Consider the following 55,515-nt stretch of genomic DNA (forward strand, 5'->3'; position numbering starts at 1 on the left):
TGGTGGCGGCCAAGCACCAATCGGCCCTGGAGACCCTGGCCCTCGTCACGCGCTTCCCGGACTTTGCCTACATCCTGAAGCGCGAACTGCTCTGGATCCCGCTGATCGGCTGGTACCTCTCACGCTCCGGCATGGTCGCCATCGATCGCAGCAAGGGCACGCGGGCGATGAGCGCCATGAACGAGGCCGCGGCCGATGCGATCCGGGACGGCCGCCAACTGATCATCTTCCCCGAAGGCACCCGCCGTGCGCCCGGCGCGGCCCCCGCCTACAAGCTCGGCATCACCCACCTCTATGCCGCGCTCGGCGTCCCCTGCCTGCCTGTCGCCCTCAACACCGGCCTGCATTGGCCGCGCCGCAGCCTGCTACGGCGGCCGGGAACCTCCGTGATCGAGTTCCTGGCCCCGATCCTGCCGGGCCTCGACCGCACCCATTTCCTCGATGTCGTGCAGGACCGGATCGAGACCGCCTCGAACGCGCTTCTGGCTGCCGGCCGGACTGAGCTCGCGGCCCACGGGCACGCGCCGTCAGAGCCAACTTCGAAGGCGGAACGGGACGCTTCGCGCGTCGTCTGAGGACGTCTGCGACGCAGGCGCGAGGCCGCGTTTCGGCTTGTGGATAACTCGTGTCATCCCTATCTAAATGGAGGCGGGGCGTCGTCCTTGACGCCAACGAAACGTTAAGATTAATGTGGAACAAATGGCGAACAAGAGAGCCCTGTCCTGGTCGGCCGCACTCCGCGACTTGAAGGACGATCGAGCCCGGAGACGTGACGTGCGCGAGGAACGCCTGAGGACGACGGCCGGCTTGCGCGGCACCCCAGCCCTGGTGCTGAGCGCGTGGCGCGGACGTTCCGGCCGCCGCTACGTGGTCGGCATCCACGAACTGGCCGAGCCGGAGCTGGACGACATGGGCGAGGCGGTGGTCCTGGCCGTACGCCGCGACGCCACCGGAATCGGCGAACTGGTCTCCGTCGCCTCCGCGGGCCAAAGCCCGCGCGAGCGCCTGCACAGCAACTGGATCGCCCGCGCCCGGCACAAGGGTGCCACGGAGATGCACGTCCATCGGCTCGCCGAAGACGAGGCCGAGCGCGAGGCGATCGTGGCCGACCTCGGCGCCGATCAGAAAGCCGACGCCGCGCACTGATCGCGGCGTCGCCACCCCCTGATATCGTGAGCGCATGTTCGGGGCCTCGCAGCAGGCCCGCCATGCTTTCGCCGTCGAGACCCTGCCAAGCCTTGTCCCCGGGACGCTCATAATGAGGGCGCGGTCCCCGATGCGAGCGCAGGACACGAAAACCCGATGGCGCAGAGTCCGACCCCGGCCCGTCCCCCTTCGCGCAAGGGACTGTTTCTTCCCTACATCCTGCTCGCCGCCCTGGTGATCGCCTGGTCGATCGGCTGGTTCACCATCCGCCACCGGGCCGCTGCCGAGATGGATGCCTGGCTCGTCCGCGAAGAGGCCGCCGGCCGAAGCTGGACCTGCGCGGAACGCTCCATCACCGGCTATCCGTTCCGGATCGAACTGCGCTGCGCCTCCCTCGCCTTTGCCCGCTCCGACAGCCGCTTCACCCTCGGGCCGGTGACGGCGGTGGTGCAGGTCTACCAGCCGCGCCAGGGCATTCTCGAAGTCGCGGGGCCCTTCCACGTGGAGCAGGGCGACCTCACCGCTGACGCGACCTGGACCTCACTGGAGGGCAGCTTCCACGGCGCCTCCGACGGCTTCGTGCGCGCTTCCCTGGTGGCGGACGGCGCCAAGGGCAGCGTGCGGGATGCCGGCGCGGACCCGATCGATTTCGACACCAAGCACCTCGAGTTCCACGCCCGTCCGACACCGGGTCGCTTTGCGTCCGACGGCGCCGTCGACACCAGCCTGCGCCTGACCCAGATCCGCCTGCCGCTGGCCGACGCGGCCCTGGGCAATGCCGATCCGGCGGATCTCGCCCTGGACGCCACGATCAACCGGGCCACCACCCTGAGTACCGGCACGATCGCGCGCGAGCTCGACGCCTGGCGTCAGGCCGGCGGCAGCCTCGACCTGACCCTCCTGTCCCTCGTCAAGGGCGAGCGCCGGCTCCAGGCCAAGGGCACCCTCGACCTCGACGCGGCACACCGGCCGCAGGGCCAGCTCGACCTGCGCGCGGCGGGCGTGGAGGCCCTGATCGGTCAGGTCATGGGCCAGCGCTTCGGCGCGGAGAAGGGCGCGCTCATCGGCAATCTGGTGGGCCAGCTCCTCGGCGCCCGGCGGAACCAGGCCAGCGCCGAGGCCGGCGTACCCGCTCAGGGCGATGCGTCCCTGAAGGCGCTGCCGCCTCTCCGCCTCGCGGATGGCCGGGTGACGCTCGGACCGTTCCCGATCCCGAGCGTGAAGCTCCCGCCGCTCTACTAAGCGATGTCGGGCTTCGGCTCGCTTGGGCGGGCGCGCCCGAAATCGGCCTCCGCCGTCTCCTGGCCCATGGCCACGATGCCCCGGCGGATGGCGCGGGTGCGGGTGAAGAGTTCGTGCAGCGCGTCGCCGTCACCCCAGCGGATGGCGCGGGCGAGGGCGGCGAGATCCTCGTTGAAGCGCCCGAGCATCTCCAGCACCGCCTCCCTGTTGGTCAGGAACACGTCCCGCCACATGGTCGGGTCAGAGGCCGCGATGCGGGTGAAATCGCGAAATCCGCCGGCGGAGAACTTGATCACCTCCGATTGCGTCACCGCTTCGAGATCGGCGGCGGTGCCGACGATGTTGTAGGCGATGAGGTGCGGCACGTGGCTGGTGATCGCCAGGACGAGGTCGTGATGCTCCGGCGTCATCGTCTCGACGATGGCGCGCAGGCCTTCCCAGAAGCGCTGGACCCGGGCGGTCGCCTCCGCGTCCGTGCCCTCGGTGGGCGTCAGGATGCACCAGCGCCCGGAGAACAGGGTCGAGAACCCGGCATCCGGCCCGGAATACTCGGTGCCGGCCACGGGGTGGGCGGGCACGAAATGCACGCCCTCCCGCAGGTGCGGCGCCACCGCCGCCACCACCGAGGCCTTCACGGAGCCGACATCCGAGACGATGGCGCCCGCCTTCAGGTGCGGTCCCATGATCTCGGCGACCGAGCCGACAGCACCCACCGGCACGCACAGGATGACGAGGTCGGCCTCGGCCACGCCCGCTGCCAGGTCGTCGGTGGTCTCATCCGCGAGGTCGAGCGCGCGCACGCGCTCCAGCACCGTGGCGTCCCGGTCGATGGCGACGATGCGCCGGGCGAGGCCGAATTGCCGGGCGCCGCGCGCGATCGAGGAGCCGATCAGCCCGAGGCCGACGATGGCGAGGGTGTCGAACTCAGGCACCCCGCTCGTCCTGCACGAAGGCGGTCAGCGCGGCGAGGAAGGCGCCGTTGGCCTCCGCACTTCCGATGGTGACGCGAAGCGCATCGGGCAGTCCGTAGGACGAGACCCGGCGGGTGATGACACCGTGTGCCGAGAGGAACGCGTCCGCGTCCGCCGCCGAGCGGCCCGGCGTGTCGGGGAAGTGGACGAGGATGAAGTTGGCGACGCTCGGGGTCACGGTGAGGCCGAGGTCCCGCACCGCTTCGCTCATGCGGCCGAGCCAGGTGTCGTTGTGCGCCATGGCCGCGGCCACGTGTGCATCGTCCGCGATGGCGGCTGCGCCCGCCGCGATGCCGGCGCCCGACAGGTTGAACGGCCCCCGGATGCGGTTGAGCGCATCGACCACCTCGGCCGGGCCGACCATCCAGCCGATGCGGAGCGCGGCGAGACCGTGGATCTTCGAGAAGGTCCGGGTCATCACGACGTTGTTGGCCTCGAGCACCAAGTCGAGGCCGGAGGCATAGTCGTTCGCCCGCACGTACTCGGCATAAGCCCCGTCGAGGACGAGGAGGACGTGGGGCGGCAGGCCCGCATGCAGGCGCCGCACCTCGTCGAAGGGCAGGTAGGTGCCGGTCGGGTTGTTGGGGTTGGCGAGGTACAGGATCTTGGTGCGCGGCGTGACGGCGGCGAGCAGCGCGTCGACGTCGGCGCGCAGGTCGCGCTCCTCGACCACCACGGGCGTGCCCCCGGCGGCCAGGATCGCGATCCGGTAGACCAGGAAGCCGTGTTCGGTGAAGATGCCCTCGTCCCCGGCGCCGAGATACGCGTAGGCGAGGAAGGACAGCAGCTCGTCCGAGCCGGCGCCGCAGACGATGCGCGCCGGATCGAGGCCGTAGCGCGCCGCGATCGCCTCGCGGAGCTGACGGGAGGTGCCGTCCGGATAGAGCTCGAGCTTGGCCGCCTCGGCCCTCATCGCCGCCACCGCCTTCGGGCTGGGCCCCAGCGGCGTCTCGTTGGAGGAGAGCTTGTGCACCTTCGCATGGCCCGGCGCGCCGCTCTTGCCGGGCACGTAGGCCTCGATGGCGAGGACGCCGGGGCGGGGCACCGGGCGTGAAGGGGCGAGGGGGGCAGAGGACATGAGGGCGGCCACTTGATGTGCGAACCGCCCGTCTAACAAAGCTTGCCCGGCTTTGCGAGCATCGCGGGGCCGGGCCGGCGATGCGCGCCTCAGGCCGCCGCGATCTCGGCCAGGAGCGCGTCGGAGATCGTCAGCCCCTCCATGCGCGCCCGCGCCCTCAGGGCGAGGCGCCGGCTGCCCGGCAGGCGGGCGCCCTCCTGTTCTTCGATGGATCCGGCCAGCACGCCGAACCGCTCCACCGCATCGCCCGCGAAGGCGTTCGCGTCGAGGGCGAGGATGAGCTGGCCGGTGCCGGGCGGGTCGCCGGCCGCGTCGAGGAACGAGGCCGCCTCGCCGGCAAAGTGCGCGCCCACCAGCCCCGCGGCCAGGATCTCGACCATGAGCGCGAGGGCGATGCCCTTGGCGTCGCCGAGGGGCAGCATCGTGCCGGCCAGGGCCCGGTCGGGATCGGTGGTGGGCCGGCCCTCGGCATCGAGCGCCCAGTCCTCGGGGATCGCCTCGCCGCGTTGGCGGGCGCCCACGATGGCGCCGCGCGCCACCTTCGAGAGCGAGAGATCGACGACGATGGGCGGCCGGCCGGCCAAGGGGGCGGCGAAGGCGATGGGGTTCGTGCCCAGGACGGCACGCGCGCCGCCCCAGGGCGCCATGGCGGCGGGGGTGTTGGCGAACAGGATGGCCACGAGGCCCTGCTCGGCCAGGGCTTCCACGGGGCGCCCGGCGCCGCCGCAATGGTGCGAGCGGCGGATGCCGGCCGCCGCGATCCCTTGCGCGCGCGCGATCCCGGGGAGATGCGCCACGGCCGCGTCGAGGGCCGGATAGGCGAAGCCGTGCGCGGCATCCACGGCGAGTAGCCCCGGCCGCGGGCGCGTCATCGCGACGAGCGCTTCGCCCACGACCTTGCCCGTCCGGACCTGGGCGGCATAGGCCGGCACCCGCGACAGGCCGTGCCCCTTCAGGCCGTCGGCCTCGGCGCCCACGAGCGCACGGGCGGTGCTGTCGGCCGCCACCGGCGCGGTCCCGCAACGGACCAGCGCCGCCGCCACGAGGTCGTGGGCCTGCTCCAGGGTCAGGGTCGGCATGGCCGCGCCTCCGTCACGTCGGTCCGATCCGAATCCCGGTCGCCCTAGACCCGGAAGCGGGCGGCGTGGCTGCCGATTTCGTCGAGGGCTTCGGGGGCGGCGCCGGCGCGGGTCAGGGCCTCGTGCAATTGCCGGGTGCCGACGCCGCCGGGCACGGCGAGGAGCAGGCAGTGGCCTTTGCCTTGGCCCTCCCCTTGGCCCTCCCCTTCGCCTGGGCCTCGCGGGGCGCGGGCCACGACCTCGCCGTAGAGGTCCTGCAGGGCGCGGGCCGCCTCCGGCGCCCAGGCGCCGACGCGGGTGGCGTGCAGGACCCAGTCGCGCTGGGCGGCGGCCGGATCGTCGAGGGGGTTGGAGACCACGAAGACGGGCGTGCCGGCCGGATGGGTGGGCCGCTCGATGAAGGGCAGGCGCGCGATGACCTTGGGGCGGCCCTCCCCGACGAGGCCCTCCCACCATGGCGCCGCGTCGGAGGAGGCGCCCGAGCCGTCGGGATCGAGGCGGAAGATGCCGAGATCCCCGCGCGAAGCGGCCACCGCCTCGATCACCGCGAGGCAGGTCGGATGGGCTCGGTAGGGCACCGTGAAGCCGAAATGGAAGCGGGCGGAATCGCGCATCGGCGCGTCGCCGCCCGAGATGTCGGCATGCACCGAGAACGGCGCCTGCACGTAGGTGAAGGTGGCGATGATGACCCGCCAGATGCCCTCCACGGTGTCCAGCGGCAGGAGCCCGCGATGGCGCTCGGCGACACGGCGCATCATCGAGGCCTCGCGCCCGGGCCGGAAGGCCGAGCCGGTGGCCGAGGTGCGCTTGACCGCGATCAGCTGGTCGATGATCGAGCCGCGCTGGATCAGCAGGGCATGCATCTCGGCATCGATCCGGTCGATCTCGGCGCGCAGGTCGCCGAGGTTGTCGAGGGGCGGCGCGGGTCTCGTGGTGAAGCGCATGCGGGGCTCGCGAGGGTCCGGGGAACGAGGTCGGTCGATCGCGACGGGGTCTCGCCTCCCCGTCATCGCCGCCCGGTCTACGATCGCACGCGGCCAAGGGCCAGAGCCGTTTCCGTTTGGATGAAAACGGTTCTCCTGTGCCGGGCGGATGCGGTCTCCTCGGATGAGCCGGATCGACGTCGCGCAAAGGCGCGTCCGAGCAGCGCGTGACACCGCTCCCCTTTCGTTGACGCGTGAGGGTCCGCACACTACCTCAACGGCTGATGTCGCACGGCCCTCTCGCGCATGGCATACCAAGCCATCCGCCTGTTACCCTTGGGGGCCAATGCGTTGCCTCCTCCAACCCGCCCCATGACCATGTCGCTGGATACCGCCATCAAGCCCGGCACACCCGAGGACGACGCGGCCCGCGCCGACGCGCCGGGCCTGGAGGTGTCGCAAGCCCGCGAGCCGAAGGGGCTCGTGGCGCAGTTCGGCCTCGACGAACCCCTGGCGATGGATGCGGGCGTGCAACTGGCGCCGTTCCAGATCGCCTACCAGACGGCGGGCACCCTCAACGCGGCACGCTCCAATGCCGTCCTGATCTGCCACGCGCTCACCGGCGATCAGCACTTCGCCCATACCCACCCGGTGACGGGCAAGCGTGGCTGGTGGGAGACCCTGGTGGGGCCGGGCAAGCCCGTCGACACCGACCGCTACTTCGTAATCTGCTCGAACGTCGTCGGCTCCTGCATGGGCTCCACCGGCCCCGCCTCGATCGATCCGGCGACGAACCGCGCTTACGGCCTCGACTTCCCGCTGGTGACCATTCGTGACATGGTCCGCGCCCAGGCGATGCTGCTGGATCGGCTCGGCATCCGGGACCTGTTCCTGTGCATCGGCGGCTCCATGGGCGGCATGCAGGTGCTGCAATGGGCGGCGAGCTACCCCGAGCGGGTCTTCGCCGCCATGCCGATCGCCACGGGCCCGCGCCACTCGGCCCAGAACATCGCCTTCCACGAGGTCGGCCGGCAGGCGATCATGGCCGACCCGGCCTGGGCGGAGGGGCGCTACCTCGAAGCGGGCACCCGGCCGGCCAAGGGCCTCGGCGTCGCCCGCATGGGCGCGCACATCACCTACCTGTCGGAGCCGGCCCTGCACCGCAAGTTCGGCCGCCGCTTCCAGGGTGGCTCGGCCCCGACCTTCTCGTTCAACGCCGACTTCCAGATCGAGAGCTACCTGCGCCACCAGGGCCTCAGCTTCGTCGAGCGCTTCGACGCCAACGCCTACCTCTACCTCACCCGCGCGATGGATTACTTCGATCTGGCCGCCGACAAGGGCGGCGTGCTGGCCAATGCCTTCAAGGGCACGAAGACCCGCTTCTGCGTGATGTCCTTCACCTCCGACTGGCTGTTCCCGACCTCGGAATCCCGCGCCATCGTCCACGCCCTGAACGCGGCCTCCGCCCCCGTCGCCTTCGTCGAGGTGGAGAGCGACAAGGGGCACGACGCGTTCCTGCTCGACGAGCCGGTGATGTTCGCCGCCGCGCGGGGCTTCATCGACGCGGCCGCCCGGGCGCGCGGCCTGTGACGGACCCGCAGGCCAGCTTGGCCCGGCCCTGGGAAGCGGCCGAGACCCTGCCGCGCGGGGAGGCCGGCAGCACCCGCGTCGACCACCTCGTGGTGCTCGACCTCGTGCTGCCGAACGCCCGCGTCCTCGACATCGGCTGCGGCGACGGGGGCTTGCTGGCGCTGCTGCGCGACCGGCGGGGCGTCGACGGGCGCGGCATCGAACTCTCGCGCGAGGGCGTGAACGCCTGCCTCGCCCGGGGCCTGCCGGTGATCCAGGGCGACGCCGACACCGATCTGGCGAATTACCCCGACGACGCCTTCGACGTGGTGGTTTTGTCCCAGACCATCCAGGCCACCCGCAACCCGCGCATCGTGCTCGAACACCTCCTGCGCATCGGACGCCAAGTCATCATCTCGTTCCCAAATTTCGGGCATTGGCGCGTGCGCTCGGAGCTCGCCCTGCGGGGGCGCATGCCGGTCACCGCCCTGATGCCGGAGGAATGGTACGAGACGCAGAACATCCATCACTGCACCATCCGCGACTTCGTCGGCCTGTGCCGGACGGTGAATGCCGAAATCGAGAAGGCGACGGCCCTCGACGCGCGGGGCCGCCCGATGCGGTTCTCGATGCCCTGGTGGGTCTGGAACCTGATGGGCGCGCAGGGCGTGTTCCTGCTGCGGCGCGGTGGGACGGGCGACCCGAGCCCTTGAGCCGGGCTCCTGTTGCACGTGAAAACTCTTAACCCTGCCCGGTGCGCCGCATGAGCAGGGTCGCGACCTCGTAGGTCACTTCCGACCCATCGCCCTCGAATTGCCGCAGGACGCGACGCAGGGCGCCCGGTGACAGGGGTTGCCCGCCGCCCGGCGTGTGGGCGCCGATGGCTCGCAGTGCGCCGAGGAACGCGCGGCCATCGACGTGGCGCTCGACCATGGGCGCGACCGCGACGGTGAGCGTGCAGCCTGGAATCGTCAGAGCCGCGAGATCCGCGAGGGAGGGATACAGGGGCGTCGCCGCCTCGAACCCCAGGGCGGCATGCGCGGCCCGCCATTCGGCGAAGGTGCCCGAGGCCAGGGTCGCCACCGCCAGCAGGCCACCGGGGGCCAGGAGCGCGCCGAGCCGCGCCAGGGTGCCCGGCAGATCCTCGAACCATTGCGCCGCGAGGCTGGAGGCGATGAGGTCGAAGCCGGGCGCGAGGCAGGGCCGCTCGCCATCCATGGCGACGAAGCGCAGGTCCGGCGCGTCCGCGAGCCGGCTCCGGCAGCGCAGGATCATGCCGGGGGCGATGTCGGAGGCGACCAGCGTACCCCCCGTCCCGAGCCGGAGCAGGGCGGCCGTCAGCAGACCGGTGCCGCAGCCGACTTCGAGGATGCGCGGGTTCGCGGCCAGGGCTTCCACGCCGATGCGCTGGGCGAGCCGCCCGGCGACCGCGGCCTGGATCGCGGCCGCGCCGTCATAACCTTCGGCCCCGTCGAAGGCCCGGGCCACAGCCTGTTTCCAGGAACGCATCGGGGCTGCCGTCGGACCTACATGCAGGGGATCGCGCCGCGCGATAGCGCCTGCGCAGGATCGGCTCAAGCTTGTCGGGGTCGGGCTATGCGGCCAGCGCCCGCTCGATCATCCCGGCCACGGCCAGCGCTCGGCCGTCATCGCCGAAGCGCGCGATGACCTGCACGCCGAGCGGCAGCCCGTCGCCGGGGACCGGGACGGTGACGCAGGGCACGCCCATCAGGGTCCAGAGGCGGTTGAAGCGTGCGTCGCCCGTGGTGCCGAGGCCGGAGGGCGCGCGGCCGGGGGCGGAGAGCGTCAGGATGACGTCGACCTCGCCGAACACGTCCTTGAGGACGCGTCGGGCGCGGTGCGCGCTGCGCCGGGCATCGTCGTACTGGGCGGCGACGAGGGATTGCGCCGCATCGAGCTGCGCGCCGAGTTCCGGGCTGAGTCGGGCCCGGTGATGCGCGTATTCCCAAGCGAGCGCCTGGCGCCCCTCGAAATCCTGGATGATTGGATGGCGGGCCCAGGCCTCGGGCAGGGGCGACGGAAGGGCGAGGTCGCTGATCCGGGCGCCAGCGGCTTCCGCCGCGCGGGCGGCCCGCTGGAGAGCGGCCAGCGCGTCCGAGTCGGCCGGGGCGGCAAAGTCCTGGAGGCAGAGGCCGATGCACGGGGCGAATGCGGATTCGTCGAGGTCGAGGGCGGGCCGGTCCGTGATCAGGCTCAGGCCATGCGCGATGTCGCGGATGCCGGCCCCGAACAGACCGAGCGTATCGAGGGCCCAGGAGAAGGTCTTGACGCCCACCGTCGGCAGGAGGCGGAAGGAGGGCTTGATCGCCGCCACCCCGCAGAACGCCGCCGGGCGGATCACCGATCCGCCGGTCTGGGTGCCGAGCGCCAGGGGCACCATGCCGGCGGCGACCGCTGCGGCCGAACCCGCCGAGGAGCCGCCGGGGGTGTGGCCGTGGTCGCGCGGGTTCACGGTCGCGGTGGGGTCGTGGCTGGCGAAGGGCGAGGTGGTGGTCTTGACCAGCGGCACGGCGCCGAGCGCCCGCAGCCGCGAGACGATGGCCGCATCCGCTTTCGGCTGCCAGCCCGCATAGATGGGGGAGCCCATCTGCGTCGGCAGGTCGGCGGTGTCGATGATGTCCTTGATGCCCACCGCGATGCCGGCGAGCGGACCGTCACCGGAAATCGCCGGGGCCGGGGTCCCGCAGACGATCGCGCCGATCTCGGGGTCGCGCGCCGCGATGGCGTCCTGCGCGAGGCGGATGGCCCCGGCGGGATCGAGGCGGCCGGCGGCGATGCGGGTGCGAAGGTCGACGAGTGACTGCATGGGAGTTGATGGCATGGGGGCTGATGGCATGGCGGCTTGGTCCGGCCAACGCCGGCCGCTGTCAACACCCGTCCACAGGGTCGTCCGTCCGCCCCGTATCGTTGACCCATCGTTTACGGAACCCTGCGCATCGTCCGCATCATGTGGCGTAGCGTATTTGCGTTCTCGGGACTGGCGCTGTTCGGCGCGGGCCTCACCGGCTGTGCACTCAACAAGTTTGAGCAGCGCGAGCCCTGGCGTGACCAGACCGAGCAGGCCTGCAACGCCAAGCGCCTCGTCGAGGCGACGGAGTTCGTCACGCCCTCCAAGGAGATCAGCGGACCCGGCGTCTGCGGCATGCTCCAACCCTACCGTGTGACCCGGCTCGGCAAGGGCACCGTCGCGTTGAAGCAGCGCGTCACCCTGGCTTGCCCGGCGCTGGCCGAGGCCGAGGCCTGGCTCGCCGACACCATCCAGCCGGCGGCGAACTTGTATTTCGGGCAACCCGTGGCCGAGATCAACGCGGGCACCTACGCCTGCCGGGGCCGCAACAACCAGGCCGGCGCCAAGCTCTCCGAGCATTCCTTCGGCAATGCCGTCGACGTCATGTCATTCAAGCTCGCCGACGGCTACGTCATCACGGTGAAGGGCGGCTGGCGCGGCACCGAGGCCGAGCAGGGATTCCTGCGCGAAGTCTTCCTCGGTGCGTGTGCCCGCTTCTCCACCGTGCTGGCACCGGGCTCCAACGTCTTCCACTACGACCACATCCACGTGGACCTCGCCCGGCACGACCCGCGCGGCCTGCGCCGTATCTGCCAGCCGCTGATCAAGTTCGCGCCGCAACTCGGCACCGACGGGGCCACCCGCGCCACCGCCCGGCCGCGCCCGCCCGAGCGCCTGCCCGCCCCGCCCCAGGCGCCCGTCGACGTGGAGGAGGACGACCCCTACGGCGTGAGCCCGATGTCGTCGCGCCAGCCCGCTCGGCCTGCGGCCTCGCAACTCGCCCATGCACCGGCACGGTCGCCCGCGCCACCGGTCGCCTATGCGGCCGCGCCGCGCGCACCCCTTCCGCGCCTGCCCGCGCCCCGGGTCGCCGCCGCCCTCCCGCCGGAGGACTTCGCCGCCGAACCGCTCTCGCTCGCCGCCCCGGGCCCCGACGATCCGATCTACTGACGTCGCGCCCGGACTGTGCCCGGCGAACCCCAGGGCGCCGGGAAAGCGACCCGGTTCGACGGCCCACGCTTGACAGGGCGGGCCGAGCCGCCAGTGTTCCGCGAAGCTTTACGGACTCCAGCGGAAGTCGCCGGCATGCGCCCGAACCCCCTCTCCACCGCCTTCGCCCTTGGCCTCGTGCTGGCCGGCACCCTTCAGCCGGCGCTCGCCCGCTCGGGCCGCGAGGAAATCACCCCCGCCGAGGAGCGCGAGTTCAATTTCGAGGCCAACATCCCTGGCTGCCAGGCGCCCGAGGTTCTTGAACGGCTCTCGACGCATTTCGCCGAGAAGGAAGCGAAGTTCTGGAACTCGTCGCTGACCATCCTGCGCTACGAGCACATCGAGCGCACGGCCTGGCGGCCCTGGGGCCTCGACTACTACCCGCGCCGCTTCTGCAGCGCGACGGCCACCACCTCCGACGGCATCCGCCGCAAGGTGGATTATTCCGTGCGCGACGGGCTCGGGATCATCGGCGCCGATTGGGGCATCGAGTTCTGCGTCCACGGCCTCGATCGCAACCTCGCCTACGCCTATTCCTCGGCCTGCCGCGAAGCCCGTCCGTGAACGGCTCGTCCCGGCTCCGGTCGGCCGCGCGCCTCGCGATCGCCGGCCTAGCTCTCGCGCTGGCGGCCCCCGAGGCCGTGGCCCAGGGCTTCGAGCGCGGCGGCGGCACCCAGGGCACGTTCGACTTCTACGTCCTAGCCCTGTCCTGGTCGCCGACCTATTGCGACGGGCCCGGCGCCCGCCGCGAGGCGGACGGGCAGTGCCGGTCGGGGCGCGGCCTCGGCTTCGTCGTCCACGGCCTCTGGCCACAATACACCCGGGGCTACCCATCGAACTGTTCCGCCGTCGAGCGTTCGCCGACGCGGCAGGCCATCGAGGTGGCGGGGCAGGTCTATCCGAGCGAGGGCCTGGCGCGGCACGAGTGGCGCACCCACGGCACCTGCTCGGGCCTCGACCCGATCTCGTACTTCCAGGCGGCCCGTGACGCCCGCGCGGCTGTGACCATTCCCGACGCGTTCAAGACGCCGGAGCGCGACACCCGGATGGCGCCGATCGAGGTCGCCCGGCAATTCGTGACGGCGAACCGGGGCCTGCGCCCCGACATGATGTCGGTCACCTGCCGGGGCGGGCAGTTGCAGGAGGTCCGGATCTGCTTTGCCAAGGACCTGCGCGGCTTCACCCCCTGCCCCGAGGTGGCGCGCCAGAATTGCCGCTCCGGCGAGGTCGCGATCGACGCCGCGCGCTAGCGTTTTCGTGATCCCGACCCGAAGCGGAATGGCCGGGACAGCGGTTGAGACGGGTTCCGAGGTCATGAACTATCGCCACGCCTTCCACGCCGGCAATTTCGCCGATGTCCTGAAGCACCTCGTGCTCTGCCGCGTGCTGGCCCATCTCTGCCTGAAACCCGGCGGCTTCCGGGCGATCGACACCCATGCGGGACTAGGCTTCTACGACCTGACCGGCGACGAGGCCGGCCGCACCGGCGAATGGACCGAGGGCTGGGGTCGGCTCGCGACGCCGTTTCCCGAAGCCGTCGAGTCACTGCTCGCCCCCTACCGGGAGGCGGTGGCCGCCACGCAGGAGCGGCACGGGGCCGAGACCTATCCGGGCTCACCCGCTCTGATCCGCGAGTTCCTGCGCCCCTCCGACCAGGGCGTGTTCGTGGAACTGCACCCGGACGATGCCGAGACCCTGCGGGTGCGCTTCAACCAGGATTCTCTTTCGAAGGTCATGCATCTCGACGGCTGGACCGCGCTCAACGCGCTGATCCCACCTCCGGAACGGCGCGGCCTGGTGCTGATCGATCCGCCCTACGAGGAACTCGGCGAAATCGACCGCCTCGGCGCGGCCCTCGCCAAGGCGGTCGCGAAGTGGCCCACCGGGACCTATCTCGGCTGGTACCCGATCAAGGACGTGGCCAAGGTCGACCGCATGATCGCCGATCTCGACCGCGGCCTCGCGCGGCCGGCCCTGCGCCTCGACCTGATGGTCTCAGCCCCCGACCCCACCCGCCTCAACGGCAACGGCCTCGTGGTGATCAACCCGCCCTGGCGGTTGGCCGAGGAGGCGATGCTGTTCCTGCCGGCGCTGGCCGAGCGCCTGGCCCGCACCGATTACGGCGCCTTCCGCTGCGAGGCCTTCGGCGCACCCGCGTGAGAGCGCAACCCTTTCGAAAAGCGTCGCGCAATCCGGGCTCTCAGACGCCGCCGGTAAAGTCTTGTTGGTATTCCAACGCTAAGACTCGCATCGGTCTTGGTCGGGATGGAACCACATGTCGCTGCACCTCGTCGACGGCGCGCCGAGCGCGCCCGGCGGCATCAAGCTCTCGGAGCTGCTCGGGGCCCTCAGCCACGCCCTCGATCTCACCGAGGGCCAGCCCATCGGGCATTGCGTGCGCGCGACCTGGATCGGCATGCATGTCGGCCGGCAGATGGGCCTGCCGGAGGCTCAACTCTGGGAACTCTACTACACGGTGATGCTCAAGGACCTCGGCTGCTCCAGCAACGCCGCCCGGATCTGCGAGCTCTATCTCTCCGACGATCTCAACTTCAAGCGCGACTTCAAGACCGTCAGCGACAGCCTGCCGAAGGTGCTCGGCTTCGTCTTCGCCCATACGGGGCTGAAGTCCGGGCTGGCCGAACGCTTCAAGGCGGTGCTCAACATCCTGCAGAACGGCGGCGAGATCGCCGACGACCTGATCCAGACCCGCTGCCAGCGGGGCGCCGAGATCGCCGCGCAGCTGCGCTTCCCGCCCGCCGTCTGCGGCGCGATCCACGCCCTCGACGAGCACTGGAACGGCAAGGGCCGTCCGGACCGCCGCGCGGGGGCGGCGATCCCGATCTATGCGCGCATCGCGCTCCTCGCCCAGGTGGCCGACGTCTTCCATGCCGGGGCCGGGCGCGAGGCGGCGCTGGCCGAGGTCCGGAGCCGCAGCGGCACCTGGTTCGATCCCCACGCCGTGGCCTGCTTCGAGCGGGCGGCCGCGATGCCGGGCTTCTGGGAGATGCTGGGTTCGGACGCGATCGCCGAGGCGGTCGCGGCCCTGGAGCCGGTTCAGCGCGTCGTGGTGGTGGACGAGGATTACCTCGACGACATCGCCCGCGCTTTTGCCAAGGTCATCGATGCCAAGAGCCCCTTCACCTCGGGCCATTCGGAGCGCGTGGCGGTCTATGCGGACCTGATCGCGGCGGAACTCGGCTTCACGCCGGAGCGGCGGCGCTGGCTGCGCCGGGCCGCGTTGCTGCACGATGTCGGCAAGCTCGGCGTCTCGAACTCGATCCTCGACAAGAACGGCAAGCTCGACGAGGCCGAGTGGCGGGACATGCGCCACCACGCCGTGCTCTCCGAAGGCATCCTCACCCGCGTCGCGGCCTTTCGCGAGATGGCCCGGATCGGCGGTGCCCATCACGAGCGCCTCGACGGCAAGGGCTATCCGCGCGGGCTCGACGCCGAGGCGATCGAGCCGGAGACCCGGATCGTCTCGGTGGCGGACGTGTTCGACGCGCTCACCGCCGACAGGCCCTACCGCAAGGCGATGCCGGTCCCGAAGGCCCTCGACATCATGCGCGGCGACCTCGGCACGGCCTTCGACCCGACCTGCTTTGCGGCGTTGGAGCAGGCCATCGCGGCCCTCGACGGCAATCTCGCGCAAGTTCCGTCTGACCAAGTTCCGTCCGACCGAGCCTCGCCCGGTCTCGCCGCCTAAGGCGCTTCAGAGGCCGACGCGGCCCTCCAGCGGGAAGACCTTCGCGGGGTTCATCAGCCAGCCGGGATCGAACACGTTCTTCACCCGCATCTGCTGCTCGAGATCGGCCTGGGCGTACTGGAAGCGCATGAGTTCGCGCTTCTCGATGCCGACGCCGTGCTCGCCCGTGAGGCAGCCGCCGACCTCGACGCAGAGCTTGAGGATCTCGTCGCCGGCCGATTCCGCCTTCTCGATCTCGCCCGGCTTGTTGATGTCGAACAGGATCAGCGGGTGGAGGTTGCCGTCTCCGGCATGGAACACGTTGGCGACGCGCAGGCCCCGCTCCGCGCAGATCGCGCCGATGCGCTCCAGCACCTTCGGCAGCTGACCCGTGGGAATGGTGCCGTCCATGCAGATGTAATCGGAGATGCGGCCCGTGGCGCCGAAGGCGGACTTGCGGCCCTTCCAGATCGCGGCGCTCTCGGCCTCGGATTTCGACACCCGCAGGCTGGTGGGGTTGAAGTCGCGGGCGATGGCCTCGATGCGGGCGAGCATGGCCTCGCACTCGGCATCCGACCCCTCGACCTCGATGATGAGCATGGCCTCGGCGTCGCGCGGGTAGCCGGCCTGGGCGAAGTCCTCGGTGATCAGGATCGCCTCGCGGTCCATGTACTCGATGGCCACCGGGATGATGCCGGCGCCGATGATCGCCGCCGTGCAGGCGCCCGCATCCTCCACCGAGCCGAAGCCGACCAGCGCCGGCCGCGCGCCTTCCGCCGCGCGCAGGATGCGCACGGTGGCCTCCGTGACGATGCCGAGCTGCCCCTCCGAACCGCAGATGAGTCCGAGCAGGTCGTAGCCGGCGGCGTCGAGGTGCTCGCCGCCGATCTCCACGACGGTGCCGTCGTTCATCACCAGGGTGACGCCGAGCAGGTTGTTGGTGGTGACGCCGTATTTCAGGCAATGCGCCCCGCCGGAATTCATCGCGATGTTGCCCGCGATGGTGCAGGCGAGCTGGCTCGACGGGTCGGGGGCGTAGAAGAAGCCCTCGTGGCTGACCGCGCCGGAGATCGCGAGGTTGGTGATGCCCGACTCGACCCGGGCGGTGCGGTTCTCGTAGTCGAGGGCCAGGATCCGGTTCATCTTGGCGACCCCCAGGATGATCGCGTCCTCCTGCGCGATGGCGCCGCCGGCCAGCGAGGTGCCGGCCCCGCGCGGCACCACCCGCACGCCGTTGGCGTGGCAGAAGGCCATCACGGCGGAGACTTCGGCGGTGGTGGAAGGCAGCACCACGGCGAGCGGCATCCGCCGATAGGCGGTGAGTCCGTCGGTCTCGAAGGCGCGGCGCTCGTCCTCCGTCGTCACCAGGGCTTCGGGTGCCACCAGGGGGGCGAGGCCCGCGATGATGGCGTCGCGGCGGGCGACGATCCCGGCGTCGGGGACGGGGAAGGCGATCGACATGGGACGTTCCTCGCGAAAGGGTCGCCTTCAGCCTGCGCTCAGGTCGCCGGGTCTAAAGCCGAGACCGGAGAGAACAGGGGGCGATTTCCCGTAAGCTTAGGCCAAATCCGAACAGACTGCATCCGCCAGATCGCCAATCCTGGCGGGTGAGGGAAACCTTCGGCGTGAAGCTTCGTTTCGTCGCAGACGCCTGAGTCAGCGTGTAGCCGTTCTCAGTTTCAATCTGTTCTAAAAGATCAAGCTCTGCCATAAGCATGGCGGCTTCTGCCGCCCAACGGAGGAAAACAACAATGCGTCACCTCATCCTCGGCGCCGCGCTCGCGCTGCTGCTGCCCCTCTCCGCCCAGGCCCAGGAGGCCGGCGATGCGGCGGCTGGCGAGAAGGCTTTCGCGCCGTGCAAGGCCTGCCACGCCTTCGGGAAGAACGGTGTCGGGCCCAACCTGACGGGCGTCGTGGGCCGCAAGGCCGGCACCCTCGAGGGCTACACCTACTCCGCCGCCCTGAAGGGCTCGGGCATCACCTGGGACGAGGCCAACCTCAAGGAGTGGCTGAAGGACCCGAAGGCCAAGGTGCCGGGCAACAAGATGGTCTATCCGGGCCTCAAGGACGACAAGAAGCTCGCCGACGTGATCGCCTACCTCGGCACGCAGAAGTAACACCGGATTCCGGCCCCGCACGGGGCCGCCGATCCACCGGACGCCGGACTGAGAGCCGTTCCCGCACCCGCGGGGGCGGCTCTTTCATGATGTTCTCAGCCCTCCGCCCCGACCCGATCATCCGCGCGCCCGGTCGCGGGGCTCCCCTCGTTCACGAGGTTCTCGTGCAGCGAGGCGCGGAGCTGGACGAGCGTGTCGAGGAGACCGCGTCGCCCGTCGGCATCGAGGCCCGTGAGGCCGCCGGCAAGGCCCGGCACGCATTCCATCCGCGCGCGCAAGGCGCGCCCTTTGGGGGTGAGGAGGATGCTCACCTGCCGCTCGTCGGCGCGGTCGCGGGCGCGGCGCACGTGCCCGGCCGCCTCCAGGCGCTTGAGCAGGGGCGTCAGGGTGCCGGAATCGAGGAACAGGCGCTGGCCGATCTCCTTGACGGTCAGGCCTTCGTCTTCCCACAGCACCAGCAGCACGAGGTATTGCGGGTAGGTCAGATCGTGCGCGGCGAGCAGCGTGCGGTAGGCGCGGCCGAAGGCATGCGCCGTGGCGTAGACGGCAAAGCAGAGCTGGCTGTCGAGACTCAGCGCGTCTGTGCCCCGCGGCTCCGCGGTCGGTTCGGTGGGCGGGCGGGTCAGCCGTCCCGACATGGCGCGGTGTCCTTCTCGATGCACGACCGGTTAGAACCGGCGACGTGTCAGCAGCTTATGCAAAACTCATATTGCGCACAATCGAGTTCTGTGCGACAAGAAATCTAGATTGTGCGCAATCGATATGGGCCGGGCGTAGGCTGGTCCATCGCGCAGGATCGCATCGTTCGACGACGAGGAGAGACCGACCATGAAGGCACTCTACACCGCCCACGCCCATGCCACCGGTGGCCGCGAGGGCTCCGCCGCGACCGACGATTCGAAGGTCGACGTCAAGCTCTCGACCCCGAAGGAACTCGGTGGCGGCGGCGGCGCCGGCACCAACCCGGAGCAGCTCTTCGCGGCCGGCTACGCCGCCTGCTTCCTCGGCGCGATCAAGTTCGTGGCCGGCAAGGACAAGATCACGGTGTCTGAGGATTCCAAGATCGAATCGAGCGTCGGCATCGGCCCGCGCGACGACGGCACCGGCTTCGGCCTCGTCGTCGCCCTCAAGGCCACCCTGCCGGGCCTCAACCGCGCCGTCGCCGAGGACCTCGTGAAGCGCGCCGACGTGGTGTGCCCGTACTCGCATGCCACGCGCGGCAACATCCAGGTCGACATCTCGGTCGCGTAACCCCCCGCCCGGCCGTGGCGGCGCTGTCCGCCACGGCCGAATCGGGACGATCAGAAATGGCGTCCCAGGACCTCCCGCACCCGCTCCACCATCTCGGCCACTGGAACCGAGAACTGGGCGGGCCGAGCAGCCTTCCACTCGGCATTGCTGGTGATGGCCGCCGCCGCCTTGGCGCCCTCGATCAGGTCCTTGATCTGGACCTCGCCGGCCTCGCGCTCGTTCGAGCCCTGGATGATGGCGCAAGGCGAACCGCGCCGGTCGGCATATTTCATCTGCGCCTTCATGCCCGAGCCGCCGAGATAGAGCTCGGCCCGGATGCCGGACTCGCGCAGGGCCGTGACCAGGCGCTGGTAATCCGCGATGTTTTCGCGATCCAGCACGAGCACCACCACGGGACCGGGCTTGGCGATGCCCTCCAGCAGCGGGCTTTTCACGAGTTGCAGCGCCGAGAACAGGCGCGAGACGCCGATGGAGAATCCGGTGGCCGGCACCGGCTCGGCCCGGAAGCGCCCGACGAGGCCGTCGTAGCGCCCGCCCCCAGAGACCGAGCCGAAGCGCACGACCTGGCCGTCCTCGTTGGTGACCGGGAAGGTCAGTTCCGCCTCGTAGACGGGCCCGGTGTAGTACTCCAAGCCACGCACCACCGAGGGGTCGATGCGGATGCGCCCGTCGTAGCCGGCGGCTTCGAACAGGGCGGCCATCTCGGCGAGTTCGCGCACGCCCTCCATGCCGATGACGCTGTCCGACAGGGACGCTTCGAAATTCGCCAGCGTCACGGCGCTGTCCGTGCCGCTGGCCTCGGGGCCGGTCCAGCCCGTGAAGCTCAAGACGCGCCGAATCGCGTCCTCCGCCAGCCCCGCGCCCTTCGTGAAATCGCCGCTCTCGTCCTTGCGGCCCGTGCCCAGCAACTCGCGCACGCCCGCGTCGCCGAGCCGGTCGAGCTTATCGATGGCGCGCAGTACGGTCAGGCGCTGGCCGGCCTTGTCGGGGCCGCTAAGCCCGATCGACTCCATCAGACCGTCGAGCACCTTCCGGTTGTTGACCTTGACCACGTAACGGCCGGCGAGCCCGAGCTTCTCGAGCGTGTCGGCCATCAGCATGCAGATCTCGGCATCCGCCGCCACCGAGCCGGCTCCGACGATGTCGGCGTCGAACTGCATGAACTGGCGGAAGCGCCCCGGGCCCGGCTTCTCGTTGCGGAAGACGTAGCCGGCGCGAAAGCTGCGGTAGGGCTTGGGGATCGCGTCGAAATGCTCGGCCACGTGCCGGGCGAGCGGCGCCGTGAGGTCGTAGCGGAGCGAGAGCCAGGATTCGTCGTCGTCCTGGAACGAGAACACGCCCTCGTTCGGCCGGTCGAGATCGGGCAGGAACTTGCCCAGCGCCTCGGTGTACTCGACGAACGGGGTCTCCAACGCCTCGAAGCCGTAGAGTTCGAAGCTCTGGCGGATCGTCTCCAGCATGCGGTGCTGGGCGGCGATCTCGTCGGCGCGCCGGTCGACGAAGCCGCGCGGCAGCCGCGGCTTCAGGGTGTCGGCCTTGTTGGATTCGGCCTTGGCCATGGAATTCGGTGTCCGTCGGGGTGTCTCGGGGGTCCGGGGGCTCTATCGCGGGCGGGAGGGGGCGGCAAGCGCGGGCGTCAGAGCTTCAGGGCGAGGAGGGCGCCGAGCCCCAGGATGGCCAGCGGGATCTGCACCGGGCGCAGGCGCGCGAAGAACAGGGGCGCCTCACCGCGCCGGGCCGCGATCGGATCGAGGATGGTCAGCGCGCCGAAGCCGAGGATGAGGAGGACCAGTGCGGCCACGACCTCATCCAGGGTCGTGAGCACCAGCGCCGCGAAGCCGAGACCGAACAGGCCGATCATGGTGGCGATCTGGGCCAGCGTCGCCCCGCCCTCGGTGCGAAAGCTCAGGCCCCGGCGAACGCCGGAGAGGAACAGCAGGATGGCGCTGCCCCACAGGAGGGTCAGGAGCAGGGCCGCGTCGCCGAGGGCCTCGCCCCGCCAGCCCCAGGCGACGGCGGCGCCCGCCAGGAAGGGCACCATCGGCCCGTAGCCGAACACGATGCTGAGCCAGGGCACCGCGCGGGGCTCGGTGACGCGGAGCGTGCGGCTGTCGGGCTGATCGTCCATCGCGGTGCGGATCCTGCGGCACGGGTCCAGCGCCAACAACGGCATGGCCTTCCTGTTCCGGGGCCAGCCCTCGCCCGCGTCGTCAGGTCCGCCGAGAATTTCGCGACGCCGGGGATTTCGGGATGCCGAGCCCTGTCGGATCAGGCCGGACCCGGTTCGGGCGCGACCCCGCCACGATCGGCGCGCTTCGCCTCGGCGCCGGTTCCACCGGCCTTGCCGCCCCGGCGCTCCGTAGTGGTGTCGAGCCAGAGGACGAGCCCGAGGGCGAGGAGCGCGGGCGCGCCGAGCGCCAGGAAGGCGCCGCCCCAGCCGAGCACCGATTGGGCGAGGCCGCCGTACCAGGCCGAGAGCGCACCGCCGATGCCCTGGATGGCGTTGAGGGAGCCGAGCGCCGTCTGCGTGCGCCCGGAACCCCAGGTCAGGTCGGCGACCACCACGGGCACGGCGACGCCGATGATGCCGGAGGCGATCCCGTCGAGGATCTCGGCGGAGACCAGCCAGAGGGGATCGTCGATGACGGCGCAGAGCGCTGCGCGCACGGGCAGCACCGCGCAGGCGGCGATCAGGAGCTGGCGCCGGCCGCGACGGTCGGCGAGCGACCCGGCAAACAGCGCCACGGGGATCATCACCAGTTGCGCCACCATGACGTAGCGCGCGGTCCAGCTCGTGGCATCGGCGGCGGTGGCCACCAGCTTCTGGCCCAGGAGCGAGAGCATGCCGCCGTTGCCGAGGTTGAACAGGGCGAGCGCCACGGCGAGCACGAGGAGTTTGCGATTGGCCACGATGCTGCGCAGGCCCGCCCGCTCCGGTGCGTCCTCGGCATCTTCCTGCCAGCCGACCGTGCGGCGCTCGTTATAGCAGTTGCCCGGGGTCGTCGCTGCGGCGAGGATCGCCAGCACCGCCATGGCACTCAGTACCCAGAAGGCGATGGCGGGCCCGAACCACGGGGTGCCGAGGCTGATGGCGCCGGCAGCGATCAGGATGCCCAGGTGATTGAAGGCCTGGTTGCGGCCCTGCTGCTTCGGGAACCGGTTCTTGCCGACGATGCCGAGGGTGAGCGCGGTGACCGCCGGCAGGAGCAGCGTGCCGCCCGCGGCCGCCATCATCTGCGCGGCGAACACGCTCACGACGCCGCGCGCCGGCAGCAGCAGCAGGGTGCCGCACAGGATGGCCGCGCAGGCGAGGGCGATCAGGAGACGGGGCCGACCCAGGCGATCCACCAGGGCGCCGAAGGGCCCGCTGAGCGCCAGTGCGCCGACGCCCACCAGGGTGGTGACGAAGCCGATGCGGGCCGGGCTCCAGGATGCGCTTTGCGCAAGCCAGGTGCCGAGGAACGGCCCGAGCCCACCCTGGATGTCGCCCTTGAAGACGTTGATCAGGGCGAGGTGATGGGCGGCGAGCATGGGATCCCGGGGCTGGCATGTCCTGCCGGCCAGGGAGGATTCATGGGACGTCCGGGCCGGGTGCCCATAACGGCCAAGCCTCGGATTCCGATCCCGGGACGCAAGCGAGGCGCCTGGACGCCGTTTGCCCGCATTCCGTGACGCATCCGAAGCGGGCGCGTCACGGGTGGCGATCTCGAGGAGACCGCGACGTCATCGCCTCAGGAGGCGAGCGGGCCGGCCTCGCCCTGTGCCTGCGATTCCATCGCCTTCTGGCGGTAGAGGCCGACGAAGTCGATCGGGTCGATGTAGAGGGGCGGGAAGCCGCCGTTGCGCACGGACTCGGCGACGATCTGGCGCGCGAAGGGGAAGAGCAGGCGCGGGCACTCGATCATCACGGCCGGGTGCAGCTGGTCCTGCGGGATGTTGCGCATGCGGAAGATGCCCGCATAGGTCAGCTCGAAGGCGAACAGCACCTCGCCGGCGATCTTGGCGTCGCCCTCCAGGGTCAGCTCGACCTCGAAGTCGATGTCGGCGATCTGCTTGGCGTTGACGTTTACCTGAATGTTGATCTGCGGACCGTTCTCCTGCGGCTGCAGGGAGCGCGGCGCGTTCGGATTCTCGAAGGAGAGATCCTTGGTGTACTGCGCGAGCGCGTTGATCGTGGGGGTTCCGTCGTCGGGCTGCGCCGTGGCGCCACCGTTGCCGTTCGGTGTCGGAGTGTCGGCCATGGCGTTTGTGTCCTCTTTCCTCGATCCTCGGGCCCGCGGGTGGGCGATGTCGTCGCCGATCGACGCTGCGGCTGACGCCGGAGCATCGCGGCGAATCGCGCTGTCGGCGACGACGCGGCCACCCGGCCGGCGCGGAAGCGCGCTATCACGCCCGTCCGGACGGAACAAGGCGAGGCGTCCGGCCGAAAGGCCGGCGCTCGGCAGCGCGCTGCAAGGACCGCCTGGAACCGATGCGCGGGATGCCCCATATGCTCTTGCGACCCCCGAGGGTTCGCGCCTTCGCGCCACGGCTCCGGCGACGGCCTGGCTCGATCCTCGCGCGTCTCTCGGCTAAAGCGCGACGGAGTCAGGCGCTCGGGCCGGTGTCGCGGCCGGGACGCCCGGCCGGGTTTCGGCGCTTCTGGGTTTCGGCGCCCTTTGGAACAGCGTATTCGTGCGACGGCCACGATCGGATCGGTGATGCAGGACTCCTTCGACTTGACGACCCTGATCTTTCTCGCGCTGGCGGTCTTCGTCATCTGGCGGCTGCGCTCCGTCCTGGGGCAGAAGACCGGCACGGAGCGCTCGCCCTTCAAGCCCCTCGACCGCAGCCGCACCGAGCCCCCGGCCGCGCGCGGCGACGGGGACAACGTCGTTCGCTTGCCCGGCGCCGACCGCGCCCAGCCCCCGGCTGATCGCGGCCAGACGGCGGTGAAGGCGGATGTGCGCGACTGGCGCGGCATCGCCGAGCCCGGCTCGGCCATCGCCCAAGGGCTCGAGGCCGTGGTGCAAGTGGAGCCTGCCTTCGATCCGCGCGCCTTCGTCGAGGGGGCCAAGAGCGCCTACGAGGCCATCGTGATCGCCTTCGCGAAGGGCGACCGCAAGACCCTGCGCAGCCTGCTCTCCCGCGAGGTCTGCGAGGGCTTCGAGCGCGAGATCGACGCCCGCGAGGCCCGGCGCGAGACCGTGGAGACCACCTTCGTCTCCCTCGACAAGGCCGAGATCGTCGCGGTGGACGTGAAGAACCGCGTCGCCCAGGTCACCGTGCGCTTCCTCTCCCACCTCATCACCGCCACCCGCAACGGCCAGGGCCAGGTGACGGATGGCAACGCCGAGACGGTGGTGGAGGTGCCCGACGTCTGGACCTTCGCCCGCACGCTCGGCACGCGCGATCCGAACTGGCAGCTCGTGGCGACGGAAGCCGGCGCCTGAGCCGCCAGCCCGCCATCGTGTGAGCCCGCCTCCCATGCGTGCGGCCAGCCTGGCCGCCCTCCTCGCCCTGAGCCTCCCCCTCCCCGGCTCGGCCGCCCCCGCGGCCGAGCCGTTTCGCGTGGGCGATGCCGTGCTGGAGCCGGTGGACACCGCGACCCTCCCGGGCTTTCCGGGGCCCGACGCCTCCGAGGCGCTCGCGGCCTTCCGCCGGACCTGCTCGGCCGCGCCGGCCGCGCCTCAGCCTTCGAGCGTCGCCGGATCGGCCGAGGGGCTTCGGGCGGCCTGCGCCCGAGCGGCGGCGACAGCCGACGAGGCGGCGGTCCGCTTCTTCACCGAGGCGTTCGACGCCTATCGCATCGTCCGGCCCGCGTCCGGCGCGGCCCCGGAGCGGCGCACCGGCTTCCTCACAGGCTATTTCGAGCCGGAGCTCGTCGGATCCGCGACCCCAGGGCCCGATTTCACCGCCGCCGTGCTCGCCCGGCCCGACGACCTCGTCGGCCTGGAACCCGGCGAGACGCGGCCCGGCCTCGACCCGGCCTTGCGCGCCGCGCGCCGGGTCGGCGATGCGTTCGAGCCCTATCCGGACCGGGCGGCGATCGAGGACGGGGCGCTTGGCGCGAGGGCGCGCCCCCTGCTCTACCTGCGCGACGCCGTCGACCTGTTCGTGCTGCAGGTGCAGGGCTCCGGCCGGGTCCGCCTCTCGGATGGGCGCTCGGTGCGCGTGCTCTATGACGGCCGCAACGGCCGGCCCTACACCTCCATCGGCAAGCTCATCGTCGCGGAGGGCCACCTTCCCCTCGACGGCCTGACTCTGGCGCGCTGGACAGGCTGGCTGCGGGCGCACCCGGACCAGGCTCGGCGCCTGATGCGCGCCAACGCCTCCTACATCTTCTTCCGGTTGGCGGAGATCGACGATCCGGCCCTCGGCCCGCCCGGGGGCGCAGGCGTGCCCCTGAGTCCCAGCCGGAACATGGCCATCGATGCCACCCTGTGGCGCTACGGACTGCCCTTCTGGCTCGAGGGCCGGATCGCCGGCGACCCCGCGCCGGGCCGCCTCGTGGTGGCGGCCGATACCGGATCGGCCATCGTCGGGCCCGCCCGGGGCGATCTCTACCTCGGCACCGGCGCGGAGGCCGGGGTGCGGGCGGGCAACCTGCGCGATGCGGTGGGCTTCATCGTGCTGCTGCCAAAGTCCGAAGGGCCGCGCACGCCATGAGGCCCCCTCGACGCCCCCGCAGCCTCTCGGGCGAGGACGCCTACCTGTGGGGCGAGATCGCCCGGCTGATCACGCCCCTGCGCGGGCGGGCGGTCGCGCGCCCCAAGGCGCCCTCCCCCGCCGCCGAGGCGCCTTCCCCGAAGGCCGCGCCGGTCGCCGCGCCGAAGGCGCCTCCGAAGCCCGCGCCCCCGAAGCCGATGCCGAAGACGCTCGCCAAGCGTGCCGCTTCGCGGCCGAGCCCACTTTCGAAAACACTTCCGGCGCCACCGGTGGCGCCCCCGTCACCGCCACCTCAGGCACCCGGTCTGGAGCGTCGCGTGCGCCTCGCCCTGCGCCGGGGCGCGCTTCAGGTCGATGCCCGGATCGACCTCCACGGGATGTATCAGGCGGAGGCGCACGGCGCGCTGATCGGATTCCTGATGCGGGCCCGGGCCGCCGGCCACACCCATGTCCTCGTGGTGACCGGCAAGGGCGGCCCGACCTACGACGATGCCTTCTCGGAGCGGGGCGTGCTCCGGCGCAGCGTGCCGCACTGGCTTCGCTCTCCGGAGCTGCGCAACGTGGTCCTCGGCTTCGAGGAGGCGGCGCGCCACCATGGCGGCGGCGGCGCGCTGTATGTGCGCCTGCGCCGGCGGTGAATCCGGGGCTGCGCGACGGCGCTTGCGAAAACCGTTGGAACGCGCTAGCGGTGGGCTCTCTCCTCGTTACGCCGTTCTGCATCCGTGAGCCTGAGGCTCCGCAAAGACGATGCGCGGAGCCGTTGTCCTCGATAACGGTCCGACTGACAGGCGCCGCAAAGGCGCCCGGCGATCAAACTCCCCGACGACCTGTTTGAAATTCCTGCTTCTTCCGACCGCCAAAACTCCGACTCTCCGCCTCGCCCTTCCCGCCGGTTCCGAATCTCCCATGACGTCACCGTACGATACCCTTCCCGTGGACGATTCGGCCGAAGGCGGAATCGTTGCCGCCGATCTCGATGCCGTGCGCGAGGTCAAGCTCCAGGACCTCAAGTCCAAGACGCCGACCGACCTGATCGCTTTCGCCGAGGAGGTCGAGGTCGAGAACGCCTCGACCATGCGCAAGCAGGAACTGATGTTCTCGATCCTCAAGCAACTGGCTACCAAGGAGGTCGAGATCATCGGCGCCGGCACCGTCGAGGTGCTGCAGGACGGGTTCGGCTTCCTGCGTTCGTCCGAGTCGAACTATCTGCCGGGTCCCGACGACATCTACATCTCGCCGACCCAGATCCGCCGCTTCGGCCTGCGCACGGGCGACACGGTGGAAGGGCCGATCCGGGGACCGAAGGACGGCGAGCGCTACTTCGCGCTGCTGAAGGTCAACACGATCAACTTCGAGAACCCGGAGAAGATCAAGCACAAGGTCCACTTCGACAACCTGACGCCGCTGTTTCCAACTCAGCGCTTCAAGCTGGAGCTCGACAATCCGCCGAAGAAGGATTTCAGCCCGCGGATCATCGACATCGTCGCCCCCATCGGCAAGGGCCAGCGCGCCCTGATCGTGGCGCCACCGCGCACCGGCAAGACCGTGCTGATGCAGAACATCGCGCAGTCGATCACCATCAATCACCCGGAATGCTACCTGATCGTTCTGCTCATCGACGAGCGCCCCGAGGAGGTCACGGACATGATCCGCTCGGTGAAGGGCGAGGTCATCGCCTCTACCTTCGACGAGCCGGCGACTCGCCACGTGCAGGTCGCCGAGATGGTGATCGAGAAGGCCAAGCGTCTGGTCGAGCATGGCCGCGATGTGGTCATCCTGCTCGACTCGATCACGCGCCTCGGCCGCGCCTACAACACCGTCGTCCCCTCCTCCGGCAAGGTGCTGACGGGTGGTGTCGACGCCAACGCCCTGCAGCGCCCCAAGCGCTTTTTCGGCGCGGCGCGCAACATCGAGGAGGGCGGTTCGCTCTCGATCATCGCCACCGCGCTCATCGACACCGGTTCGCGCATGGACGAGGTGATCTTCGAGGAGTTCAAGGGCACTGGCAACTCCGAGATCATCCTGGACCGCAAGGTCTCCGACAAGCGCATCTTTCCGGCGATCGACATCACGCGCTCGGGCACCCGCAAGGAAGAGCTCCTGGTGCCGCCGGATGCGCTCAAGAAGACCTACGTGCTGCGCCGCATCCTCAACCCGATGGGCGTCACCGACGCGATCGAGTTCCTCATGGACAAGCTGCGCCAGACCAAGAGCAACAACGACTTCTTCGACTCGATGAACACCTGATCCGCATCAGGTTCATGCCGGAATCATGGGAGGCGCCGGCGTTTGCCGGCGCCTCCCATTTCGTTTTCGCAGGTCCTTCGCTTCGATCGGAATCTTGGTTCGCAACGAGCGCATGAGGTGACATCCGACGACCAGAACACCTATTACTTGCCATTGGAAATAAACTGTTTCGTCGGCTTAAAATCGAGCTGAGCAGCGCGGTTGGCTCATCCCACGGAGCAGATCGAGTGACCAACACGACCACGATCTATGCCCCTGCCACCGGCTTTGGCCGCGCCGCCGTGAGCGTGATCCGGATCACCGGTCCGGCCTCGCGCGACGTCATCCAGCGCCTGGCTGGTAACCTCCCCCCGGTTCGCCGCCTCTCTCTGCGAACGCTCAAGGACCCGGAGGGCGACGTCCTCGATCAGGCGTTGGTGGCCTGGATGCCGGGCCCCGGCACCTTCACCGGAGAGGACATGGCGGAGCTTCACCTCCATGGAGGTCTGGCGGTCCGCGAAGCCGTGTTGCGCGCTCTCGCAGCCATTCCCGATTGCCAGCCGGCCGAGGCCGGCGCCTTCAGCCGTCGCGCCTTCCTCAGCGGTCGCCTGGACCTCACCGAGGCCGAGGGGATCGCGGACCTCATCGACGCCGAGACCGAGGCCCAGCGACGCCAGGCCTTGCGCCAACTCGACGGTGTCCTGGGGCGTCAGGTCTCGGACTGGCGCACCCGTCTCATCGACCTCCTAGCCGGAGTCGAGGCGGCGCTGGATTTCTCCGACGAGGGCGATGTCGACGACACTGCGCTCGATGCTGCCTTGTACCGAGATGCGCGGACCTTGCGCGACGAGATCGCTCGTTCGCTCGCCGATGGCCGTCGCGGCGAGCGTGTGCGGGAGGGCTACGTCGTCGTCCTGGCAGGGCCGCCCAACGCGGGAAAGTCCACTCTTCTGAACGCGCTGAGCCGGCGCGAGGCCGCCATTGTCTCGGCCTCGCCCGGCACGACCCGGGATGTCATCGAGGTTCGTTGCGATCTCGGCGGCCTGCCGGTGATCCTGATCGATACGGCGGGCCTTCGTGACACGGACGACCCGATCGAGGCCGAGGGCATCCGCCGCACCCGTGCTCGGATGGCGCAGGCGGACCTCGTCCTGATGCTGCAGGCGGCTGATGTGGAACGAGACGGGTCGGTCGATGGAAGACCGACCGACGAAGTTCCGCAGACTCCAGTCACCATCGCGGTTCGGACCAAGCAGGATATGGCGGCTCCCGGTGATCCCCGGCTGGATCACGACGGCCTCCGCGTGTCTGCACTCACGGGGGTGGGCCTCGAAGACTTGATGGGGTTCGTCGAAGCCCGGGCCGCCGAGTCTCTCGCGGGCGGCGACGCTCTGGTCACCCGCGAGCGGCACCGGCTTGGCTTGACCCGATGCCGTGAACACCTCGACCGCCTGCTTCAGGGCTCGGCCTTGCCCGAACTGGCTGCCGAGGATCTGCGCCTTGCGGTCCGTGCCCTTGGTGAGGTCGCCGGACATGTCGGCGTGGAGGAGATGCTGGATCGCTTGTTCTCGGGCTTCTGCATCGGCAAGTGAACCAGGGTCCAGTGAGCAGGGGGCCGGTGAGCAAGGGTCGGTGAGCCCATCGCATCACCTGTGTTCGGCGAAGCGCACAAGTCCCTTGTTTCACGTGGAAACCCTGATCTTTGACGCGTACGCGTTGACCGGTCCCATCACGCCCGCGTAATCACAACCATGGTTCACACATCCGATTCCTTCGACGTAATCGTCGTCGGTGGAGGTCATGCGGGCGTCGAGGCCGCGGCCGCATCGGCGCGCATTGGCGCCCGAACGGCGCTCGTCACGCATCGCGCGGCGACCATCGGTGCCATGTCCTGCAACCCGGCGATCGGCGGCCTCGGCAAGGGCCATCTCGTCCGGGAGGTCGATGCCCTCGACGGTCTCATGGGCCGCGCCGCCGATGCGGCGGGAATCCAGTTCCGCTTGCTGAATCGCCGCAAGGGGCCGGCCGTCCGAGGACCTCGGACGCAGGCGGACCGCAAGCTCTACGCCCGAGCCATCCAGGGAGCGATCGCCGAGACTGCGAACCTGCGGGTCATCGAGGGGGAGGTGGCCGACCTCGGCGTCGCGGGCGGCCGGGTCACCGGCGTCGTCCTGGGCGGCGGGACGACCCTCCCCTGCGTCGCATTGGTCCTCACCACGGGCACCTTCCTCCGCGGCCTGATCCATATCGGCGAGACACGCATCCCGGCCGGACGCGTCGGCGAAGGACCCTCCGTGGGCCTTGCCGAAACGCTCGACCGTCACGGCTTCGCCCTCGGGCGCCTGAAGACCGGCACGCCCGCCCGCCTCGATGGGCGGACCATCGACTGGTCCGCCCTCGAGATGCAATCCGCGGACGAGGATCCGGTCCCGTTCTCCACGCTGACCGAGCGCATCACCACTCCGCAGATCCAGTGTGGGATCACGCGCACGACGCAGGCCGTCCACGATCTGATTCGCGCCAACCTCCACCGCTCGCCGATGTATTCCGGCGGGATCGCCAGTCGCGGCCCGCGCTACTGCCCCTCCATCGAGGACAAGGTCGTGCGCTTCGGGGACCGGGAAGGGCACCAGATCTTCCTGGAACCGGAAGGTCTGGATGATCCGACCGTCTATCCGAACGGCATCTCGACGGCCCTGCCCGAGGACATCCAGCACCAATTGATCGCGCTGATCCCGGGGCTGGAGCGCGCCCAGATCCTGCGTTCGGGCTATGCCATCGAGTACGATTACGTCGATCCGCGCGAACTGGACACGACCCTCCAGGCCAAGCGTCTGCCCGGTCTGTTCCTGGCCGGCCAGATCAACGGCACGACCGGGTACGAGGAGGCGGCGGGGCAGGGCCTGGTGGCAGGGATCAACGCGGCGCGCCTGGCCGGCGGCTCGGACCTGACCGTGTTCGACAGGGCCGAATCCTATCTCGGTGTCATGATCGACGACTTGGTCACGCATGGCGTGAGCGAGCCCTATCGGATGTTCACGTCACGCTCCGAATACCGGCTCTCGCTGCGGGTCGACAATGCCGACGAGCGCCTGACCCCGCGCGGTGCCGCGCTCGGTTGCGTCGGCAGTCATCGCGCCGCGCATTTCGCGGCCTCGCAGGAGGCCCTGGACGCCGCGCGCTTGCGCCTCGACACCTTGAGCCTGACCCCGAACGAGGCCCACTCCGTCGGGATCGACTTGAACCAAGACGGCATTCGCCGGAATGCGTTCCAGCTCCTCTCCTACCCAGATATCGGCTGGGACCGCCTCGTCGCGGTCTGGCCCGAACTCGGCTCGGTCTCCCCACGCATCGCCGAGCGCTTGTGCACCGACGCCACCTATGCGGTTTATCTCGACCGGCAGCGCGCAGACATCGCTGCCTTCCGGCGCGACGAAGCCGTCGCGCTTCCGATTCGTCTCGATTATGCGGCGATCCCCGGCCTCTCGAACGAGATGCGGGGGAAGCTCGAGACCGTTCGCCCAGGCACGCTCGGGCAGGCAGCCCGTATCGAGGGCGTGACGCCGGCCGCCCTCACCCTGCTGGCGGCTCATGCGCGGCGGGGCGAACGTGAGGGCGCCAAGCATGGCCGCTGAACCGGACCGGGAACGCGTCCTCGCCGAGGCCGATGTTTCACGTGAAACAGCGCGGCGCCTCGACATCTACGTCGCGCAGCTCCGGCGCTGGCAGAACGTGAAGAACCTCGTCGGACCGGCCACGCTGTCCGAGGTCTGGACCCGCCACATCGCGGATGCCCTGCAGCTTCGGGCGATCGCACCCGATGCCGAGACCTGGCTCGACCTCGGCGCGGGCGCCGGATTGCCGGGGTTGGTCCTGGCCATCGCGGGTCACGAACGCCCCGGATTTCAGGTCGATCTCATCGAGAGCAACGCGCGCAAATGCGCGTTCCTGACCGAGACCGCCCGCCTCACCGAGGCGCCGGCCAAGGTCCACAATGCCCGGGTCGAACAGGCAATCGAGGCACATCGCGGAATGGCGGTCGTGTGTGCCCGGGCGCTTGCACCTCTCGGCCAGCTTCTCACCTGGGCAGAGCCCCTGTTGACAACAGGCACCATCGGCCTGTTTCCAAAGGGGCGTGATGTCCAGGCGGAATTGACCGACGCAGCCCGGCAATGGAAATTCGTTTACGATCTCGTGCCGAGTCGAACCGACTCGGAGGCGCGGATCGTTCGTGTCACGGCCCTATCTCGCGTGGATTCATGACAAGCGATCCGACCTCCGCCCCCATCGCCGGAGGCAATCCGGAGCGGCCGTTGCGCATCCTCGCGCTCGCCAACCAGAAGGGCGGCGTCGGCAAGACCACGACGGCGATCAACCTCGGCACGGCCCTGGCGGCCATCGGCGAGACCGTCCTGGTCATCGACCTCGATCCCCAAGGCAACGCCTCCACGGGGCTCGGCATCGATCGGCGCCAGCGCAAGGTCTCGACCTATCATGTCCTCGCGGGTGAAGCGTCCCTCGCGCAGGCCTGCGTGCAGACCGCCGTACCGCGCCTGATGGTGGCCCCCTCGACCATGGACCTGCTCGGGCTCGAGATGGAAATGGCGAGCGCTCCCGATCGGGCGCACCGCCTGCGCAGCGTGCTCAAGGACGTCGGGCAGGCGGGTGCCACGGAAGGCGTCACCTATATCCTGATCGATTGCCCGCCTTCGCTGAACCTCCTTACCATCAACGCGCTGGCGGCGTCCGACGCGGTGCTGGTGCCGCTGCAATGCGAGTTCTTCGCTCTCGAAGGCCTGAGCCAGTTGCTGCGCACGGTGGAACAGGTGCGCGGCGCTCTCAACCCACGCCTGACCATCCAGGGTATCGTGCTGACGATGTTCGATCCGCGCAACAACCTTTCCGCGCAGGTGGTGGCGGATGTTCGTAGCTTCATGGGCGAGAAGGTCTACGAGACTATGATCCCGCGCAACGTACGCGTGTCCGAGGCTCCCTCGCACGGCAAGCCTGTGCTGCTCTACGATCTCAAATGCGCGGGCTCGCAGGCCTACCTGCGCCTTGCCTCCGAGATCATCCAGCGGGAGGGGCGGCTGCCCGTCGCCGCCTGACGGCACCCTGCCCTCGTACGAACGATGTGAAATTGAAGTCCGGAGTTGAAGCAGGTGGCGATGGCGGATGATGTGGTACGGCCACGGCTCGGGCGCGGTCTGGCGGCCCTGATCGGTGATTTCGGCGACGACGCCGCCGATGCGAGCAAGTCACAGGCGCAGCGCAAGGTGGCTGTCGAATTCCTGCGACCGAACCCGCGCAACCCGCGTCGGCGCTTCAACGAGGCCGACCTCGAGGAGCTGTCGGCCTCGATCAAGGTGCGGGGCATCATCCAGCCCATCGTCGTGCGGGCGCTCGCAGGCGTGCCGGACACCTACGAGATCGTGGCGGGAGAGCGTCGTTGGCGCGCGGCCCAGCGTGCCGGCCTGACCGATGTCCCGGTGGTCACCGTCGAGATCGACGACCGCACCTCGCTGGAATTCGCCATCCTCGAGAACGTCCAGAGGACGGATCTCAACGCCATCGAGGAGGCGGCCGGCTACGAGCGGCTGATGAGCGAGTTCCAGTACAGCCAGAGTGAGCTGGCCGAGATCCTCGGCAAGAGCCGCAGCCACCTCGCCAACACCCTGCGCCTGCTCCAGCTTTCGCCCGCGATCCAGGATCGGGTCGTCGCCGGGGAGATCACGGCGGGCCATGCCCGCGCGCTGCTGGCGGTGCGCGATGCCGGAGGCGTGGCGCGGCGGATCGTGGAGGAGGGGCTCTCCGTTCGCGAGGTCGAGGCCCTCGCCTCCGCGGAAGTGCCGGAGGGTGACGGCCCCCGCCCCGGCCGTCCGCGTCGGACGGCCGAGAAGGACGCCGGCATCCGCTCCCTGGAACAGGCGATGGCGCGCGCCCTCGGGGTCAACGTCGCCCTGAAGTCGAAGGTGGCCGGCGCCGGCGAGATCCGCATCCGCTACGAGACGGCGGCGGAATTGGAGGCACTCTGCCAGCGCTTCAAGGTCACGCGGTCGGAAGGCTGATCGTCAACGCCGCCGCGCGGCTTCGGTGGCGATGCGCAGCAGCGTGCTCGACGCGTGCGCATGGGCCAATCCGGGCTCGGAGCGGCGGCAGGCCAGGACCGAATCCTGCAGCAGTTGAATCGCGTGGCGCAGGGCCGGCGGCGACCAGCGGCTGAGCTGTGTCTCCACGGTGGCTTTGCGCCGAAAGTGCAGGCCACGCCAGTTGGTCACCATCACGCTGGCACTCTGGCCCTCCCCGGCAACCCGCGTCGCCAGCAGAGTCAGGGCATGGCGCAGGGCCGAGCCCAGCATCACGGAGGGGTCCATGCCCTCGTGGCGGAAGCGCCGGTAGTCGCGCTCGACCTCGCCGGCGCGTCCGGCGAAGGCCGCGTCGATCAGGGTGTTGAGGACGCTGCCCGCGACGTCGCTGACGATCGCCTCCACGTCGTCGAGGCTGACGGCCCCCTGCCCGCGCGCATAGAGCGAGAGCTTCTCGATCTCCGACAGGCTGGCTCCGCGGTCGCCACCGAGGCTCGTCGCGAGGACATCGCGGGCGTCGCGGGCGATGCGCAGGCCCTGCTCCTGAAGGGTACGGTCGATGAGGTCGGCCAGTGCCCGCTCGTCATCGGGATAGCAGGGCAGGGCGAGGGCCTTCGGCGACTTCTCGCAGAGTGTGCGAAGTGGCGCCGACTTGCCGAGGTCGCCGCCCTCCACGACGATACGCGCATTGGTGATCTCGGCCTTCAGGGCGGCATCGATGGCGGGTGCGTAGTTGCGGCTGCCGGTGCGGACCCAGATCGTGCGGTTGCCGCCGAACAGGCCGACCGTGCCGGCCTCGTCCACGAGCCGGCCCGGGTCCTGCGCCAGCACATCGCCGTCGATCTTGACCAGGGCGAAGGGGTCGCTCGGATCCTGGACGAAAGCCTCGGCCAGCGCCTTGGCGCGCTGGAAGACGAGTCCCGTATCCGGGCCATAGACGAGCAGGACCGCGATGCGCGGGTCGGGCCCACGCCGGATCAGGGCATCGACGTCGCCGGCCTTGACGGCGGTCATGCGGCAATCCCGACGCGTCTCAGGGCTTGGTCACCAGCACGGAGGCGATCCGCGTCTTGATCTGCTCGGCCAGAACCTTGGCGAGGCGGATCTCGGCGTCGCGGGCGGCCCGCAGGCTGGCGAAGCGCTGGATCGAACGGTCGTAGGTCGCTGTTGAGGTAGCGACGCCCTCGCTGATGATCTTGGTGCCGCTGAGGTCTTCGAGCGCGTACTTGATCGTACCGACGATGGTACCCGCCTCGGCGCGCCCGGTCTGCGAGGAAACGATCGGGGTCTGCACCGACTCGCTGCCCTGCATCTTGAGGCGATAGCGCTTGGGCGAGGTCTGTCCCGACCCGTCGAGATCGAAAATCAGCTCGCTGCGCAGGTAATGCCCGAGGCGCTCCTGGCCCTGGGCCATGAGGACGTCGTCGACCTGAACGGCCGCCAGCAGCGCGGCCATTGGCTCGCCGGAGGCTGTCGGGCCATAGAGCGGGCGAAAGCAGGCGGACAGGTTGAGCGCCAACGCCGAGACGGCGGCAATGCGCAGCGCCCGACGAAAGGTCCCGGTCTTTGCCATCCTACCTGCCAAACGCATCATGCCCGCCGCCGTCCCGCTTGTCCGTTCCGTCCGTTCTGTACGGCGAACCGAAGTCCGACGACAGCCTATTCGCCTCAAGCTTTACGTTTCCTATCCGGCAGGATCATGGTGGTGGACGGGCTTGCTCAGACGACGAGGTTCACGATCCGGCCCGGGACCACGATGACCTTCTTGGGGCTGCGTCCTTCCAGCGCCCGCTGCACCGCCTCGTCCGCGAGGACGAGCGCCTGGACGGCGGCCACGTCGGCGCTGCGCGGCACGGTGACGTCCGCGCGCTTCTTGCCGTTGAGCTGAACGGGGAGGGTGACTTCGTCCTCCACCAGCAGGGCGCGGTCGACCTCGGGCCAATCCGCCTGCGCGGCCAGGCCTTCGCGACCCAGCACCTGCCAGCACTCCTCGGCGAGGTGGGGCATCATCGGGGCGATGAGCTGGGTCAGGATGCCGGCGGCCTCGAACGCGGCGGCACGAGAAACGCCACCCCGCAACGCTTCGTCGAGGGCGTTGGCGAGAGTGTAGATGTGCGCAACGCAGCGGTTGAAGCGCAGGCGCTCCACATCCTCCTCCACGGACGCCAGCGCCTTGTGCGCGGCCTTGCGCAGCGCCGCGTCGGCGGCTCCGGCACGCGCCTCTACGGTGGCCGCAAGGGACACCAGCCGCCAGACCCGCTGCACGAAGCGGGCGGCGCCCTGCACGCCGTCTTCCGTCCAGATCACGTCGCGCTCCGGCGGCGAGTCGGACAGCATGAACCAGCGCGCGGTATCGGCGCCATAGCTCGCGATGATGTCGTCGGGGTCGACCACGTTCTTCTTCGACTTCGACATCTTCTCGATGGCGCCGATCGTGATCGGCTCCGCCGTTTTCACGTGAAACGCCTGGCGTGCGCCGGCCTCGCCCGTGATGCGGATGTCGGCAGGCGGCACCCAGCCGCCCGCCGCGTCCTTGTAGGTCTCGTGCACCACCATGCCTTGCGTGAAGAGGCCGGCGAAGGGTTCGGAGACGCCGGACCAATCGGTCGCCTTCATCGCCCGCATGAAGAAGCGGGCGTAGAGCAGGTGCAGGATCGCGTGCTCGATGCCCCCGATATACTGGTCGACCGCCAGCCAGTGATCGACTGCCTTGCGGTCGGTCGGCGCATCCTGCAGCCAGGGCGCCGTGAAGCGAGCGTAGTACCAGGACGAATCCACGAACGTGTCCATGGTGTCGGTCTCGCGCCGTGCGGGCTTGCCGCAGGTCGGGCAGGGGACGTTGCGCCAGGAATGATCGCGCTCCAGCGGATTTCCGGGCACGTCGAAGGAAACTTCGTCGGGCAGCTTCACCGGCAGGTCGGCCACGGGCACGGCGACGGGACCGCAGGCCTCGCAATGGATGACCGGGATCGGGCAGCCCCAGTAGCGCTGGCGCGAGACGCCCCAGTCGCGCAGGCGGAACTGTACCTTGCGAGCAGCAACGGCGACGCCGCCGAGGATCTCCGCCTCCAACCGGTTGGCCACGGCATGGAAGGCCTCGTCCGTCGTCATGTCGTCGAGGAAACGCGAGTTGATCATCCGGCCGTCGCCGTCATAGGCGGTGTCGGTGATGACGAAGGCGGCCGCGTCCTGCTCCTCGGGGCAGACCACCGGCGTGTTGCCCAAGCCGTACTTGTTGGCGAAGTCGAGGTCGCGCTGGTCGTGGGCCGGGCAGCCGAAGACCGCGCCGGTGCCGTATTCCATCAGCACGAAGTTCGCGACATAGACCGGCAGCAGCCAGGACGGGTCGAGGGGATGATGCACCTTGAGCCCGGTGTCGAAGCCGAGCTTCTCCGCCGTGTCGATGGCCGCCTGCGCGGTGCCGGTGCGGCGGCACTCCTCGATGAAGGCCTCCAACCCGGGGCGGGAGGAAGCCAGCGCCCCCGCGATCGGATGATCGGCGGCGATCGCCAGGAACTTCGCGCCGAACAGGGTGTCGGGGCGCGTGGTGTAGACCTTCACCTCCGGCGCCACGCCGTGGGGCGGCGCATCGATGGCGAATCGAACTTCCAGCCCCTCCGAGCGCCCGATCCAGTTCTTCTGCATCAGGCGGACTTTTTCCGGCCAGCGGTCCAGGCCGTCGAGGGCGTCGTAGAGGTCCTGGGCGAAATCGGTGATCTTGAAGAACCACTGGGTCAGTTCGCGCTGCTCGACCAGCGCGCCGGAGCGCCAGCCACGCCCGTCGATGACCTGCTCGTTGGCGAGCACGGTGTGGTCGACCGGATCCCAATTCACTTTTGCCGTGCGGCGCGTCACCAGTCCCTTGTCGAGGAAGTCGAGGAACATGCGTTGCTGATGCTTGTAATAGTCGGGGTCGCAGGTCGCGATCTCTCGGCTCCAGTCGAGCGACAGGCCCATGGACTGGAGCTGGCCGCGCATCGTCGCGATGTTGGCGTAGGTCCAGTCGCGCGGGTTGACCTTGCGCTCCATGGCGGCGTTCTCGGCGGGCAGGCCGAAGGCGTCCCAGCCCATCGGGTGCAGCACGTTGAAGCCGCGCGCCCGCTTGTAGCGCGCCACCACGTCGCCCATCGCGTAGTTGCGCACGTGGCCCATGTGGATGCGCCCGGACGGATAGGGGAACATCTCCAGCACGTAGTATTTCGGGCGCGGGTCGTCGTTGCGCGTGGCGTAGATGCCCGCTTCGTTCCAGGCCTGCTGCCAGCGTGGCTCGGTCTCCTTGGCGTTGTAGCGCTCGGGAGCAAACGGCTGGGCAGGAGGCGGGGAAGGGGACGTCGTCATGGGCCGGGCGCCGGGGTTCGCGAGATGAGAGGCTTGAGCCGCGCGTCGTCTCGCGGCCACCGAAGGGGTTGGCGGTCGGACTACCACGGCAAGGGGAGGGGTCAACACGGGCCCGGGCTGCCACGCCGCATGGGAGCTTCGTCTTGCGACCCGCGTTCGAGATGATAATCCCCCGGCGAACCGGTTCACCGAAAGACTTCCCGAGGCACCATGGCCGACGTAGCTCCCGACGACGCCCCCGCTTCCCCGAACGCCGCCGATGTCGTGGCGGGGCTGGAGGCGGTGCGCCACCAGATCGGCCAGGCGGCCCAGGATGCAGAGCGCGACCCGGCCTCGGTCGCCCTGATCGCCGTGTCGAAGACAATTGCGGCGGAAGGCATCCTGCCGGCCCTCGAGGCGGGCCAGCGCCTGTTCGGCGAGAACTACGTGCAGGAATCGAAGGCCAAGTGGCCGGCCCTGCGCGAGCGCTACCCGGATGTCGAACTCCACCTCGTCGGCCCGCTGCAATCCAACAAGGCGCGGGAAGCGGTGGAACTGTTCGACGTGATCCACGGCCTCGACCGGCTCTCGCTGGCGGCGGCGCTCGCCAAGGAGATCGAGCGGGCGGGGCGCGCCCCGAAACTCCTGATCCAGGTGAACACCGGCGACGAGCCGCAGAAGGGCGGCGTATCCCCGTCCGACGTCGACACGCTGCTCTCGGAGTGCCGCGAGACGCACGGGCTCGCGATCCAGGGACTGATGTGCATTCCCCCCGCCGAGGCGCCGCCCTCCGCGCATTTCGCGCTGCTCGCCCGCATCGCGAAGGCCCACAACCTGCCGATCCTCTCGATGGGCATGAGCGCCGATTATCCCGCCGCGATCCAGATGGGCGCCACGCATGTCCGCGTCGGCACCGCGATCTTCGGAGCGCGCCAGCGTAAGGCGTGAGGCCCGGGGCTCACACCGCCCGGGCGATCCGCGCCAGCGCCTCGCGAAGGGCCGCCGCGTCGGCTGCGCCGTAGCCCGCCTCGAACCCGTCTTGCGCCGCCCGCCAGAGCGGCTCGGCCGCGTCGAGCCGGATGCTGCCCGCCTCGGTCAGGTGCAGCGCCCGGGTCCGTCCGTCGCGGCCCTGGCCGACCGCGACGAGGCCGTCCCGCTCCAGGGGTTTCAGCGCCCGGCCCATGGTGGTGCGGTCCATCCCCATCGCGTCGGCAAGCCCGTTGATCGAAATCGGCCCGAGGTGCCGCAGCCCCATCAGCATCGCGTATTGCGAGGTGCGCAGCCCCGTCGGCGCGAGGTGCCGGTCGTAGAACTGCGTGACCTGCCGGGCGCCCTGGCGGATCGCGTTGCAGTGACAGAGCAGGGGCCGGGGCTGAGCGTCGTCCAAGGGCTTCCTCCAAGCGGACGGATCATGCTTGTATAAAGCGTGCATATGCGCCTATTCAAGGCGGGCGTCGGCGGAAGCGGCGTTTCGGAGCGATACGGCATGGCCTCGGACCCCTCTCTTCGCCTCTCCGATGCGGTGGCCGGCGGTCTCGCCCGGCGCGGCATCCACTATGGCTGGGCGGTCGCCGCCGTCACCTTCCTGACCATGCTGGTCACCGCCGGCGCCGTCGGCGCCCCAGGTGTCCTGATCCTGCCCCTGCAGCGCGAGTTCGGCTGGGACACGGCGACGATCGGTTCGGCGCTGGCGGTGCGCCTCGTGCTGTTCGGCCTGATGGGCCCCTTCGCCGCCGCCTTGATGAACCGCTACGGGCCGCGCCGGATCGTGCTCCTGGCGCTCGCGCTGATCGCCGGTGGTCTCCTGGCTTCGCTGGGGATGACACAGGTCTGGCAACTGGTCCTGCTCTGGGGCGTGGTCGTCGGCATCGGCACGGGTCTCACCGCCCTGGTGCTCGGCGCCACGGTGGCCACGCGCTGGTTCTCGCATCGGCGCGGCCTCGTCGTCGGGCTGCTCACGGCGAGTTCGGCCACGGGCCAACTGGTGGTGCTGCCAGTGCTGGCGGCCCTCACCGAGGCGATGGGCTGGCGCGCCGCGCTTCTCGTCATCTGCGGGCTTCTGTTGACGGCGGGACTCGGCGTGCTCGCGCTGATGCGGGACCGACCGGAGGATCTGGGGCTGGCGCCCTATGGCGAGACCGCGCCGGCCGTCGCCCGGGCCGCACCGGGTCCGAGCGCGGGCGGCGCGATCGCGGCCCTGCGCGAGGCTGCCCGCACCCGGGTGTTCTGGGTCCTGTTCGCCACCTTCTTCATCTGCGGGGCGAGCACCAACGGTCTGATCCAGACCCACTTCATCCCGCTCTGCGCCGATTACGGCATCGGCCCGGTCCAGGGTGCCAGCGTGCTCGCCGCGATGGGCGTGTTCGATTTCGTCGGCACGGTGGCGTCGGGCTGGCTCTCCGACCGCTACGACAACCGCTGGCTCCTGTTCTGGTACTACGGCCTGCGCGGCCTCTCGCTGATGTTCCTGCCGTTCTCGGACTTCTCCTTCGTCGGCCTGTCGCTGTTTGCCGTGTTCTACGGCCTCGACTGGATCGCCACGGTGCCCCCCACCGTTCGCCTGACGGCGGCCCGGTTCGGGCGCGAGCGGGCCAACCTCGTCTTCGGCTGGGTCTTTGCCGGGCATCAGCTCGGTGCGGCCACGATCGCCTACGGCGCGGGGCTCTCGCGCACGGAGCTCGCGAGCTACCTGCCGGCCTTCTTCGCCGCCGGGGCGCTCTGCCTCACCGCGGCCCTGCTGATCCTCAGCCTCGGCCGCCCGTCCACGCGTGAGGTCCCCGCCGGAGCGACGGGGCGCGCCTGACGCGTTACGACGTCCTCCGGATCGGAACGCCCAAGCTCTGGTCCGGATGATGCTAGGGGCGGGCACCGATGCTCCGCCCGCGCGCACTCCCGAATCGATGCAGGACTCAAGAAGGACCCAAGGCGCGCCCGCTTCCGGCGGAGCGCGCCCTTGTGCGCGCCATACCCGGATCTGCCCGGAAAAGCGGCAAACCTTGGGAAATGTCAGTGCGCGATGGTAGCGCGGCCTTTGAAGCCCTGGACCTTCCGGCCAAGGTCTCGGCACTGTCCGACACAGCACCGCCACATTCCACGGGCGCCCGCCCGCACGCCCGACCACGGGGAACGAGGACGCGATGAACTACAACTGGAACTGGGGCATCTTCCTCGAACCCTCGCCGGAAGGCGCCGGCACCTATGCGGGCATGCTGCTCTCGGGTCTGGTCTGGACGGTGGTGACGGCGCTCTGCGCCTGGGTGATCGCCTTCCTCCTCGGCTCGGTCATCGGCGTCATGCGCACGCTGCCGTCCAAGACCGCGAACGCCGTCGGCACGGCCTATGTCGAGCTGTTCCGCAACATCCCGCTCCTGGTGCAGATGTTCCTCTGGTACTTCGTGCTGCCGGAGGTGCTGCCCGAATCCTGGGGCGGCTGGATCAAGCAGATGCCCAACGCGCCGTTCTACACGGCGGTGGTGTGTCTGGGTTTCTTCACCGCCTCCCGCGTCGCCGAGCAGGTGCGCGCCGGCATCCAGGCCCTGCCCCGCGGGCAGAAGATGGCCGGCACCGCCATGGGCCTCACGGTCAACCAGACCTACCGCTACGTGCTCCTGCCCAACGCCTACCGGATGATCCTGCCCCCCCTGACCTCGGAATTCCTGAACAATCTCAAGAACACCTCCGTGGCGCTGACCATCGGCCTGCTCGAACTCACGGCGCGGGCCCGCGCCATGCAGGAATTCTCCTTTCAGGTGTTCGAGGCTTTCACCGCCGCCACCATCCTCTACGTCCTCATCAACGTCGTGGTGATCTTCACTTCCGGCTGGATCGAGCGTCGCGTCGCCATACCGGGCCATCGCTGAGGGGCTGTCCTTCGCGTCTCCGTCTTCAAGGATAGCTCCCGATGCTCTCGAATTTCGACTTTTCCGTCATCACCTCCGCGCTGCCGTACCTGTTCCTCGACGGCATGCGCTTCACCCTGACCCTGACCGCGCTCGCCGCCATCGGCGGCATCGTCCTCGGCACCCTCATCGCCATGATGCGGCTTTCGAGCATCCCGGTGGTTCCCCTGGTGGCCAAGGGCTACGTCAACCTGATGCGGTCGCTGCCGCTCGTTCTGGTGATCTTCTGGTTCTACTTCCTCGTGCCCTATCTCGGGCAATGGATGACCGGAGCCGACCGGCCGATGACGGTGGGGGCCTTCACCTCCTCGCTCGTGACCTTCACGCTGTTCGAGGCGGCCTACTTCTCCGAGATCATGCGCGCGGGCATCCAGTCGATCCCCAAGGGACAGGCGGCCGCCGCCTCGGCCCTCGGCCTGACCTACTTCGCCTCGATGCGCAGCGTGATCCTGCCCCAGGTCTTCCGCAACATGACGCCGATCCTGCTCACCCAGACCATCGTGCTGTTCCAGGATACCTCGCTGGTCTACGTGCTCTCCGTCACCGACTTCCTGGGGGCCGCCTCGAAGATCGCCCAGCGCGATGGCCGCCTCGTCGAAATGTACCTGTTCGCGGCCGTCGTCTACTTCGCGGTCTGCTTCATCGCCTCGATGGCCGTGCGCCAGCTGCAGAAGAAGATCGCCATCATTCGCTGACGCATCCCGAACCCGAGGATCTCCCCCATGACCACGCCGCTGAACACCGCGCAGGCCCCCGTGACCACGGGCCCCATGATCACGATGAAGTCCGTCAGCAAATCGTACGGCGACTTCCAGGTTCTCACCGACTGCACCACCGCCGTGAACAAGGGCGAGGTGGTGGTGGTCTGCGGTCCCTCCGGATCGGGCAAGTCCACCCTGATCAAGTGCGTGAACGCGCTGGAGCCGTTCCAGAAGGGCGAGATCGTGGTCGACGGCACGCCGGTCCATGACAGGAAGACCAACCTGCCCAAGCTCCGCGCCCGGGTCGGCATGGTGTTCCAGCATTTCGAGCTGTTCCCGCACCTCTCGATTACAGACAACCTGACCCTGGCCCAGACCAAGGTGCTCAAGCGCGACCCCGACACGGCCCTCAAGACCGGGCTGTCGCTCCTCGACCGGGTCGGCCTCTCGGCGCATGCCAAGAAGTTCCCGGGCCAGCTCTCCGGCGGACAGCAGCAGCGCGTCGCCATCGCCCGGGCGCTCGCCATGAACCCGGTGGTGATGTTGTTCGACGAGCCGACCTCGGCCCTCGACCCCGAGATGGTCGGCGAGGTCCTCGACGTCATGGTGCAGCTCGCCCGCGAGGGCATGACCATGATGTGCGTGACCCACGAGATGGGCTTTGCCCGCAAGGTCGCCAACCGCGTCGTCTTCATGGACAAGGGCGAGATCGTCGAGGACGCGACGAAGGACGACTTCTTCGGCAACGCCCGCTCCGAGCGCGCCCAGAACTTCCTGTCGAAGATCCTGGTGCACTGAAGATCCTGGTGCACTGAAGCCATCCGCGACGAGGGCGTTCTCGCTCCCTGGTGAGAGCCGGTTCCGTGGAGACGGAATCGGCTCTTTGTCGTTCGCGCGCCGCGTTTGCCGCCTCGGAGCAGGTCCACGCGACGCGAAAACGCTCTATGCCCGTCAGGCCGGTACAATCGGCGGGCGGCCTCCCGGATCGGGTTTCGACGCAGGCGCGAGTCGCCCAGGCGCCGAAGCCCGTGGTGCGGCCCGCACCTCCTGGGAGGATTTTGCGATGCGAACGCTGACGACCCTGTCGATCGCCGCGCTCACGGTGGCGTACCTGCTCCCGGCGGCGGCCCACGCCGAGGCGGCCCCGGACCTGAAGGGGCTCTGGAAGCTCGTCTCCTACGAGGTCGAGGTCCGCGCGGACGGCAGGAAGCAGCCGGTGATGGGCGAACACCCCACCGGCTACGCCTACTTCACCCCGGAGAACCGGGTCTTCTTCCTGCTCACGGGCGAGGGGCGCAAACCCGCCGAGACCGATGCCGAGCGCGCGGCCCTGATGAAGACCCTGGTGTCCTACACCGGAACGGTCACCCTCACGGGGGACCAATGGACCGCCAAGCTCGACGCGGCCTGGGACCCGAAATGGGTCGGTACCGAGCAGACCCGCTCCTTCACGATCGAGGGCAGCCGCCTGCGCGTCCTGACCCCCTGGCGCGTGATGCCGAACTGGGCCGACCAAGGCGAGACGCGCAGCATCGTCACCTTCGAGCGCGCGAAGGACTAGCGGACGTCCGACCTTCGGCCCTCGTTCGGTCGAGGGCTCCTACGGCCATGTGACAGGCGCCGACCCTGGCCAATTCCACGAGCCATCATTGCGCGGGGTGCACGATGGTTCGCGGCCCTGGCCCCAAAACCAATCCTGACAAGTCCGAAAACCCAGACAAAAAAACCGAAACCCGTAACAAATTTCGCAGACCAAATACTTGCGCGCCCACCGAAGCCATTGCCAGAAAAGGCGAAAATTGCTTGGTTGAGTTTGGCACGAAGGCTGCTCAGCGGGCTTCAGCCAAATAAGCGGGTTTCGCGATCCGCATAAAATCCCAAGGAGGATGCCCCATGGAGCGTAGCCGCGACCTCGACCCGGTCGAGACTCAGGAATGGCTTGATTCGCTGGACGGCGTTCTCGACGTCGACGGGCCGGAGCGGGCGCATTACCTCATCGAGCAGGTCATCGACGGGGCCCGCAAGAAGGGCGCGCCCGTCCCCTACTCGGCCAACACCGCCTACCTGAACACCATCCTGCCCGAGAAGCAGGACCCGCATCCGGGCGACCGGGCGATCGAGCACCGCATCCGCTCGGCCATCCGCTGGAACGCCATCGCGATCATCCTGCGGGCGAACAAGGATTCCTCCGAGCTAGGCGGCCACATCGCGAGCTTCCAGTCGGCGGCCACTCTCTACGACACCGGCTTCATGCATTTCTGGCGCGGGGACAACGCCGAGCACGGCGGCGACCTCATCTACGTGCAGGGCCATTCCTCGCCCGGCGTCTACGCCCGCGCCTTCCTCGAAGGGCGCCTCACGGAGGAGCAGCTCCTCGGCTACCGCCAGGAGGTCGACGGCAAGGGCCTGTCCTCCTATCCGCATCCCTGGCTGATGCCGGACTTCTGGCAGTTCCCCACGGTCTCCATGGGGCTCGGCCCCCTGATGGCAATCTATCAGGCGCGCTTCCTGCGCTACCTGCACCACCGCAACCTCGCGCAGACGGACGGCCGCAAGGTCTGGGCCTTCATGGGCGACGGCGAGATGGACGAGCCCGAGAGCCTCGGCGCCATCGCGTTGGCCGCGCGTGAAAAACTCGACAACCTCGTCTTCGTCATCAACTGCAACCTGCAGCGCCTCGACGGCCCGGTGCGCGGCAACGGCAAGATCGTCCAGGAACTCGAGGCCGATTTCCGGGGGGCCGGCTGGAACGTCATCAAGGTGCTGTGGGGCTCGGGCTGGGACCCGCTGATCCAGCGCGACACCACCGGCATGCTGGCGCGTCTGATGGAGGAATGCGTCGACGGCGAGTACCAGGATTTCAAGTCGAAGAACGGCGCCTACATCCGCGAGCATTTCTTCGGCCGCTATCCCGAGACGGCGGCGCTTGTCGCCGACATGAGCGACGACGAGATCTGGCGCCTGACCCGCGGCGGTCACGATCCGCGCAAGGTCTTTGCCGCCTACAGCGCCGCCTCCAAGCACAAGGGCCAGCCGACCCTCATCCTCGCCAAGACCGTCAAGGGCTACGGCATGGGCGAGTCGGGCGAGGCCCAGAACATCACCCACCAGCAGAAGAAGATGGGCGAGGCGGTCCTCAGGCAGTTCCGGGACCGCTTCCAGATCGACCTCACGGACGACCAGCTGAAGGAGATTCCCTTCATCCGCTTCCCCGAGGGCAGTCCCGAGCACCGCTACCTGATGGCGCGGCGCGAAGCGCTCGGCGGTCCGCTCCCGGCTCGGCGGCGCAAGTCGCAATCCCTGGAGATCCCGCCGCTCTCGGCCTTCTCGGCCCAGCTCAAGGAGACCGCGGGGCGCGAGATTTCCACGACCATGGCGTTCGTGCGCATCCTCAACACGCTGCTGCGCGACAAGAACATCGGCAACCGCATCGTCCCGATCGTGCCCGACGAGAGCCGCACCTTCGGCATGGAGGGCATGTTCCGCCAGTTCGGCATCTTCTCCCAGGTCGGCCAGCTCTACCGGCCGGAGGATGCCAACCAACTCATGTACTACAAGGAGGACAAGAACGGTCAGATGCTCCAGGAGGGCATCAACGAGCCGGGCGCGATGTCGTCCTGGATCGCGGCCGCGACCTCCTACTCGCACTCCGACGCGCCGACGATCCCGTTCTACGTCTACTATTCGATGTTCGGCTTCCAGCGGGTCGGGGATCTGGCCTGGGCGGCGGGCGACATGCGGGCCCGCGGCTTCCTGATCGGCGGCACGGCCGGGCGCACGACGCTCAACGGCGAGGGCCTGCAGCACGAGGACGGCCACAGCCACCTGATCTCGTCCACCATCCCCAACTGCGTCTCCTACGACCCGACCTTCTCGTACGAAGTGGCCGTGATCGTGCAGGACGGCCTGCGCCGGATGTATGCCGAGCAGGAGGACGTGTTCTACTACATCACCGTGATGAACGAGAACTACGAGCACCCGGGTATGCCCGAGGGCGCGGAGGCCGGCATCATCAAGGGCATGTACCTCTTCCGGGAAGGGGCCAAGGAGACCGCGAAGGGCAAGCGCGTGCAGTTGCTGGGCTCCGGTACCATCCTGCGCGAGGTCATCGCCGCCGCGGACCTGCTGGAGCAGGATTTCGGGATCGCGTCCGACATCTGGAGCTGCCCCAGCTTCACGGAGCTGCGCCGCGACGCCATGGCGGCCGAGCGCTGGAACCTGCTGCATCCGCTGGAGGGCAAGCGCCTCTCCCACGTCGAGACCTGTCTCGCCGGCCGCACCGGCCCTGTGGTGGCGGCCACCGACTACATGCGGTTGTTCGCCGACCAGATCCGCACCTGGGTTCCGGGCCGCTATCGCGTCCTGGGGACAGACGGCTTCGGCCGCTCGGATTACCGGGCCCGCCTGCGCGACTTCTTCGAGGTCAACCGGCACTGGGTCGTGGTGGCGGCCCTGCACAGCCTCGCCGAGGACGGGGTGATCCCCGCCCAGACGGTGGCCGACGCCATCGCCAAGTACGGCATCGACACGGACCGGCCGGCACCCTGGACCGTCTGATCCGTTCCGCGCCGGCTGCCCGATCCCGGGGGCCGGCGCCCGCGAATTCCCGACCCTTCCATCGAACAGACCGCACGAGGGGGCCCGCGAGAGGCTCCGCTTCACCCAGGGAGAATGCGCAGTGGGCATCGAGATCCAGATTCCGGATATCGGCGACTTCAAAGACATCCCGATCATCGAGATCCACGTGAAGGAGGGCGACACGATCGGGCCCGACGACCCGCTGGTGTCGCTCGAATCCGACAAGGCGACCATGGACGTGCCCTCGCCGAGCGCCGGCGTGGTCGAGACGATCCTGGTCAAGATCGGCGACAAGGTCAGCGAGGGCTCGCCGCTCCTGGTGTTCAAGGGCGAGGGGGCCAAGGGCGACACGGCCGCGGCCGAGAAGGCCGCCGACGCCCCCGCCGGCGCCGACAGCGCCGCGCTGCTGGCCAAGCAGGAGCCGGCGCCGAGCGCCGCGCCCGCTACTCCCGCTGCCCCGGCCGGCAACCTGCCCGATTTCTCGCAAGTCCATGCCAGCCCCGGCGTGCGGCGCCTGGCCCGCGAACTCGGCCTCGACCTCACCGCCGTGAAGGGCACCGGCGAGAAGGGCCGCGTGACCAAGGAGGACGTGAAGGGCCACCTCACCCGCTCGGCCACGCCCGCGCCCGCCGCCTCCGGCACCGCCGCGTTCTCCGGCGGCGGCATGGGCATCCCCGAGATCCCGGCCGTCGACTTCTCGAAGTTCGGCCCGATCGAGACGCAGCCCCTGTCGCGGATCAAGAAGATCTCCGGCGCGCACCTGCACCGGTCCTGGCTCAACGTGCCGCTCGTCACCCACCAGGACGAGTCCGACATCACCGAGACGGAGGCCTACCGCAAGGAACTCGACAACGCGGGCAAGGAGCTCAAGGACAAGGGCTACCGCGTCACCCTGCTGGCCTTCCTCATCAAGGCCGCCGTCTCTGGCTTACGCAAGCATCCCGAGTTCAACGCCTCGCTCTCCCCCGAGAAGGACGCGCTGATCCTCAAGCGCTACTACAATATCGGCGTGGCGGTGGACACGCCGGACGGCCTCGTAGTCCCGGTGGTGAAGGATGCCGACCGCAAGGGCATCATCGAGATCAGCCGCGATCTCGGCGCGATCTCGGCGAAAGCCCGCGAGGGCAAGCTTAGCGCCGCCGACATGCAGGGCGCGACCTTCTCGATCTCCAGCCTCGGCGGCATCGGTGGCACCGCCTTCACGCCGCTGGTCAACGCCCCCGAGGTGGCGATCCTCGGCGTCGCCCGCTCGAAGATGGCGCCGGTCTGGAACGGCACCGAGTTCAAGCCGCGCCTGATCGTGCCGCTCTCGCTCTCCTACGATCACCGCGTCATCGATGGGGCGCTCGCCGCGCGCTTCGCCCGCCACCTCGCCCACGTCCTCGAGGACGTCCGGCGCCTCGTCGTCTGAGGACGATGAAGGCCCCGCAGCGCGCGAACAGAGTGAGGTGAAGCGATGAGCAGCAACGACGTCCACCTGCCGGATATCGGCGACTTCAAGAACGTGCCCGTCATCGAGGTCAGCGTCAGCCCCGGCGACGTGATCTCGGTCGACGACGTGATCATCGTGCTGGAATCCGACAAGGCGACCATGGACATCCCGTCCCCAGTGGCCGGCACGGTGGCCGAGGTGAAGATCAAGGCCGGCGACGCGGTCAACCAGGGCGACCTGATCCTGGTGATGGCGGAGGCCGTGGCGACCGGTGCGCCGAAGCCCAGCGTGACGGATACGACCAGCACGGGCGGCGCGGCGGCGCCCGCCGCCCACGCGCCCGGCGAGGGCCAGGCCGGCTACGGCTCGTCGGCCAAGGACACGGGTGGCGCCGCGTCTGCCCCGGCCCCGAAGGGTGCGGCCCCGGTCTCCGGCGAGGAGACGCGGGCCCAGGTGATCGTCATCGGCGCCGGTCCCGGCGGCTACACCGCCGCGTTCCGAGCCGCCGATCTCGGCCAGTCGGTGGTGCTCGTGGAGCGCTGGCCGAACCTCGGCGGCGTCTGCCTCAACGTCGGCTGCATCCCCTCGAAAGCCCTGCTGCACGCGGCCAAGGTCATCGACGAGAGCCACGCCATGGCGGCGCACGGCATCTCCTTCACCGCGCCCGAGATCGACATCGACAAGCTGCGCGAGTGGAAGGACGGCGTGGTCAAGCGCCTCACCGGCGGGCTCACGGGGCTCGCCAAGCAGCGCAAGGTCACGGTGGTGACGGGTGAGGCCCGCTTCGTCTCACCCCATCAGGTCGCGGTGGAGCACGAAGGCCAGACCCGCGTGATCGGCTTCGACCACGCCATCATCGCCGCCGGCTCCGAGCCCGTGCAGATGCCCTTCATCCCGCACGAGGACCCGCGGGTGATCGATTCGACCGGCGCCCTCGAACTCGACGGCGTGCCCGCCCGCCTCCTGGTGATCGGCGGCGGCATCATCGGGCTCGAGATGGCCACCGTCTATCACGCGCTCGGCTCCAAGGTGACCATCGTCGAGCTGATGGACCAGATCATCCCGGGCGCGGACAAGGACATGGTCACGCCGCTGATGAAGCGCATCCAGAAACAGTACGAGGCGATCCACCTCAAAGCCAAGGTCACGGCCGTGGAGGCGACGCCGGAGGGGCTGAAGGTCTCCTTCGAGGGCGGCTCCGCGCCCGCCACCGACACTTTCGACAAGGTGCTGGTCTCGGTGGGGCGGCGCCCCAACGGCAAGCGCATCGGCGCGGAGGCCGCCGGGGTGGCGGTGGACGAGCGCGGCTTCATCGCGGTCGACCGCCAGATGCGCACCAACGTGCCCCACATCTTCGCCATCGGCGACGTGGTCGGCCAGCCGATGCTGGCCCACAAGGCGACGCACGAGGGCAAGGTCGCGGCCGAGGTCGCCGCCGGCAAGGCCAGCGCCTTCGACGCCAAGGTCATCCCGTCCGTGGCCTATACCGACCCGGAGGTGGCCTGGGTCGGCATCACGGAGAACGAGGCGAAGGCCAAGGGCCTCAAGCTCGGCAAGGGCGTGTTCCCTTGGGCGGCCTCCGGCCGCTCCCTGGCGCTCGGGCGCGAGGAGGGCCTGACCAAGGTGCTGTTCGACCCCGAGACCGACCGCATCCTCGGCTGCGGCATCGTCGGGCCTTCGGCGGGAGACCTCATCGCGGAGGCCGCACTCGCCATCGAGATGGGGGCGGATGCCGAGGATATCGGCCTGACCATCCATCCTCACCCGACCCTGTCGGAGACGATCGGGCTGGCGGCCGAAGCCTTCGAGGGCACCATCACCGACCTCTACATGCCCAAGAAGGACGGTTTGAAGAAGGCTGAGCATTAGCACCCCTGCAGGGGACGCGCCCTTGCCTGTGATGCGCCCTTCCATGTGACGCGCCCTTGCCTGTGACGCGCCCTCGGCACGAGCGGTGCCGCATCGGGAAGACGGGGTCGCGCCGGATCGGTGCGGCCCTCCCGGAGCCTGTCGGGGCTCCGGCTTCGGGAGACGCGTGAGATGGCATCCAACGAGACCGACCCGCCGCGCGATTCGGCACTGCAACGCGCCGAGGCCGCCGGTGATGCGGTCGCCGAGGCCCTGGAACGCTACCTCGACCGCCTCGTGACGGCGAGCGGCACGGCTCGCACCGAACTCGACGCGGACCTGCGGGCGGCGGGCCGGCTGATGGCCCGCCACACCCACCGGCAGCTCGCCGCCAATCTCGGCCTGATGCAGGGACTGATGGCGTCGCGCGGCATCCCGGCGATGCTGCAGCTCCAGCAGGACTTCCTGCGCCGCCAGGCGGAATGGGCGATCCGCGATTGGGAGCGGGCAGGGGCTCAAGCCCTCGACCTCCTGGACGAGGCTCGGCGCACGGCGAGAGGAAGCGGACCGCCGGACGTTCCCGGGCGGGGTGCGACCCAGTCCGACGTTCCTGGGCCCGCCCTGCCGTCGCCGGAGGCGGATCCCGAAGCCGGCCGAGTCGATTGACCGACGTCGCGGCTGCCCGGTATCCGGCGCCCCGCGAGCGCTTCAGCCGATCCGCAGGCGCGTACGCGGCCCGACCCGGCGCAGCAGGCGCACCAGATCGGATCGCTTCAGGGCGACGCAGCCTTCCGTCGGCAGGTAGCCGGGCCGAGCCACGTGCAGGAAGATCGCCGAGCCGTGGCCGCGCCGGATGGGTCCCCGATTGTAGTCGAGGTCGACCACGAGGTCGTAGAGCCCGTCCTCCCGCCACATTCGCTCGTGCCCGACGCCTGGCGCCGGCAGGCGGATCGGCCGGTTGTAGCGCCGGTCCCGGGTATCGTCGCACCAGCCGTCCCCGGGCGCGCTCGGGCGCAAGGGGAGGGGGCTCCGGGGGCGTCCCCCGAAATGGTCCGGCCGGTAGACCCCGCCGCGCAGGCGGAACGCGCCGCGCGGCGAGGCGCCGTCGCCCTCGCGCTTGGTCTGTGCGATCCCGGAGCGCCCGAGGGCGCATGGGATCACCGCAGCGCCCGCCAGGACCTGTCCCCGGGTCCGGTCGGCGACGAGGGCGCGCACGCGCAGGTAGGAGACGGTGGTTCGCTTCATGAAACGCCTTATTGCCTGCGGGCGAAACCAGCGCCACCTTCGCGACAGGCGCGTTGAAACTTCCGGGCACCCGCCGACGTTGTGATGTTGTTTGGCTGCGCACAACCGTATTGTGCGCAGCCGAAATAGCTGCATATGTGTCCGCGGGTTGAAATCTCGGAGGTCGAACAGCGTGGCCATGTCATCGACGTGCCCTGGATCCGCGCTCGAAGCGTCCGTGTTTTCTTTCACCCACCGCCTGCGGAATCCGAACCGCCGGCGTGCCCTCGAAACTGCCTGAAAGTTCTTCGGTCGATGCCGAATACCCATCGCTTGCTGATCTGTGACGACGATGCCTCCTTGCGTGAGACGTTGATCGAACAACTCGATCTCCACGAGGAATTCACGCTGCTCAGTGCCGTCGACGGGCAGAGCGCGGTCGATCGCGTCACGGAGGACCGCATCGATCTGGCGGTGATGGATGTGGGCTTGCCCGATATGGACGGGCGCGAGGCGGTGCGCGCCATGCGCCGCAACGGGTATCGCGGCCCCGTCATCATGCTGACGGCGCAGGATTCCGAGGACGACACCGTCGAGGGCCTGGAGGCGGGCGCCAACGACTACGTCACCAAGCCCTTCAAGTTCGCGGTACTGCTGGCACGCATCCGCGCCCACCTGCGCAGCCACGAGGCGAGCGAGGACGCGGTCTTCCAGATCGGTCCCTATACCTTCCGCCCCGGCGCCAAGCTGCTGGTGGGGGAGCGCGGCTCCAAGCTGAAGCTCACCGAGAAGGAAACCGCGATCCTGCGCTTCCTCTACCGGGCCGGGCGCGAGGTGGTGGGCCGCGACACGCTGCTGGCCGAGGTCTGGGGCTACAACGCGCAGGTCACCACCCATACCCTCGAGACCCACATCTACCGCCTGCGCCAGAAGATCGAGCCGAACCCTGCGCTTGCGGCGATCCTTGTGACCGAGGGCGGCGGCTACAAGCTGCTGCCGTAGCGCGTATCGCGGACCTCGGGTCTCGGCTAAGCTCTCCCCCACGATCACGAGGGGACGGGGCGGCACGTGGGGCTCGACGACGACATCGCGATCCTGAGCGCCGCCCCCCTGTTCGGGTTCATGGGCCGGGACGCCCTGCGCCTGCTTTCCTTTGCGGCCGAGCGTCGAACCCTGACGGCGGGCGAGCGCCTGTTCGCGCAGGGAGAGCGCGCCGATGGCGGTTTCATCGTGATGTCGGGGGCTCTCACGCTCACCCCGCGCGGGAGCCATGCCGTCCCCGTCACGGTCGGGCGGTCGAGCCTGATCGGCCGCCTCGCCCTGTTCCAGCGTGGAGAGCGGCCCTGCGACGCCGACGCGGCGAGCCCATCCGAGGTGGTTCGCATCACCCCGACGCTGATGCGCCGGGTGCTGGAGGAGTTTCCCGACGCCGCGCGGGCGATCCACGACGAACTCACCGACGATCTGGCCGCCTTCGCGGGGGACCTCGTCGGCCTGAGCGCCCGCTTCGACGCGGTTGCCCCGTGACACCTGCCCCCTGAAACTTGCCCCCGATCTTCGCCATCGGAGTGGGCGCGGGCGCGAAAACGCGACCCCGTTTTCCCGCCGGACCCGAAGGTGACAGGCCGGACGGGCTTTTGTAAGCACGGGGCCCGTCACCGCCCGTTCCGGAAAGCGCCGCATCCATGTCCCACGCCGACCTCGCCACCACCATCGAGTCCGCCTGGGAGGAGCGCGCCGGCATCGACACCGGCACCAAGGGCGCCGTGCGCGAGGCCGTCGAGGAAGCCCTCGACCTGCTCGATTCCGGCAAGGCCCGCGTCGCCGAGAAGGTCGGCGAGGAGTGGCAGGTCAACCAGTGGCTCAAGAAGGCGGTGCTCCTGTCCTTCCGCCTCAACGACATGGAGATCATCCATGGCGGCCCCGACGGCGCGACCTGGTGGGACAAGGTGCCCTCGAAGTTCGAAGGCTGGAAGAAGAAGCATTTTCGCGAGGCCGGCTTCCGGGCCGTTCCCGGCTGCTTCGTGCGCCGCGGCTCCTACATCGCGCCCGGCGCGGTGCTGATGCCGTCCTTCATCAATCTCGGCGCCCGCGTGGGCGAGGGCACCATGGTGGACACCTGGGTCACCATCGGCTCCTGCGCGCAGGTGGGGAAGAACTGCCACATCTCCGGCGGAGCCGGCATCGCGGGCGTGCTCGAGCCGCTCCAGGCCAACCCGGTCATCATCGAGGACAATTGCTTCATCGGCGCCCGCGCCGAGGTGGCCGAGGGCGTGATCGTCGGCGAGGGCAGCGTGCTCTCCATGGGCGTCTACATCGGCGCCTCGACCAAGATCATCGACCGCGCCACCGGCGAGGTCATGTATGGCCGCGTGCCGCCCTACTCGGTGGTGGTCTCCGGCACGACGCCGGGCAAGGACCTGCCGGACGGCAGCCCCGGCCCCGGCCTGTACTGTGCCGTGATCGTCAAGCGCGTCGATGCCGGCACCCGCTCGAAGACCGCCATCAACGAGCTCCTGCGCACCTGATCCCGACATCGGACGGGGCGTCCGTCGGTCGCGTGCCCGCACGCGGCGGGCCGCCCCATCTGATGGCGATGGGATCGTCCAGGATGCGAGGAAGAGGCGAACGATGACCGAGCCGGCCCATTCCGCCCGAAGTGTCGCGCTGACCTTCGCCGGGCGCCGCGTTCCCACCCCCTACGACGTGATCGGCAACGGCCCCGACGCGCTGCTGCTGCCGGCCCTGTCGTCGATCTCGGCGCGGATGGAGATGCGCGGCCTCGCCAAGGATCTCGGGCACGGCTACCGCTGCCTCATTCCGGACTGGCCGGGCTTCGGCGACCATGTCCGTGCCCGCGTGCCCATGAACCCCGAGACGATGCACGCCTTCCTCGACGCGCTGCTGGAGGCCGTCCCCGGACCCTATGCGCTCGGCGTCGGGGCGGGCCATGCGGCGGGCTATCTCGTCGCCGCCGCGCGTCGCCACCCGGGCGTGTTCGAGCGCCTCGTCCTCGTCGCCCCGACCTGGCGGGGCCCGTTGCCCACCGCCATGGGGCCGGAGCGCAAGGGCCTGTTCGCGGGCCTGCGCCGCGCCGTCGAACTTCCGCTGCTGGGAGACGCCCTCTACCGCATCAACATCAGCCGGCCCGTCATCCGGCGGATGATGCGCGCCCATGTCTACGCCGATCCGGACCACGTCACGCCGGGAGTGGTCGCGGACAAGCACGCGATCACGCGCCAGAACGGCGGGCGCTTCGGCACCGCCGCCTTCGTCACCGGCGGCCTCGACCCCTACGAGACCCGCAAGGACTTCCTCGACCTGTTCGAGGCGCCCGGCCTGCCGCCGATCCTGGTCCTGAGGCCGGAGCGGGCCCCGCGCCGCTCGGGCGCCGAGATCGACGCGCTCATCGCCACGGGCCGGGTCGCCCGGGCCGCGGTGCCGGGGGCGCTCAGCCCCCACGAGGAATATCCG

The 55,515-nt window shown here is 69.6% G+C and carries 52 protein-coding genes (1 of these 52 only partly in view); 35 read left to right on the forward strand and 17 right to left on the reverse strand.

Annotated elements, in window-relative coordinates:
* From JWQ05_RS02550 to JWQ05_RS02560, 3 genes are all read left to right on the forward strand, one after another.
* The coding region (locus JWQ05_RS02550; protein WP_299653984.1) for a 1-acyl-sn-glycerol-3-phosphate acyltransferase at nucleotides 1-575 on the forward strand (575 nt) is incomplete at its 5' end.
* Nucleotides 576-699: 124 nt separating this feature from the next.
* A complete protein-coding gene (locus tag JWQ05_RS02555) occupies nucleotides 700-1,146 on the forward strand; it encodes a hypothetical protein (RefSeq protein ID WP_299653987.1) in 447 nt (148 codons plus the stop codon).
* A 156-nt stretch (nucleotides 1,147-1,302) separates the two neighbouring features.
* Nucleotides 1,303-2,388, forward strand: a complete 1,086-nt coding sequence (locus tag JWQ05_RS02560; protein ID WP_299653990.1) for a DUF2125 domain-containing protein — start codon at nucleotides 1,303-1,305, stop codon at nucleotides 2,386-2,388.
* On the opposite strand, the gene JWQ05_RS02565 is transcribed toward JWQ05_RS02560, so the two are convergent.
* The 4 genes from JWQ05_RS02565 to JWQ05_RS02580 all read right to left on the reverse strand — a co-directional run bounded on the left by JWQ05_RS02565 (nucleotide 2,385) and on the right by JWQ05_RS02580 (nucleotide 6,460).
* Nucleotides 2,385-3,320 (reverse strand): prephenate/arogenate dehydrogenase family protein, encoded by a 936-nt coding sequence (locus JWQ05_RS02565; RefSeq protein WP_299653992.1) that lies wholly within the window; start codon nucleotides 3,318-3,320, stop codon nucleotides 2,385-2,387. The genes JWQ05_RS02560 and JWQ05_RS02565 overlap by 4 nt on opposite strands.
* Nucleotides 3,313-4,437, reverse strand: coding sequence for a histidinol-phosphate transaminase (locus JWQ05_RS02570; RefSeq protein WP_299653994.1), 1,125 nt, complete (start codon nucleotides 4,435-4,437; stop codon nucleotides 3,313-3,315). Before JWQ05_RS02570 ends, JWQ05_RS02565 begins: the two co-directional genes overlap by 8 nt.
* Before the next feature lie 89 nt (nucleotides 4,438-4,526).
* Complete coding sequence (locus JWQ05_RS02575) at nucleotides 4,527-5,516, reverse strand: Ldh family oxidoreductase (RefSeq protein WP_299653997.1); 990 nt, start codon at nucleotides 5,514-5,516, stop codon at nucleotides 4,527-4,529.
* Nucleotides 5,517-5,560: 44 nt separating this feature from the next.
* Nucleotides 5,561-6,460, reverse strand: a complete 900-nt coding sequence (locus JWQ05_RS02580; RefSeq protein ID WP_299654000.1) for a chorismate mutase — start codon at nucleotides 6,458-6,460, stop codon at nucleotides 5,561-5,563.
* Nucleotides 6,461-6,811: 351 nt separating this feature from the next.
* Here JWQ05_RS02580 and JWQ05_RS02585 point away from each other — a divergent pair, with 351 nt between their 5' ends.
* Both JWQ05_RS02585 and metW read left to right on the forward strand, forming a co-directional pair.
* On the forward strand, nucleotides 6,812-8,029 hold the full coding sequence (locus JWQ05_RS02585; RefSeq protein ID WP_299654003.1) for a homoserine O-acetyltransferase: 1,218 nt from the start codon (nucleotides 6,812-6,814) through the stop codon (nucleotides 8,027-8,029).
* Nucleotides 8,030-8,046: 17 nt separating this feature from the next.
* The gene (gene metW / locus JWQ05_RS02590; RefSeq protein ID WP_299654259.1) at nucleotides 8,047-8,721 is read left to right on the forward strand and encodes a methionine biosynthesis protein MetW; all 675 of its coding nucleotides are present in this window, start codon (nucleotides 8,047-8,049) and stop codon (nucleotides 8,719-8,721) included.
* 28 nt (nucleotides 8,722-8,749) lie between these two features.
* Here the strand turns inward: metW and JWQ05_RS02595 are convergent, their stop codons facing one another.
* Both JWQ05_RS02595 and JWQ05_RS02600 read right to left on the reverse strand, forming a co-directional pair.
* Nucleotides 8,750-9,517, reverse strand: coding sequence for a methyltransferase domain-containing protein (locus JWQ05_RS02595; protein WP_299654006.1), 768 nt, complete (start codon nucleotides 9,515-9,517; stop codon nucleotides 8,750-8,752).
* Between the two features lie 85 nt (nucleotides 9,518-9,602).
* The gene (locus tag JWQ05_RS02600) at nucleotides 9,603-10,835 is read right to left on the reverse strand and encodes an amidase (RefSeq protein ID WP_299654009.1); all 1,233 of its coding nucleotides are present in this window, start codon (nucleotides 10,833-10,835) and stop codon (nucleotides 9,603-9,605) included.
* Between the two features lie 141 nt (nucleotides 10,836-10,976).
* On the opposite strand from JWQ05_RS02600, the gene JWQ05_RS02605 reads away from it, so the two are divergent.
* The 5 genes from JWQ05_RS02605 (at nucleotide 10,977) to JWQ05_RS02625 (ending at nucleotide 15,735) form a co-directional block, all read left to right on the forward strand.
* Complete coding sequence (locus JWQ05_RS02605) at nucleotides 10,977-11,987, forward strand: extensin family protein (RefSeq protein WP_299654012.1); 1,011 nt, start codon at nucleotides 10,977-10,979, stop codon at nucleotides 11,985-11,987.
* A gap of 135 nt (nucleotides 11,988-12,122) precedes the next feature.
* Complete coding sequence (locus JWQ05_RS02610; RefSeq protein WP_299654015.1) at nucleotides 12,123-12,590, forward strand: hypothetical protein; 468 nt, start codon at nucleotides 12,123-12,125, stop codon at nucleotides 12,588-12,590.
* Nucleotides 12,591-12,649: 59 nt separating this feature from the next.
* A complete protein-coding gene (locus JWQ05_RS02615; protein WP_299654262.1) occupies nucleotides 12,650-13,276 on the forward strand; it encodes a ribonuclease T2 in 627 nt (208 codons plus the stop codon).
* Nucleotides 13,277-13,340: 64 nt separating this feature from the next.
* The gene (rlmJ, locus tag JWQ05_RS02620) at nucleotides 13,341-14,186 is read left to right on the forward strand and encodes a 23S rRNA (adenine(2030)-N(6))-methyltransferase RlmJ (RefSeq protein ID WP_299654018.1); all 846 of its coding nucleotides are present in this window, start codon (nucleotides 13,341-13,343) and stop codon (nucleotides 14,184-14,186) included.
* Nucleotides 14,187-14,301: 115 nt separating this feature from the next.
* Nucleotides 14,302-15,735 (forward strand): HD-GYP domain-containing protein, encoded by a 1,434-nt coding sequence (locus tag JWQ05_RS02625; protein ID WP_299654021.1) that lies wholly within the window; start codon nucleotides 14,302-14,304, stop codon nucleotides 15,733-15,735.
* Nucleotides 15,736-15,741: 6 nt separating this feature from the next.
* Here the strand turns inward: JWQ05_RS02625 and JWQ05_RS02630 are convergent, their stop codons facing one another.
* Nucleotides 15,742-17,175, reverse strand: coding sequence for an FAD-linked oxidase C-terminal domain-containing protein (locus JWQ05_RS02630; protein WP_299654024.1), 1,434 nt, complete (start codon nucleotides 17,173-17,175; stop codon nucleotides 15,742-15,744).
* Between the two features lie 290 nt (nucleotides 17,176-17,465).
* Between JWQ05_RS02630 and JWQ05_RS02635 the strand changes: the two genes are divergently transcribed.
* Nucleotides 17,466-17,831, forward strand: a complete 366-nt coding sequence (locus tag JWQ05_RS02635) for a cytochrome c family protein (RefSeq protein WP_299654026.1) — start codon at nucleotides 17,466-17,468, stop codon at nucleotides 17,829-17,831.
* 95 nt (nucleotides 17,832-17,926) lie between these two features.
* Here JWQ05_RS02635 and JWQ05_RS02640 read toward each other — a convergent pair whose 3' ends face one another.
* Nucleotides 17,927-18,469, reverse strand: a complete 543-nt coding sequence (locus JWQ05_RS02640; protein ID WP_299654028.1) for a MarR family transcriptional regulator — start codon at nucleotides 18,467-18,469, stop codon at nucleotides 17,927-17,929.
* Nucleotides 18,470-18,659: 190 nt separating this feature from the next.
* Here JWQ05_RS02640 and JWQ05_RS02645 point away from each other — a divergent pair, with 190 nt between their 5' ends.
* Nucleotides 18,660-19,082: an organic hydroperoxide resistance protein gene (locus JWQ05_RS02645; protein ID WP_299654031.1), complete on the forward strand. Its 423-nt coding sequence runs from the start codon at nucleotides 18,660-18,662 to the stop codon at nucleotides 19,080-19,082.
* A gap of 50 nt (nucleotides 19,083-19,132) precedes the next feature.
* Here the strand turns inward: JWQ05_RS02645 and hisS are convergent, their stop codons facing one another.
* The 4 genes from hisS to secB form a co-directional block, all read right to left on the reverse strand.
* Nucleotides 19,133-20,641, reverse strand: a complete 1,509-nt coding sequence (gene hisS, locus JWQ05_RS02650) for a histidine--tRNA ligase (protein WP_299654034.1) — start codon at nucleotides 20,639-20,641, stop codon at nucleotides 19,133-19,135.
* A gap of 77 nt (nucleotides 20,642-20,718) precedes the next feature.
* A complete protein-coding gene (locus JWQ05_RS02655) occupies nucleotides 20,719-21,210 on the reverse strand; it encodes a DUF3429 domain-containing protein (protein ID WP_299654036.1) in 492 nt (163 codons plus the stop codon).
* Nucleotides 21,211-21,350: 140 nt separating this feature from the next.
* The gene (locus JWQ05_RS02660; RefSeq protein ID WP_299654039.1) at nucleotides 21,351-22,613 is read right to left on the reverse strand and encodes an MFS transporter; all 1,263 of its coding nucleotides are present in this window, start codon (nucleotides 22,611-22,613) and stop codon (nucleotides 21,351-21,353) included.
* A 200-nt stretch (nucleotides 22,614-22,813) separates the two neighbouring features.
* Entirely contained in the window at nucleotides 22,814-23,323 is a 510-nt protein-coding gene (gene secB, locus JWQ05_RS02665; protein WP_299654042.1) for a protein-export chaperone SecB, read from the reverse strand.
* A gap of 459 nt (nucleotides 23,324-23,782) precedes the next feature.
* On the opposite strand from secB, the gene JWQ05_RS02670 reads away from it, so the two are divergent.
* The 9 genes from JWQ05_RS02670 (at nucleotide 23,783) to JWQ05_RS02710 (ending at nucleotide 34,024) form a co-directional block, all read left to right on the forward strand.
* Nucleotides 23,783-24,514, forward strand: coding sequence for a Tim44/TimA family putative adaptor protein (locus JWQ05_RS02670; RefSeq protein ID WP_299654045.1), 732 nt, complete (start codon nucleotides 23,783-23,785; stop codon nucleotides 24,512-24,514).
* Nucleotides 24,515-24,548: 34 nt separating this feature from the next.
* Nucleotides 24,549-25,730: a murein transglycosylase A gene (locus JWQ05_RS02675; RefSeq protein WP_299654048.1), complete on the forward strand. Its 1,182-nt coding sequence runs from the start codon at nucleotides 24,549-24,551 to the stop codon at nucleotides 25,728-25,730.
* Nucleotides 25,727-26,368: a Smr/MutS family protein gene (locus JWQ05_RS02680; protein WP_299654051.1), complete on the forward strand. Its 642-nt coding sequence runs from the start codon at nucleotides 25,727-25,729 to the stop codon at nucleotides 26,366-26,368. The genes JWQ05_RS02675 and JWQ05_RS02680 overlap by 4 nt, the downstream gene beginning before the upstream one ends.
* Nucleotides 26,369-26,636: 268 nt before the next feature.
* Nucleotides 26,637-27,977, forward strand: coding sequence for a transcription termination factor Rho (gene rho / locus JWQ05_RS02685; protein ID WP_299654053.1), 1,341 nt, complete (start codon nucleotides 26,637-26,639; stop codon nucleotides 27,975-27,977).
* 227 nt (nucleotides 27,978-28,204) lie between these two features.
* Complete coding sequence (mnmE, locus tag JWQ05_RS02690) at nucleotides 28,205-29,548, forward strand: tRNA uridine-5-carboxymethylaminomethyl(34) synthesis GTPase MnmE (protein ID WP_299654056.1); 1,344 nt, start codon at nucleotides 28,205-28,207, stop codon at nucleotides 29,546-29,548.
* A 159-nt stretch (nucleotides 29,549-29,707) separates the two neighbouring features.
* Nucleotides 29,708-31,591, forward strand: coding sequence for a tRNA uridine-5-carboxymethylaminomethyl(34) synthesis enzyme MnmG (mnmG, locus tag JWQ05_RS02695; protein WP_299654059.1), 1,884 nt, complete (start codon nucleotides 29,708-29,710; stop codon nucleotides 31,589-31,591).
* Nucleotides 31,581-32,219, forward strand: coding sequence for a 16S rRNA (guanine(527)-N(7))-methyltransferase RsmG (gene rsmG, locus JWQ05_RS02700; protein WP_299654265.1), 639 nt, complete (start codon nucleotides 31,581-31,583; stop codon nucleotides 32,217-32,219). The genes mnmG and rsmG overlap by 11 nt, the downstream gene beginning before the upstream one ends.
* Nucleotides 32,216-33,064, forward strand: a complete 849-nt coding sequence (locus JWQ05_RS02705; RefSeq protein WP_299654062.1) for a ParA family protein — start codon at nucleotides 32,216-32,218, stop codon at nucleotides 33,062-33,064. Before rsmG ends, JWQ05_RS02705 begins: the two co-directional genes overlap by 4 nt.
* Before the next feature lie 60 nt (nucleotides 33,065-33,124).
* Nucleotides 33,125-34,024 (forward strand): ParB/RepB/Spo0J family partition protein, encoded by a 900-nt coding sequence (locus JWQ05_RS02710; RefSeq protein ID WP_299654065.1) that lies wholly within the window; start codon nucleotides 33,125-33,127, stop codon nucleotides 34,022-34,024.
* A 3-nt stretch (nucleotides 34,025-34,027) separates the two neighbouring features.
* On the opposite strand, the gene holA is transcribed toward JWQ05_RS02710, so the two are convergent.
* From holA to leuS, 3 genes are all read right to left on the reverse strand, one after another.
* Nucleotides 34,028-35,056 carry a DNA polymerase III subunit delta gene (gene holA, locus JWQ05_RS02715; RefSeq protein ID WP_299654068.1) on the reverse strand — a complete coding sequence of 343 codons (1,029 nt, stop codon included), beginning with the start codon at nucleotides 35,054-35,056 and terminating at the stop codon, nucleotides 34,028-34,030.
* Nucleotides 35,057-35,075: 19 nt separating this feature from the next.
* On the reverse strand, nucleotides 35,076-35,615 hold the full coding sequence (gene lptE / locus JWQ05_RS02720) for an LPS assembly lipoprotein LptE (protein ID WP_299654071.1): 540 nt from the start codon (nucleotides 35,613-35,615) through the stop codon (nucleotides 35,076-35,078).
* A gap of 146 nt (nucleotides 35,616-35,761) precedes the next feature.
* Nucleotides 35,762-38,380: a leucine--tRNA ligase gene (gene leuS, locus JWQ05_RS02725; RefSeq protein ID WP_299654074.1), complete on the reverse strand. Its 2,619-nt coding sequence runs from the start codon at nucleotides 38,378-38,380 to the stop codon at nucleotides 35,762-35,764.
* Between the two features lie 210 nt (nucleotides 38,381-38,590).
* On the opposite strand from leuS, the gene JWQ05_RS02730 reads away from it, so the two are divergent.
* Nucleotides 38,591-39,307, forward strand: coding sequence for a YggS family pyridoxal phosphate-dependent enzyme (locus JWQ05_RS02730; RefSeq protein WP_299654077.1), 717 nt, complete (start codon nucleotides 38,591-38,593; stop codon nucleotides 39,305-39,307).
* A 10-nt stretch (nucleotides 39,308-39,317) separates the two neighbouring features.
* Here the strand turns inward: JWQ05_RS02730 and JWQ05_RS02735 are convergent, their stop codons facing one another.
* Nucleotides 39,318-39,746, reverse strand: a complete 429-nt coding sequence (locus tag JWQ05_RS02735) for a MarR family transcriptional regulator (protein WP_299654080.1) — start codon at nucleotides 39,744-39,746, stop codon at nucleotides 39,318-39,320.
* 99 nt (nucleotides 39,747-39,845) lie between these two features.
* Between JWQ05_RS02735 and JWQ05_RS02740 the strand changes: the two genes are divergently transcribed.
* From JWQ05_RS02740 to JWQ05_RS02780, 9 genes are all read left to right on the forward strand, one after another.
* The gene (locus tag JWQ05_RS02740; protein WP_299654083.1) at nucleotides 39,846-41,162 is read left to right on the forward strand and encodes an MFS transporter; all 1,317 of its coding nucleotides are present in this window, start codon (nucleotides 39,846-39,848) and stop codon (nucleotides 41,160-41,162) included.
* Nucleotides 41,163-41,496: 334 nt separating this feature from the next.
* A complete protein-coding gene (locus JWQ05_RS02745) occupies nucleotides 41,497-42,219 on the forward strand; it encodes an amino acid ABC transporter permease (protein WP_299654085.1) in 723 nt (240 codons plus the stop codon).
* 41 nt (nucleotides 42,220-42,260) lie between these two features.
* On the forward strand, nucleotides 42,261-42,953 hold the full coding sequence (locus JWQ05_RS02750) for an ABC transporter permease subunit (protein ID WP_299654088.1): 693 nt from the start codon (nucleotides 42,261-42,263) through the stop codon (nucleotides 42,951-42,953).
* 75 nt (nucleotides 42,954-43,028) lie between these two features.
* Nucleotides 43,029-43,757, forward strand: coding sequence for an amino acid ABC transporter ATP-binding protein (locus tag JWQ05_RS02755; RefSeq protein ID WP_299654268.1), 729 nt, complete (start codon nucleotides 43,029-43,031; stop codon nucleotides 43,755-43,757).
* 265 nt (nucleotides 43,758-44,022) lie between these two features.
* Nucleotides 44,023-44,520 (forward strand): lipocalin-like domain-containing protein, encoded by a 498-nt coding sequence (locus JWQ05_RS02760; protein WP_299654091.1) that lies wholly within the window; start codon nucleotides 44,023-44,025, stop codon nucleotides 44,518-44,520.
* Nucleotides 44,521-44,852: 332 nt separating this feature from the next.
* The gene (gene aceE / locus JWQ05_RS02765) at nucleotides 44,853-47,516 is read left to right on the forward strand and encodes a pyruvate dehydrogenase (acetyl-transferring), homodimeric type (RefSeq protein WP_299654094.1); all 2,664 of its coding nucleotides are present in this window, start codon (nucleotides 44,853-44,855) and stop codon (nucleotides 47,514-47,516) included.
* A 22-nt stretch (nucleotides 47,517-47,538) separates the two neighbouring features.
* On the forward strand, nucleotides 47,539-48,948 hold the full coding sequence (gene aceF, locus JWQ05_RS02770; protein WP_299654271.1) for a dihydrolipoyllysine-residue acetyltransferase: 1,410 nt from the start codon (nucleotides 47,539-47,541) through the stop codon (nucleotides 48,946-48,948).
* A 45-nt stretch (nucleotides 48,949-48,993) separates the two neighbouring features.
* Nucleotides 48,994-50,838: a dihydrolipoyl dehydrogenase gene (gene lpdA / locus JWQ05_RS02775; protein ID WP_299654097.1), complete on the forward strand. Its 1,845-nt coding sequence runs from the start codon at nucleotides 48,994-48,996 to the stop codon at nucleotides 50,836-50,838.
* 171 nt (nucleotides 50,839-51,009) lie between these two features.
* Nucleotides 51,010-51,483, forward strand: coding sequence for a hypothetical protein (locus tag JWQ05_RS02780; protein ID WP_299654100.1), 474 nt, complete (start codon nucleotides 51,010-51,012; stop codon nucleotides 51,481-51,483).
* 42 nt (nucleotides 51,484-51,525) lie between these two features.
* Here JWQ05_RS02780 and JWQ05_RS02785 read toward each other — a convergent pair whose 3' ends face one another.
* Complete coding sequence (locus JWQ05_RS02785) at nucleotides 51,526-52,062, reverse strand: L,D-transpeptidase family protein (protein WP_299654102.1); 537 nt, start codon at nucleotides 52,060-52,062, stop codon at nucleotides 51,526-51,528.
* Nucleotides 52,063-52,356: 294 nt separating this feature from the next.
* Between JWQ05_RS02785 and JWQ05_RS02790 the strand changes: the two genes are divergently transcribed.
* From JWQ05_RS02790 to JWQ05_RS02805, 4 genes are all read left to right on the forward strand, one after another.
* On the forward strand, nucleotides 52,357-53,043 hold the full coding sequence (locus JWQ05_RS02790; protein ID WP_299654105.1) for a response regulator transcription factor: 687 nt from the start codon (nucleotides 52,357-52,359) through the stop codon (nucleotides 53,041-53,043).
* Nucleotides 53,044-53,109: 66 nt separating this feature from the next.
* Nucleotides 53,110-53,568, forward strand: coding sequence for a Crp/Fnr family transcriptional regulator (locus JWQ05_RS02795; protein ID WP_299654108.1), 459 nt, complete (start codon nucleotides 53,110-53,112; stop codon nucleotides 53,566-53,568).
* A 158-nt stretch (nucleotides 53,569-53,726) separates the two neighbouring features.
* A complete protein-coding gene (gene dapD / locus JWQ05_RS02800) occupies nucleotides 53,727-54,569 on the forward strand; it encodes a 2,3,4,5-tetrahydropyridine-2,6-dicarboxylate N-succinyltransferase (protein WP_299654111.1) in 843 nt (280 codons plus the stop codon).
* 103 nt (nucleotides 54,570-54,672) lie between these two features.
* Nucleotides 54,673-55,515 carry the 5' portion of an alpha/beta hydrolase gene (locus JWQ05_RS02805; RefSeq protein WP_299654114.1) on the forward strand. Its footprint extends 33 nt past the window's final position, so only the first 843 of its 876 coding nucleotides appear in the window; the start codon lies at nucleotides 54,673-54,675; the stop codon falls past the right edge of the window.

Origin of the sequence: Methylobacterium sp., from assembly GCF_028290105.1 — a bacterium.
Classification (GTDB): Bacteria; Pseudomonadota; Alphaproteobacteria; order Rhizobiales; family Beijerinckiaceae; genus Methylobacterium.

What these genes read in the sequence shown, in the direction of transcription:
- JWQ05_RS02555 (WP_299653987.1), top strand. Translation starts at nt 700, where the DNA reads ATGGCGAACAAGAGAGCCCTGTCCTGGTCGGCCGCACTCCGCGACTTG.
- JWQ05_RS02560 (WP_299653990.1), top strand. Translation starts at nt 1,303, where the DNA reads ATGGCGCAGAGTCCGACCCCGGCCCGTCCCCCTTCGCGCAAGGGACTG.
- JWQ05_RS02570 (WP_299653994.1), bottom strand. Translation starts at nt 4,437, where the DNA reads ATGTCCTCTGCCCCCCTCGCCCCTTCACGCCCGGTGCCCCGCCCCGGC.
- JWQ05_RS02575 (WP_299653997.1), bottom strand. Translation starts at nt 5,516, where the DNA reads ATGCCGACCCTGACCCTGGAGCAGGCCCACGACCTCGTGGCGGCGGCG.
- JWQ05_RS02580 (WP_299654000.1), bottom strand. Translation starts at nt 6,460, where the DNA reads ATGCGCTTCACCACGAGACCCGCGCCGCCCCTCGACAACCTCGGCGAC.
- JWQ05_RS02585 (WP_299654003.1), top strand. Translation starts at nt 6,812, where the DNA reads ATGACCATGTCGCTGGATACCGCCATCAAGCCCGGCACACCCGAGGAC.
- JWQ05_RS02595 (WP_299654006.1), bottom strand. Translation starts at nt 9,517, where the DNA reads ATGCGTTCCTGGAAACAGGCTGTGGCCCGGGCCTTCGACGGGGCCGAA.
- JWQ05_RS02600 (WP_299654009.1), bottom strand. Translation starts at nt 10,835, where the DNA reads ATGCAGTCACTCGTCGACCTTCGCACCCGCATCGCCGCCGGCCGCCTC.
- JWQ05_RS02605 (WP_299654012.1), top strand. Translation starts at nt 10,977, where the DNA reads ATGTGGCGTAGCGTATTTGCGTTCTCGGGACTGGCGCTGTTCGGCGCG.
- JWQ05_RS02610 (WP_299654015.1), top strand. Translation starts at nt 12,123, where the DNA reads ATGCGCCCGAACCCCCTCTCCACCGCCTTCGCCCTTGGCCTCGTGCTG.
- rlmJ (WP_299654018.1), top strand. Translation starts at nt 13,341, where the DNA reads ATGAACTATCGCCACGCCTTCCACGCCGGCAATTTCGCCGATGTCCTG.
- JWQ05_RS02625 (WP_299654021.1), top strand. Translation starts at nt 14,302, where the DNA reads ATGTCGCTGCACCTCGTCGACGGCGCGCCGAGCGCGCCCGGCGGCATC.
- JWQ05_RS02630 (WP_299654024.1), bottom strand. Translation starts at nt 17,175, where the DNA reads ATGTCGATCGCCTTCCCCGTCCCCGACGCCGGGATCGTCGCCCGCCGC.
- JWQ05_RS02635 (WP_299654026.1), top strand. Translation starts at nt 17,466, where the DNA reads ATGCGTCACCTCATCCTCGGCGCCGCGCTCGCGCTGCTGCTGCCCCTC.
- JWQ05_RS02640 (WP_299654028.1), bottom strand. Translation starts at nt 18,469, where the DNA reads ATGTCGGGACGGCTGACCCGCCCGCCCACCGAACCGACCGCGGAGCCG.
- JWQ05_RS02645 (WP_299654031.1), top strand. Translation starts at nt 18,660, where the DNA reads ATGAAGGCACTCTACACCGCCCACGCCCATGCCACCGGTGGCCGCGAG.
- hisS (WP_299654034.1), bottom strand. Translation starts at nt 20,641, where the DNA reads ATGGCCAAGGCCGAATCCAACAAGGCCGACACCCTGAAGCCGCGGCTG.
- JWQ05_RS02655 (WP_299654036.1), bottom strand. Translation starts at nt 21,210, where the DNA reads ATGGACGATCAGCCCGACAGCCGCACGCTCCGCGTCACCGAGCCCCGC.
- JWQ05_RS02660 (WP_299654039.1), bottom strand. Translation starts at nt 22,613, where the DNA reads ATGCTCGCCGCCCATCACCTCGCCCTGATCAACGTCTTCAAGGGCGAC.
- secB (WP_299654042.1), bottom strand. Translation starts at nt 23,323, where the DNA reads ATGGCCGACACTCCGACACCGAACGGCAACGGTGGCGCCACGGCGCAG.
- JWQ05_RS02670 (WP_299654045.1), top strand. Translation starts at nt 23,783, where the DNA reads ATGCAGGACTCCTTCGACTTGACGACCCTGATCTTTCTCGCGCTGGCG.
- JWQ05_RS02675 (WP_299654048.1), top strand. Translation starts at nt 24,549, where the DNA reads ATGCGTGCGGCCAGCCTGGCCGCCCTCCTCGCCCTGAGCCTCCCCCTC.
- JWQ05_RS02680 (WP_299654051.1), top strand. Translation starts at nt 25,727, where the DNA reads ATGAGGCCCCCTCGACGCCCCCGCAGCCTCTCGGGCGAGGACGCCTAC.
- rho (WP_299654053.1), top strand. Translation starts at nt 26,637, where the DNA reads ATGACGTCACCGTACGATACCCTTCCCGTGGACGATTCGGCCGAAGGC.
- mnmG (WP_299654059.1), top strand. Translation starts at nt 29,708, where the DNA reads ATGGTTCACACATCCGATTCCTTCGACGTAATCGTCGTCGGTGGAGGT.
- rsmG (WP_299654265.1), top strand. Translation starts at nt 31,581, where the DNA reads ATGGCCGCTGAACCGGACCGGGAACGCGTCCTCGCCGAGGCCGATGTT.
- JWQ05_RS02705 (WP_299654062.1), top strand. Translation starts at nt 32,216, where the DNA reads ATGACAAGCGATCCGACCTCCGCCCCCATCGCCGGAGGCAATCCGGAG.
- JWQ05_RS02710 (WP_299654065.1), top strand. Translation starts at nt 33,125, where the DNA reads ATGGCGGATGATGTGGTACGGCCACGGCTCGGGCGCGGTCTGGCGGCC.
- holA (WP_299654068.1), bottom strand. Translation starts at nt 35,056, where the DNA reads ATGACCGCCGTCAAGGCCGGCGACGTCGATGCCCTGATCCGGCGTGGG.
- lptE (WP_299654071.1), bottom strand. Translation starts at nt 35,615, where the DNA reads ATGGCAAAGACCGGGACCTTTCGTCGGGCGCTGCGCATTGCCGCCGTC.
- leuS (WP_299654074.1), bottom strand. Translation starts at nt 38,380, where the DNA reads ATGACGACGTCCCCTTCCCCGCCTCCTGCCCAGCCGTTTGCTCCCGAG.
- JWQ05_RS02730 (WP_299654077.1), top strand. Translation starts at nt 38,591, where the DNA reads ATGGCCGACGTAGCTCCCGACGACGCCCCCGCTTCCCCGAACGCCGCC.
- JWQ05_RS02740 (WP_299654083.1), top strand. Translation starts at nt 39,846, where the DNA reads ATGGCCTCGGACCCCTCTCTTCGCCTCTCCGATGCGGTGGCCGGCGGT.
- JWQ05_RS02745 (WP_299654085.1), top strand. Translation starts at nt 41,497, where the DNA reads ATGAACTACAACTGGAACTGGGGCATCTTCCTCGAACCCTCGCCGGAA.
- JWQ05_RS02750 (WP_299654088.1), top strand. Translation starts at nt 42,261, where the DNA reads ATGCTCTCGAATTTCGACTTTTCCGTCATCACCTCCGCGCTGCCGTAC.
- JWQ05_RS02755 (WP_299654268.1), top strand. Translation starts at nt 43,029, where the DNA reads ATGATCACGATGAAGTCCGTCAGCAAATCGTACGGCGACTTCCAGGTT.
- JWQ05_RS02760 (WP_299654091.1), top strand. Translation starts at nt 44,023, where the DNA reads ATGCGAACGCTGACGACCCTGTCGATCGCCGCGCTCACGGTGGCGTAC.
- aceE (WP_299654094.1), top strand. Translation starts at nt 44,853, where the DNA reads ATGGAGCGTAGCCGCGACCTCGACCCGGTCGAGACTCAGGAATGGCTT.
- lpdA (WP_299654097.1), top strand. Translation starts at nt 48,994, where the DNA reads ATGAGCAGCAACGACGTCCACCTGCCGGATATCGGCGACTTCAAGAAC.
- JWQ05_RS02780 (WP_299654100.1), top strand. Translation starts at nt 51,010, where the DNA reads ATGGCATCCAACGAGACCGACCCGCCGCGCGATTCGGCACTGCAACGC.
- JWQ05_RS02785 (WP_299654102.1), bottom strand. Translation starts at nt 52,062, where the DNA reads ATGAAGCGAACCACCGTCTCCTACCTGCGCGTGCGCGCCCTCGTCGCC.
- JWQ05_RS02790 (WP_299654105.1), top strand. Translation starts at nt 52,357, where the DNA reads ATGCCGAATACCCATCGCTTGCTGATCTGTGACGACGATGCCTCCTTG.
- dapD (WP_299654111.1), top strand. Translation starts at nt 53,727, where the DNA reads ATGTCCCACGCCGACCTCGCCACCACCATCGAGTCCGCCTGGGAGGAG.